The sequence below is a fragment of the Zooshikella sp. RANM57 genome (assembly GCF_050749885.1).
Classification (GTDB): domain Bacteria; phylum Pseudomonadota; class Gammaproteobacteria; order Pseudomonadales; family Zooshikellaceae; genus Zooshikella.
In genome coordinates this window covers 1,094,964-1,152,634 of sequence record NZ_JBOIUB010000001.1, presented here as the reverse complement: position 1 = coordinate 1,152,634, position 57,671 = coordinate 1,094,964, and the positions used below count along the sequence as shown (strand labels likewise).

At 38.7% G+C, this 57,671-nt stretch carries 48 protein-coding genes and 1 pseudogene (2 of these 49 cut by a window edge); 27 read left to right on the top strand and 22 right to left on the bottom strand.

Annotation, left to right across the window (positions count from 1 at the left end):
- Positions 1-71, bottom strand: the 5' end (the start) of a protein-coding gene (locus ACQ96U_RS04495) for a TetR/AcrR family transcriptional regulator (protein WP_431720034.1). 493 nt of this gene lie to the left of the window's left edge; 71 of the gene's 564 nt are visible here — the first part of the coding sequence; it begins with the start codon at positions 69-71; its stop codon lies off the left edge, out of view.
- Between the two features lie 113 nt (positions 72-184).
- Between ACQ96U_RS04495 and ACQ96U_RS04490 the strand changes: the two genes are divergently transcribed.
- Both ACQ96U_RS04490 and ACQ96U_RS04485 read left to right on the top strand, forming a co-directional pair.
- Positions 185-661: an HPP family protein gene (locus ACQ96U_RS04490; RefSeq protein ID WP_431720033.1), complete on the top strand. Its 477-nt coding sequence runs from the start codon at positions 185-187 to the stop codon at positions 659-661.
- Between the two features lie 90 nt (positions 662-751).
- Positions 752-1,318: a chloramphenicol phosphotransferase CPT family protein gene (locus ACQ96U_RS04485; protein WP_431720032.1), complete on the top strand. Its 567-nt coding sequence runs from the start codon at positions 752-754 to the stop codon at positions 1,316-1,318.
- A gap of 103 nt (positions 1,319-1,421) precedes the next feature.
- Here the strand turns inward: ACQ96U_RS04485 and ACQ96U_RS04480 are convergent, their stop codons facing one another.
- The 4 genes from ACQ96U_RS04480 to ACQ96U_RS04465 form a co-directional block, all read right to left on the bottom strand.
- A complete protein-coding gene (locus ACQ96U_RS04480; RefSeq protein ID WP_431720031.1) occupies positions 1,422-1,844 on the bottom strand; it encodes a GFA family protein in 423 nt (140 codons plus the stop codon).
- A 68-nt stretch (positions 1,845-1,912) separates the two neighbouring features.
- Positions 1,913-2,446: a cysteine hydrolase family protein gene (locus ACQ96U_RS04475; RefSeq protein ID WP_431720030.1), complete on the bottom strand. Its 534-nt coding sequence runs from the start codon at positions 2,444-2,446 to the stop codon at positions 1,913-1,915.
- A gap of 430 nt (positions 2,447-2,876) precedes the next feature.
- Positions 2,877-3,188 carry a tetratricopeptide repeat protein gene (locus ACQ96U_RS04470; protein ID WP_431720029.1) on the bottom strand — a complete coding sequence of 104 codons (312 nt, stop codon included), beginning with the start codon at positions 3,186-3,188 and terminating at the stop codon, positions 2,877-2,879.
- Between the two features lie 299 nt (positions 3,189-3,487).
- On the bottom strand, positions 3,488-3,655 hold the full coding sequence (locus ACQ96U_RS04465; protein ID WP_431720028.1) for a hypothetical protein: 168 nt from the start codon (positions 3,653-3,655) through the stop codon (positions 3,488-3,490).
- 173 nt (positions 3,656-3,828) lie between these two features.
- On the opposite strand from ACQ96U_RS04465, the gene ACQ96U_RS04460 reads away from it, so the two are divergent.
- Entirely contained in the window at positions 3,829-4,557 is a 729-nt protein-coding gene (locus ACQ96U_RS04460) for a zinc ribbon domain-containing protein (RefSeq protein WP_431720027.1), read from the top strand.
- A 20-nt stretch (positions 4,558-4,577) separates the two neighbouring features.
- Here ACQ96U_RS04460 and ACQ96U_RS04455 read toward each other — a convergent pair whose 3' ends face one another.
- The 5 genes and pseudogenes from ACQ96U_RS04455 to ACQ96U_RS04435 all read right to left on the bottom strand — a co-directional run bounded on the left by ACQ96U_RS04455 (position 4,578) and on the right by ACQ96U_RS04435 (position 6,660).
- Complete coding sequence (locus tag ACQ96U_RS04455; RefSeq protein ID WP_431720026.1) at positions 4,578-5,024, bottom strand: phosphate-starvation-inducible PsiE family protein; 447 nt, start codon at positions 5,022-5,024, stop codon at positions 4,578-4,580.
- Positions 5,025-5,143: 119 nt separating this feature from the next.
- A complete protein-coding gene (locus ACQ96U_RS04450) occupies positions 5,144-6,043 on the bottom strand; it encodes a universal stress protein (protein ID WP_431720025.1) in 900 nt (299 codons plus the stop codon).
- An 86-nt stretch (positions 6,044-6,129) separates the two neighbouring features.
- Positions 6,130-6,276 (bottom strand): annotated as a pseudogene (locus tag ACQ96U_RS04445) (sodium-dependent bicarbonate transport family permease); the annotation flags it as partial.
- Positions 6,225-6,392: a sodium-dependent bicarbonate transport family permease gene (locus ACQ96U_RS04440; RefSeq protein WP_431720135.1), complete on the bottom strand. Its 168-nt coding sequence runs from the start codon at positions 6,390-6,392 to the stop codon at positions 6,225-6,227. The gene ACQ96U_RS04440 and the pseudogene ACQ96U_RS04445, both read right to left, overlap by 52 nt.
- A 46-nt stretch (positions 6,393-6,438) precedes the next feature.
- Positions 6,439-6,660 (bottom strand): hypothetical protein, encoded by a 222-nt coding sequence (locus tag ACQ96U_RS04435; protein WP_431720024.1) that lies wholly within the window; start codon positions 6,658-6,660, stop codon positions 6,439-6,441.
- 399 nt (positions 6,661-7,059) lie between these two features.
- Between ACQ96U_RS04435 and ACQ96U_RS04430 the strand changes: the two genes are divergently transcribed.
- The 14 genes from ACQ96U_RS04430 (at position 7,060) to ACQ96U_RS04365 (ending at position 25,502) form a co-directional block, all read left to right on the top strand.
- Positions 7,060-8,013 (top strand): LysR family transcriptional regulator, encoded by a 954-nt coding sequence (locus tag ACQ96U_RS04430; protein WP_431720023.1) that lies wholly within the window; start codon positions 7,060-7,062, stop codon positions 8,011-8,013.
- A gap of 375 nt (positions 8,014-8,388) precedes the next feature.
- Complete coding sequence (locus tag ACQ96U_RS04425) at positions 8,389-11,112, top strand: PAS domain S-box protein (protein WP_431720022.1); 2,724 nt, start codon at positions 8,389-8,391, stop codon at positions 11,110-11,112.
- 69 nt (positions 11,113-11,181) lie between these two features.
- The gene (locus ACQ96U_RS04420; RefSeq protein ID WP_431720021.1) at positions 11,182-12,696 is read left to right on the top strand and encodes a sigma-54-dependent transcriptional regulator; all 1,515 of its coding nucleotides are present in this window, start codon (positions 11,182-11,184) and stop codon (positions 12,694-12,696) included.
- A 327-nt stretch (positions 12,697-13,023) separates the two neighbouring features.
- Positions 13,024-13,491: a response regulator transcription factor gene (locus tag ACQ96U_RS04415; RefSeq protein WP_431720020.1), complete on the top strand. Its 468-nt coding sequence runs from the start codon at positions 13,024-13,026 to the stop codon at positions 13,489-13,491.
- A 255-nt stretch (positions 13,492-13,746) separates the two neighbouring features.
- The gene (locus tag ACQ96U_RS04410; protein WP_431720019.1) at positions 13,747-14,088 is read left to right on the top strand and encodes an STAS domain-containing protein; all 342 of its coding nucleotides are present in this window, start codon (positions 13,747-13,749) and stop codon (positions 14,086-14,088) included.
- A gap of 11 nt (positions 14,089-14,099) precedes the next feature.
- On the top strand, positions 14,100-15,344 hold the full coding sequence (locus ACQ96U_RS04405; protein ID WP_431720018.1) for a polysaccharide biosynthesis/export family protein: 1,245 nt from the start codon (positions 14,100-14,102) through the stop codon (positions 15,342-15,344).
- Between the two features lie 233 nt (positions 15,345-15,577).
- Positions 15,578-16,810: a hypothetical protein gene (locus ACQ96U_RS04400; RefSeq protein ID WP_431720017.1), complete on the top strand. Its 1,233-nt coding sequence runs from the start codon at positions 15,578-15,580 to the stop codon at positions 16,808-16,810.
- Positions 16,750-18,036 carry an O-antigen ligase domain-containing protein gene (locus ACQ96U_RS04395; RefSeq protein WP_431720016.1) on the top strand — a complete coding sequence of 429 codons (1,287 nt, stop codon included), beginning with the start codon at positions 16,750-16,752 and terminating at the stop codon, positions 18,034-18,036. Before ACQ96U_RS04400 ends, ACQ96U_RS04395 begins: the two co-directional genes overlap by 61 nt.
- 14 nt (positions 18,037-18,050) lie before the next feature.
- Entirely contained in the window at positions 18,051-19,280 is a 1,230-nt protein-coding gene (locus ACQ96U_RS04390) for a glycosyltransferase family 4 protein (RefSeq protein ID WP_431720015.1), read from the top strand.
- Entirely contained in the window at positions 19,280-20,563 is a 1,284-nt protein-coding gene (locus ACQ96U_RS04385; RefSeq protein WP_431720014.1) for a lipopolysaccharide biosynthesis protein, read from the top strand. Before ACQ96U_RS04390 ends, ACQ96U_RS04385 begins: the two co-directional genes overlap by 1 nt.
- 13 nt (positions 20,564-20,576) lie before the next feature.
- Positions 20,577-21,611, top strand: coding sequence for a glycosyltransferase family 2 protein (locus ACQ96U_RS04380; RefSeq protein ID WP_431720013.1), 1,035 nt, complete (start codon positions 20,577-20,579; stop codon positions 21,609-21,611).
- Positions 21,612-21,856: 245 nt separating this feature from the next.
- Positions 21,857-23,329: a WecB/TagA/CpsF family glycosyltransferase gene (locus tag ACQ96U_RS04375; protein ID WP_431720012.1), complete on the top strand. Its 1,473-nt coding sequence runs from the start codon at positions 21,857-21,859 to the stop codon at positions 23,327-23,329.
- A gap of 19 nt (positions 23,330-23,348) precedes the next feature.
- The gene (locus ACQ96U_RS04370) at positions 23,349-24,344 is read left to right on the top strand and encodes a sugar phosphate nucleotidyltransferase (RefSeq protein WP_431720011.1); all 996 of its coding nucleotides are present in this window, start codon (positions 23,349-23,351) and stop codon (positions 24,342-24,344) included.
- A gap of 321 nt (positions 24,345-24,665) precedes the next feature.
- Complete coding sequence (locus ACQ96U_RS04365; RefSeq protein WP_431720010.1) at positions 24,666-25,502, top strand: HDOD domain-containing protein; 837 nt, start codon at positions 24,666-24,668, stop codon at positions 25,500-25,502.
- Here the strand turns inward: ACQ96U_RS04365 and ACQ96U_RS04360 are convergent.
- Positions 25,497-25,916, bottom strand: coding sequence for a VOC family protein (locus ACQ96U_RS04360; RefSeq protein WP_431720009.1), 420 nt, complete (start codon positions 25,914-25,916; stop codon positions 25,497-25,499). The two genes, ACQ96U_RS04365 and ACQ96U_RS04360, sit on opposite strands and share 6 nt — an antisense overlap.
- A 290-nt stretch (positions 25,917-26,206) precedes the next feature.
- Here ACQ96U_RS04360 and ACQ96U_RS04355 point away from each other — a divergent pair, with 290 nt between their 5' ends.
- Positions 26,207-32,902: a calcium-binding protein gene (locus tag ACQ96U_RS04355; RefSeq protein ID WP_431720008.1), complete on the top strand. Its 6,696-nt coding sequence runs from the start codon at positions 26,207-26,209 to the stop codon at positions 32,900-32,902.
- A gap of 57 nt (positions 32,903-32,959) precedes the next feature.
- Here ACQ96U_RS04355 and ACQ96U_RS04350 read toward each other — a convergent pair whose 3' ends face one another.
- From ACQ96U_RS04350 to ACQ96U_RS04320, 7 genes are all read right to left on the bottom strand, one after another.
- Positions 32,960-33,484 carry a CHAP domain-containing protein gene (locus ACQ96U_RS04350; RefSeq protein WP_431720007.1) on the bottom strand — a complete coding sequence of 175 codons (525 nt, stop codon included), beginning with the start codon at positions 33,482-33,484 and terminating at the stop codon, positions 32,960-32,962.
- Positions 33,485-33,557: 73 nt separating this feature from the next.
- Entirely contained in the window at positions 33,558-34,712 is a 1,155-nt protein-coding gene (locus tag ACQ96U_RS04345; RefSeq protein WP_431720006.1) for a hypothetical protein, read from the bottom strand.
- 427 nt (positions 34,713-35,139) lie between these two features.
- Positions 35,140-35,355 carry a cold-shock protein gene (locus ACQ96U_RS04340; protein ID WP_027708804.1) on the bottom strand — a complete coding sequence of 72 codons (216 nt, stop codon included), beginning with the start codon at positions 35,353-35,355 and terminating at the stop codon, positions 35,140-35,142.
- 818 nt (positions 35,356-36,173) lie between these two features.
- A complete protein-coding gene (locus tag ACQ96U_RS04335; protein WP_431720005.1) occupies positions 36,174-37,520 on the bottom strand; it encodes an HlyD family type I secretion periplasmic adaptor subunit in 1,347 nt (448 codons plus the stop codon).
- A 101-nt stretch (positions 37,521-37,621) separates the two neighbouring features.
- On the bottom strand, positions 37,622-39,808 hold the full coding sequence (locus tag ACQ96U_RS04330) for an ATP-binding cassette domain-containing protein (protein ID WP_431720004.1): 2,187 nt from the start codon (positions 39,806-39,808) through the stop codon (positions 37,622-37,624).
- A gap of 60 nt (positions 39,809-39,868) precedes the next feature.
- Positions 39,869-41,575 carry an ATP-binding cassette domain-containing protein gene (locus ACQ96U_RS04325; RefSeq protein ID WP_431720003.1) on the bottom strand — a complete coding sequence of 569 codons (1,707 nt, stop codon included), beginning with the start codon at positions 41,573-41,575 and terminating at the stop codon, positions 39,869-39,871.
- A gap of 44 nt (positions 41,576-41,619) precedes the next feature.
- Complete coding sequence (locus tag ACQ96U_RS04320; protein WP_431720002.1) at positions 41,620-42,738, bottom strand: hypothetical protein; 1,119 nt, start codon at positions 42,736-42,738, stop codon at positions 41,620-41,622.
- Between the two features lie 204 nt (positions 42,739-42,942).
- On the opposite strand from ACQ96U_RS04320, the gene ACQ96U_RS04315 reads away from it, so the two are divergent.
- Genes ACQ96U_RS04315 through ACQ96U_RS04295 form a run of 5 tightly spaced genes read left to right on the top strand, consistent with a single transcriptional unit; the run spans position 42,943 to position 52,248 of the window.
- Positions 42,943-46,302 carry a DUF2126 domain-containing protein gene (locus ACQ96U_RS04315; RefSeq protein WP_431720001.1) on the top strand — a complete coding sequence of 1,120 codons (3,360 nt, stop codon included), beginning with the start codon at positions 42,943-42,945 and terminating at the stop codon, positions 46,300-46,302.
- On the top strand, positions 46,299-48,884 hold the full coding sequence (locus tag ACQ96U_RS04310) for a circularly permuted type 2 ATP-grasp protein (protein ID WP_431720000.1): 2,586 nt from the start codon (positions 46,299-46,301) through the stop codon (positions 48,882-48,884). Before ACQ96U_RS04315 ends, ACQ96U_RS04310 begins: the two co-directional genes overlap by 4 nt.
- The gene (locus ACQ96U_RS04305; RefSeq protein ID WP_431719999.1) at positions 48,881-49,783 is read left to right on the top strand and encodes a transglutaminase family protein; all 903 of its coding nucleotides are present in this window, start codon (positions 48,881-48,883) and stop codon (positions 49,781-49,783) included. Before ACQ96U_RS04310 ends, ACQ96U_RS04305 begins: the two co-directional genes overlap by 4 nt.
- A 13-nt stretch (positions 49,784-49,796) precedes the next feature.
- Positions 49,797-51,248: a circularly permuted type 2 ATP-grasp protein gene (locus ACQ96U_RS04300; RefSeq protein ID WP_431719998.1), complete on the top strand. Its 1,452-nt coding sequence runs from the start codon at positions 49,797-49,799 to the stop codon at positions 51,246-51,248.
- A 1-nt stretch (position 51,249) separates the two neighbouring features.
- Complete coding sequence (locus tag ACQ96U_RS04295; RefSeq protein ID WP_431719997.1) at positions 51,250-52,248, top strand: alpha-E domain-containing protein; 999 nt, start codon at positions 51,250-51,252, stop codon at positions 52,246-52,248.
- 58 nt (positions 52,249-52,306) lie between these two features.
- Here ACQ96U_RS04295 and ACQ96U_RS04290 read toward each other — a convergent pair whose 3' ends face one another.
- Entirely contained in the window at positions 52,307-52,711 is a 405-nt protein-coding gene (locus ACQ96U_RS04290) for a hypothetical protein (protein ID WP_431719996.1), read from the bottom strand.
- A 156-nt stretch (positions 52,712-52,867) separates the two neighbouring features.
- Here ACQ96U_RS04290 and ACQ96U_RS04285 point away from each other — a divergent pair, with 156 nt between their 5' ends.
- Entirely contained in the window at positions 52,868-53,242 is a 375-nt protein-coding gene (locus ACQ96U_RS04285; protein WP_431719995.1) for a hypothetical protein, read from the top strand.
- Between the two features lie 404 nt (positions 53,243-53,646).
- Positions 53,647-54,120, top strand: coding sequence for a protein-tyrosine phosphatase family protein (locus tag ACQ96U_RS04280; protein WP_431719994.1), 474 nt, complete (start codon positions 53,647-53,649; stop codon positions 54,118-54,120).
- A 232-nt stretch (positions 54,121-54,352) separates the two neighbouring features.
- Here ACQ96U_RS04280 and ACQ96U_RS04275 read toward each other — a convergent pair whose 3' ends face one another.
- Positions 54,353-55,237 carry a LysR family transcriptional regulator gene (locus tag ACQ96U_RS04275; protein WP_431719993.1) on the bottom strand — a complete coding sequence of 295 codons (885 nt, stop codon included), beginning with the start codon at positions 55,235-55,237 and terminating at the stop codon, positions 54,353-54,355.
- Positions 55,238-55,421: 184 nt separating this feature from the next.
- On the opposite strand from ACQ96U_RS04275, the gene ACQ96U_RS04270 reads away from it, so the two are divergent.
- Positions 55,422-55,931 carry a DUF2938 domain-containing protein gene (locus ACQ96U_RS04270; RefSeq protein WP_431719992.1) on the top strand — a complete coding sequence of 170 codons (510 nt, stop codon included), beginning with the start codon at positions 55,422-55,424 and terminating at the stop codon, positions 55,929-55,931.
- 58 nt (positions 55,932-55,989) lie between these two features.
- On the top strand, positions 55,990-56,505 hold the full coding sequence (gene tmpT / locus ACQ96U_RS04265) for a thiopurine S-methyltransferase (protein WP_431719991.1): 516 nt from the start codon (positions 55,990-55,992) through the stop codon (positions 56,503-56,505).
- 163 nt (positions 56,506-56,668) lie between these two features.
- On the opposite strand, the gene ACQ96U_RS04260 is transcribed toward tmpT, so the two are convergent.
- Positions 56,669-57,103 carry a GNAT family N-acetyltransferase gene (locus ACQ96U_RS04260; protein ID WP_431720134.1) on the bottom strand — a complete coding sequence of 145 codons (435 nt, stop codon included), beginning with the start codon at positions 57,101-57,103 and terminating at the stop codon, positions 56,669-56,671.
- Between the two features lie 68 nt (positions 57,104-57,171).
- Positions 57,172-57,671, bottom strand: the 3' portion of a protein-coding gene (locus tag ACQ96U_RS04255; RefSeq protein WP_431719990.1) for a GNAT family N-acetyltransferase. It continues 352 nt past the right edge of the window; the window shows 500 of its 852 coding nt (coding positions 353-852); its start codon lies off the right edge, out of view; its stop codon occupies positions 57,172-57,174.

Genomic DNA, 57,671 nt, shown 5'->3' with positions numbered 1-57,671 from the left:
CCTACCGCATGAATACCATGTCTATAAAAAAGCTCAAAGGCAGTTTGAATCAGTTTTTCACGTTTATTCATTAACCTACTCATCAAAACCTATCTCTTGAAAAACTATGTTGACACAGGTGAACAAATTTGTCTACCATACCAAGTAGACAGATTGGTCCACCAAAAAAAGAGAAAAGTGTCTTATGACCACAAATGTTCTAACTCGGTGGCCTGCAGTAACCGCAGGTATTGGTGCAATGTTATGTATAACAGCGTTGAGTTCATTAGACCAAGCAACACAATCCCTCGCATGGTTAATGGCGCCTTTTGGTGCAACCATAGTTATTTTGTTTGGACTACCTGATAGCCCACTCGCCCAGCCACGAAATATTATTTTGGGCCACTTAATGACAACACTAATAGGGTTAATTATGCTCCATTTTTTTGTTGTCAATGCCTGGACGCTAGGCGCTGCGGTTGGGCTTGCAGTGGCACTCATGATAGTGACTAAAACGACTCATCCACCAGCAGGTGCCAATCCATTATTAATCATGTTGACAGGGCAGTCTTGGATATTCTTGTTTAACCCTGTATTCATTGGTACCCTACTGATTGTAACGATTGGTGTGGTATATCATCGATGGATTTGTAAGCGTGCTTACCCAAATAAGTGGCTTTAACACTCAATAATAAACTTCACTAAAACATTCTCATATCTTCGATATCAACATGCCAACCTACTAACTCAATTAGTTGATATTATTTAGCCTATGGATGTATTATTTTTAAATGGCACAAGTTGTTCTGGTAAAAGTAGTATAGCTACTGAATTGCAGGCAATATTACCAGATTATTATCTGCACATTGGTATTGATCACTTTATAGCTATGATGCCGTCAAAATCCAACGATTTGGAAGGAAACTCCGAAAAAGAAGGCTTTTACTGGAAGGAAATTTCATTACCCGACAATACAAGTGGTTATCAGATCCAGTCAGGCTCATACGCCATAAAAGTCAATAATGCCTATCGAAAAACAGTTGCAAACTTAGTGAATAGCGGTCTTCGCCTTATCGTAGATGATGTTACAAATGGCGAGGCGGAAATGAAAATATGGAGATCAATCCTAGCACAATATAAAGTAGCCTATATTGCCGTACATTGTGATTTAGACATACTCGAAAATAGAGAAAGAAACAGAAAAAACCGAAAACAAAATACCGCAAAAGAACAGTTTTATCGTGTTCATCAAGGTATTAACTATGATTTCAGTGTTGATACGACTAAAAACTCTACAAAAACCTGTGCTAAGGCAATTGCACAGTTTATCCAGAACTAATAGATACATATCATGATTATATGTTTAGGATCCCCTTCTTTCCCCCCTTTCGTCTTCTGGCTTCACACTTTATGACCCACTTAATTGTTTATTAGATTAACGTTTAAAGACTAGGCTGAGTTTCAAATTGCTTGACTCCTTCAGGAATCTGATACCATGCCTGCTTTTCTCTCACCCATACATGAACCGTTGGATTAATAATACGAGTATCATTCAACGTACATGGTTTTAATTTAATAACGTCTGGTTTATCAGGATCAAAATGATACATGCGATTACCACAGTTTGAACAAAATTTAGCATAGTTTTTATTACCGCTATCTGCTATACGTTCCCACTGTTTCATCTCTCCTTGAAAAACTACCGAACTTGCTTTAACCAAGGCAGTAATACTAAAAGCACTGGTTGACAATTTTTGGCATTCACGACAATGACAAGCAACCACAAGTGAAGGTGCTTCAAGCAATTGATAGGTTACATTTCCACATTGACATGATCCTGCAATCGGATATGAAACATCACTCATGGTGCGCTCCAATGCTCATTAGAAAGAAAGTGAATTACTATATATTTACCCTTCATCAAGAGTATATGTTAAATCTTAAGATCTGTTGACTCTACAGCCGAAATCTTAGATTCAAAGCTAGAAATTCCTGAAAGTGTATTTGTATGATGCTCACGAATTTGTTTAGCCGTTGCATGTTTTTTATCATGTGTGGTATGGGCATCAGCTACCAGTTGTACGTTATAGCCCAATGCTGCAGCTCGGCGAACCGTAGTATCAATACAAAATTCCGAAGCATAACCACAAACTATCAGCGTATCTACGTTTAACGCTTGTAAAGTATCTGCCAAGTTAGTTCGTAAAAATGAATCAGGTGTCGTTTTACGAATTTTATAGTCGTTGTCTGCAACCTTTAGACCTAACTGCAATTTCCAAGTCTCACTTCCATATTCCAGCAATGTATGCGGTTGCTCATGCTGAACGAAAATAACAGGCGTATTTGAATATCTTGCCTGATCAGTAACAGCATTGATTCGTTGTACAACTTCATCAGCTTCATAAGGTCTTGGCTCTTTATCAAAAAGGATACACTGTACATCAATGACCAATACTGCTGATTTCATAATCATTATGCCCTAAAACCCAGTCTATCTTATAAATTACACGGATAGTCAGTACATTCACTCACTATACTTCGCGCTTACCAAGAAGCAATGATAAATTGTTACTGCAAAATAGACAATTTTTGATGTTCCAAAAGCACTCAAGACACCTAACCTTAATCTCATACCTGTCTAAAATTCAACCAATACAGTCTAATTCAAACACGTTGACTACTTTTTAACAACACTACTAACTCATAGATACTGTCTTACCAAAACATATACCCTTTATGAATCGTTTTTATAATCGCAGCTGAACACAAGGGTCTATTGTCAGCATTTAACCCGTAATGAAGATGGAAAAACAAGAAAAAAAGCATTACCAATCCGATAGAATCAAATTGGCGCTGCTAAAAAAACTCAAGGGAAAATTGGAAAGGATAATATAGTGCTAATTTAAAACTTGCTTTGCTCTATATGCATACTCAGTATTGGGATATTTATCAATTATAAATTGGTATGTTGTACGAGCTTCTGCAGATTTATTTAATTTCTGATAGCTTTGTGCTTTTAAGAATAAAAGCTGTGCTTTGGCTTCATTATCATACTCATACATTCTAAGCGCTCTATCAGAAATTTCTATAGTTTCTTCAAAATCACCATCACTAAAATTATTTTGCGCTCTAATAAATGCCCCATCCCTAGCCATGGAACCACAACCTGTTAGCGTCAACGTAAGCATTACCCAAATCAGCTTTTTCATCTGAACAACCTTTCTCCTCTTGTAAATAAGTAAATCTTAACATACTTATTCCCCTAGGAGACTAGGCAATACCGTATTCTTAACCGTTTATAATGTTAACTACTTTACAAAACAGCTCATTATTCAATGATGGATAATCCATAAAAGGTAGATGTTACACTCTAATATACAGCGCCTTTAACAAGCTTGAAATAAATCAGAGCGATATCACCTTAATGTTGGCGTGAGAAAATAGCTATGGAAATGTACCCACTCAGCGAGTTGTCTTGCTCAAAAAGGCTTGATGCTTGCTAAAGCATCTATTTTTTTGTCAGCATAGCTTGGTCTTTACCCATAGAAGGCCTACCACTTACGCCTCGCGGCACATGAGTAATTTTTCCACCAGACTTCAGGTATTCATCAACTTGAGCCTCAATAGACTGATGGGTTTCAGCAACATCACTTGCCTTTACTTTCTTGCGTGGCATGTTTATTCTCTCATGTTAATCTTATAATTACTTGTTAAGTATAGTATAGGATTACAATTAATACAGTACGTATATGAGCGTTCATTTAATAAATATTTTTTCAATTAAAATACTATTAAGAAGAGAGTAGAATTCATAGCCCTTCTTAGCACTCAAGCCTGAGGGAATTGACTATGAAGTGTCCTAAGTGTCAATGTGAACAACCAGACTCCAATACAGCATGCAAACACTGCGGTATTATTTTTGAAAAATATTTCAAATACCACCCAACAGAAAACTCCACTATTTCTCAAACGGAAACGAGCATATATCCTAAAATAACACTTAAGGAAACTTTATTTTACCCTGGGGAAAAAGTTGACAGCCCTTCCGTATACAGTCGTGCTGCGGTGCTGATAGTAATCAGCATTTGGGGATTATTGTTAATTTTTTCTTCAATTAGTAGCAATGCTACAGGTAGTTCATTCTTACATTTAATAAATTTACCTTTTCATGAAGCAGGTCATGTTATTTTTCGACCTTTTGGTGAGTTTATGACCTCTCTCGGTGGAACATTAGGTCAACTACTAATGCCTCTAATTTGTTTTTATGTTTTTTTAATTAAACAACACAACACTTTTGCTGCATCAGTCTGTGCCTGGTGGTTTGGCGAAAATTTTCTAGACATGGCACCTTATATTAATGATGCCAGGGCTGGTCAACTGTTATTGCTAGGAGGAAACTATGGACATTCATCACCTTATGGTTTTCATGACTGGGAGTACATTTTGACTGAAACAGGCTTACTTCAATACGATCAATCCATTGCGGTAGGTGTACACTGCTTAGGATCAATAATAATGATCAGCTCAGTCCTTTGGGGAACCATCATCGTCTTAAAGCAATTTAAAATGCTACATTAACCTTGTTTCTTTGCTATAATTCAGACTTCCTCCAAATGATTTTTTCTGGGTAAGCGATGAATTAGCCAATAACCAACACTCATTGACAAAACAACCACACCAATAGCAAATATATAAAAGGGATCTGACGCTTCATGATCCATAATAATCACTTTTCGAGCAATAGCCATGAGTGCTGTCGCCATTACAATCTTGACATGAATAACATCATCTCGCAAACAAACCGTAATATTTATAAATATTTCAATGGCGATTAACACCGCTAAAAATGCTCCAAATGTAGCAAGCATATCGGTTCTTGTTAAAATTAAGAATGATGGAGATATAAGCCTTTGGTACAAAGCCCAGCCTACACCTATAACACCCATAATGATAACAAACACCCTAAGTATGGCCAGCACCCTAACGGCAAAATGTATAGATTTTTGAAGATGGTATATGAGTTTATCTTGCATATCGATTTTCACAGAGTAAAACCCTCTAATTTAAAGGCAACCGACCTTTTAAATAAACCAAATTTAATGACAGGCATCCGTTAAAGATTAAAAAGTATTTATAAAGCTATTCATTAGCACATCCATTCCAACTAATCCAAAACAGGTGAATCGAAATGATCTGGCTTTAACGTAATGACTGAACATTGAACTGCATCTAGTAAATTTTCAGCCTTATTACCAATTAAAAAGCCTGCAATACCAGTCCTACAAACAGTCCCCATAACAAGCAAATCAACGGTATTTTGGTGAATAAATTTTGGTAATATTTCTTCTGGTTCTCCTTCACTTAATACTTGGTGTAATGTAATTTTTGCTTCTTCAACTGGACGAGTAAGTTCAGTCAGTTTTTCGTTACGTGCATCTCTTTCCTTTAATGCAAACTCAGCAATTTCAAGCTCACTTAACCGCCCCCAAGAACGGAAATACCCTTCACCAAATAAACGCCAAGCATGAAATACATAAAGCTCTGCATCATTCACAGAAGCGAATGATGCGGCACATGAAATTATTTTTTTATTTAACTCAAGCCCATCATCAGTTGGTGCGGCCACGTCCACAGCCGCTAACACACGCTTAATTTTTTTATGAGAATCAGTAACAACTGTCCATAACGGTGTAGGAGACTTTCGCATTAAATGACGCGTAGTACTTTCGAACTGCGCAGCTCTACTTTTATAGCCACGACTTGCATCAATTGCTATTAAGTCAAAACCACCTTCTGAGGCCTTCTTTATTATTTCCACAAAAGGAATACCTGAGACCAGCTCATAATTAAATGTACTATTGTTATATTGATGGGCTAACTCATTCACTTCATTGTCTAACTTTTTTTGCTGTGCCTTCTTAATCTGCTCTAGTATTTCCCACGAAGCCTGTTCTGTATACTGTGCTACACAATTAGGTGTTATCTGTTCAATAACAGACAATAATGTAACAGGAATTTTCTTTTGATTCGCAAATTGGAATATTTGATGAAAATTCTCTGTCACAGATTATTCAGGCGAAATTGGCACTAAAATTTTCTTAATATTCATGATAACACCTCTCTTTGATTGCTAAATAAACCCTATCCAAGTCAAGACAGCCAATATCCATAAGTAATATAGATTGGAATCCCTACCAATACATTAAATGGAAATGTGACCGCTAATGATGCGGTAATAGACAGACTCATATTAGCTTTTGGTAAAGCCACTTTAAGTGCAGCAGGTACCGCAATATAAGAGGCACTTGCCTCTTCAAACCAATTGCAATCATTAAAAAAAGGGTAAGTGTTTGTGAAAGCCCTTTAGGAAAAAATAATTCTGCCCGCATTAATTTAGCAATAATCCCTAGTATAAAAATGCAACGACAACATCAAACTGCATACTTCCTCCATTGAAAGTCAAGTGCTAAAAACACTATTTTTCAGTGATGAGTGGCTAATCGCAGAAGGTTCGCTTGTCTGTTTTAATGCTTTTGCATTTATTAGGTTAATGGATAGTAAAAAAGCACCCACACAAGCTAGTGCCCAGCTGATATAATTTTGACTGACTAACACTGTCCCCACCAAAATCAAACACAAACCAACCAAAACCCCAAAGGTCACAGATCGATTAAATCTCATAATTCATCCTCCCTTAATTTTCCTAATAACCTGGCAAACTATCTAACATCTCGTTTTCCTATGAACAGTCGGTTTTAACAAACCAAACTAACTCTGTTAAAAAACCTTCGTTATGGGATAATCATGAACTACAAATTAGTTAGATAAAAATAGATATTATCTAGATTTTATATAGATAAATATCTATATATTGTCATATCAACTACTATTCCAGTTATTTTCGGTTAATTAATACGTTTATTTTTTAATAAGATAATAGTATTTAGAACCGTAGACATCTTGAATCAAGCTTGATATGGCACTCTTTTACAAACTGTATATTATATAGAGATATAGCTATAATATTTTTAATGGAATAGATATAAATCTATATAATTACATCAACACAGCTTTCTCATTATGACTTCAAGACTACATGCACATATCGGAACTATACGTCAGCTGGAAATCTTTCTTGCGGTTTATGAAGGAGGCAGTATTACAGCAGCATCTGAGACTCTTCACCTAACGCAACCGACGGTTTCTATGCAAATCAAAAAGCTGGTTGAAGCCATTGATATGCCTCTTTATGAACAAGTCGGCCGGAAACTTGTCTTTACTGATGCTGGGCACACGCTGGCTACAACCGCCAAAGATGTACTCAGCAGTTTTGTTGACTTAGAAACAAAACTATCCGACTTACGAGGCCTTAAGTCAGGTACTTTAAAAATAGCTGTAGTGACTACATCTCAGTACTTTATTCCTCATTTATTAGGGCCTTTTTGTCAGCGTTACCCTGCAATAGACATCCAGTTAAAAGTAGCCAATCGTCAGCAAGTTATTGATCGATTAACTGCAGGTAAAGACGACTTTTGTGTATTCAGCCACTTACCTGAAGATATAGCCATCGAAACGATTGAATTTCTACCAAATCCTCTTGTTGCAATTGCTCCTCAGCATCACCCTTTGGCAACTAAAAAGCGAATTCAACTTGAAACAATCACCAATGCACCTTTTTTAATGAGGGAAAAGGGTTCAGGCACTCGCTTCGCCATCGAAGAATTTATGAAAGAGCACCAAATACAGTTAAACCTCAAAATGACCATTGAAAGCAACGAAGCCATTAAACATGCCGTGATGTCTGGCTTAGGCTTAGGCATATCCATCCTTTCTGCACATACCCTTGCTTTTGGTGGACGCTCAAGATTAGTAGAATTACCAATCAAAGCACTCCCAATAAAAACGCACTGGTACTTTGCCTGGTTACAAGGCAAACAACTTTCAATTATTGCAAACACATTTTTAAACTACGTACAGTCAGAAGGCAAAGAGACTCTACTATCAGAGCTGCACCAAGAAAAGTTGGATGTGTAATAAGCTTAGAAAAAGTTGATCTACTTAATAAATAACCAAACTACCAGCCTAAGCTCATAATTACTGTCAGGGACAAAACACCTTAAAATATTACATTTTTATTACCTTTCATCTATTCTCTTGAAATAAATCACTTTATACCAGTTTAGTTACGTGTATATAACGATAACTAATGTTCACCTTAACTGTATTTATCATTTTCCGCATATCCATACTTACACAATAAGAAAAGCTTAATCCGTGCATGTATTATACTTGGCTGTTATTAGATGACACATCTAGACTTACTTGATAACAATATATTGACAGAAAAATAGACACCCTAAACTTTTCATCAGAACGAGTCAAATAACCTAAAACCTGGTCCCTTGTTATATGACATATAAACATGTTAACCCAGAGCAAAAAAAACATAATATTTTTCAGAAAGAAGAATATTTACACGCCATATTAAACTCTATCATTGAGAGTGTTATTACCATTAATATTGAAGGCACTATTGTAGATATAAATGCTATTGGGGAAAAACTATTTGGCTACTCATCTGGAGAACTTATAGGTTCCAATCTTACTTGTCTCCTTCCTGAGCTAACACCCACTAACTTCCAGTATTTATTTACTAACAACTTAGATATTAACACTGCACATGAAATTAACGGTATTCGTAAGGATGGCAGTCCTATTATACTCGACTTATCAGTTTCTGAAGTAAAACTAAAGAGTGACAAATATGCTGTTCTTTTATTACGTGATATCACTGCAAAGAAGAAACTGGAAAGCAAAGTACATCGCTCTGAAAAAATAAAGTCAATGGTAACAGATGCCTGCCTTGATGCTATGGTGACCGTTAATATGGATGGTTATGTACAAGAGTATAATACTGCAGCGGAACAACTATTTGGTTGGAAACGTGAAGAAATTACTGGACAACTGATGGAAAATTTCTTTATTCCAGAAGAAATGCGGGAATCTCATCGCAATGGTATGCTTCGATTTAAAAAAGAAGGAAAAGGACCATTAATTGGAAACAGAGTTGAGATCGAAGCAATAAACAAAAGTGGTGAACGGTTTCCTGTTGAATTAGCGTTAGTAGCAACAGAAATTGATGGAGAGCGATTAGCTACAGCTTTCATAAGGGATATCAGTGATAGAAAACATGCTGAAGCTGAACTAATTGCCACACGCGATGCCGCAGAAGAAGCTTCTCAAGCAAAATCACGCTTTCTTTCACATATGAGTCATGAAATCCGCTCTCCACTTAATGCTGTACTTTGTTCAGTTAACTTAATAGCAGAACGTTTAAAAGACCCTAGTCATTTACGGCTATTACAAACAGCAAAAACCAGTGGACATGCTTTACTTGCCGTGATTAATGAAGTTCTTGACTTCTCTAAAATTGAAGCAGGTCACTTGTCTATCATATCCGATAAGACAAACTTATTTTCACTCATAGAAGATGTATTAAACAGTGCCCAGGCACGTTTAGAATCCAGTGATGTTGACTTATTATATTTTGTAGATCTTGCCATAAATCAAATAACAACAGACCCTGTTAGATTCCGTCAAATTTTAAACGTATTAGTCGATAATGCTATTAAATTTACAAAAAAAGGGGTTGTATCAGTTACCGTCCTACCTATAACATTAAACTCAGGAAAAACAGCAATAAGGGTGTCCGTTTTCGACACAGGTGTAGGTATTCCTGGTGAACACCTACCCAGTGTGTTTAATGAGTTTGAGCAAGTAGATGCTACTATAGACAGTCGCTACGGTGGCACAGGGTTGGGGCTAACTATTGCAAGAAAATTAGTGGAACTATTAAATGGAAATATTTACGTTACCAGTGAATTGTATAAAGGAAGTTGCTTTAGCTTTATAATTCCAGTCACGATTGAAACGTGTGATATTAATAAATATAACTTTTCACTTAAAAAAATTATATTTATAACGCCAAATAATGAGTTACGCAAAGAACTTGCAGAGCAACTGAAGCAAATAGGAAATCAATACTTTAGTTTCTCATCTCTTAAAGAGTTACACCAAGCTATAATGATTAATGATATTTGTCTTGATCACTGCATATTAATTGTAGACGAGCGAACGCCTGGCCTACTTTTTCAAGATAATCAAAAAAACGCTAACTTAGAATGGCTACCCCATAATAGCGATCACAGTTTCTGTGTTTGTACTGATTGGGCGGAATTAAACCCTCCATTTTCTTCATTTAAACGAGTTCCAAAACCGCTTTCTCTAAATTTAATTTTTAAAAACATGGCAATTACTAAAGAAGAAACTGAATCACCGACTGACTATACAGATCAATGTAATGCGGGTCATTTATTATTAGTAGAAGATGTCGCAGCCAATCGACTTGTTGCAGGTGAAATGCTGAGAAGTCGTGGATTCGATGTTAAAACAGCAAACGATGGAGAAGAAGCATTATATATTGCAATGCAAGATATTTTTGATGTGATACTAATGGATATCCGTATGCCTAAAATGAATGGCTATGAAGCAACAAAAGCCATTCGATATAGTAAAGGTCCTAACGCGGAAACACCAATAATTGCTTTGACTGCAAATGCTGAAAGAAATGAAATTGAAAAGTGCCTTCAATTAGGTATGAATGACTTTGTGAGTAAACCCTTTGATGTAGATAATTTACTTAAAGCGATCAAACGATGTCATTCAAATAATAGCTCACAAAATAAACTGCCAGACGCTCTAGAACAACTAGAAGACAGAAATAACGAACCCCTTCTGGAGCAGTCAATATTGAATCAGCTTATCAAGGATACTTCACAAGAATCACTAGTTCCTCTACTCAATATGTTCATCACTGAGTTAGATACTCGGTATGAATCTATCGATTTAGCAGTTGATGTTAAAGATTTTGATGTTTTACGTGAAGAAGCTCATGCATTAAAAAGCTGCAGCGGAACTTTTGGAGCATCCAAATTACAACGGCTTGCGATGCAACTTGAGTATGCAGCTAAAGACTATGATACATCTTTAGTTAATACCATAGCGGCCGAATTTCAATCTACTTTATTAGCCACACGAGACAACTATCAAGACTACTTAAAGAAAAAACAATGATCCATCGTTTTCATTATTAATCAAAACAAAGACTACACATTAACTAATAAACTAAAATTTAGCGCGAATATGGAAAAAGAAAACAGATATCATGTTCTGATTGTTGAAGATAGTACATCAACAGCTCAAGTTTACTGCCACTATTTAGAAAATGAGTTTCAAGTAAGTGTTGTACATTCAGGTAAAAATGCTTTATCCGCCGTCAAAGAGGCACATTTTGATGTCATATTACTTGATGTCCAGTTACCCGATATTTCAGGGTTAGATATTTTAAAATCCATAAGAAAAAAAGACAGTAGCATAACGATCATCTTGATGACAGCACACAGTTCTATTGACTTAGCCGTTGATGCAATGCGCCTAGGTGCTAATGACTTTCTAACTAAGCCCTTTGATCGTACCAGACTCATTGTCACCATCAATAACGTTCTTAAAGAAAGAAGATTAACTGATATTCTGCATGAATACGAAAAAAACTGTAATCGAAACCAATTTCACCAATTTATTGGTGAATCTCTAGTCATGCAAAATATTTATCGAATTATCGAGAGTGCCGCTTCCAGCCAAGCTACTATTTTCATTACCGGAGAGAGCGGTACTGGTAAGGAACTATGTGCAGAAGCAGCTCACCTAGAAAGCGATCGTTCTGCAAAGCCTTTTATCCCATTAAACTGTGCAGCAATACCCAGAGATTTACTCGAAAGCGAAATTTTTGGTCACGTCAAGGGAGCGTTTACTGGAGCCATTACCGCACGAGAGGGAGCAGCATCCAGAGCTACTGGAGGCACATTATTCCTGGATGAAATAGGAGAAATGCCTTTAGATCTACAAAGCAAGCTACTCAGATTTGTTCAATCTGGCACATTCCAGCCTGTAGGCAGTAATCGAGAAATTAGGGTAGATGTACGATTCATATGTGCTACCAATAGAGATCCTCTCGTGGAAGTTCGAGAGGGACGTTTTCGTGAAGATCTCTACTATAGATTACATGTTATTCCTATCCATATGCCACCGCTAAGAGAAAGAGGCAAAGATTGTCTGTTAATTGCTAAATCATTCCTTAGTCAATATAACAAGGAAGAAGGAAAGTCCTTTTCAGCCCTGTCAAATGAAGTCGAACAACTATTTCTTGAGTATAATTGGCCTGGTAATGTTAGAGAGTTAAGTAATGTTGTTAGAAATACAGTTGTGTTAAATAAAGGTGAAGTTATTACAATAGATATGTTGCCATCACCGTTTAATGCACGTCAAAATTATGAAAAATTTGTATATCAACGCAATATTAGCTCAATAGAAAAAAATGAGTCTCTATTAAATGACAGCAATGATAAAGAATGTCTACAAAAAATAGTTCCCCCCCATAACAGTGAAATAGACCATTCTAAACCCACATCAGAGTATACTTTTCATGATAAGACCCAGCCAATACTTCCTTTATGGATAGAAGAAAAGCGAATAATTGAAAGAGCCATCTCAAAGTGTGATGGGAACATACCTCGTGCAGCTGCATTTCTTGAAGTCAGTCCTTCAACTATTTACCGTAAAAAACAACATTGGGATAAAAAAAAATCGTCTAACACTTAATTTTAATTTAAAAAATATATTATTCCCATCAAAAAAAGTTAATAAACTGCAATGTAAATTGCATTGCAATTTAATTCTGTTCTATTACACATCACTGACATTCTTTCCTGATAGGGATTCACATATATCCTTAACAAAGCTTTTTAGGAGTGCTCGTTAAACACGCAAATATCAACCTTTTTTTCTTTATGATAGGTGAAAAGCATCGTTGGCCTAAAAAGTGCTGACTACCTTCCTGTTACTTGTAGTAGAGACGTATCCTTTATCCACTTAAAGCCTACTACATTTCGATATTCAATTTGAAACTACATTGGTAAGGACTTATTAATGAGTATGCACAATAATAGACATACCATGGAAATAAAACTACAACACCAAATTGAATCTCTCGATTTATCACAACAAATTTTAATTGTTGAAGATGTTGCTCCTGAGAGAGCCAGATTGGAAATAATTCTATCAAAGGAAGGCTATTCAACTCATACCGCCAGGAATGGACAGGAAGCTTTAACAATCTTAGAGGATACACCTATAGGTATCATAATCTGTGATTGGCGCATGCCAAAAATGAATGGATTAGATTTGCTAAATTACTTGAACTTATATCATCCAATACATCCCTATTTCATTATGCTTACAGGCCAAGGTAGTGCCTCTGATACTATTGCAGCCCTTGATCAAGGTGCTGATGACTTTATACGTAAGCCTTTTTTAAAAGATGAGTTAAGAGCACGTGTACAAGCAGGTTCCAGAGTCGTTGAAATGATAGAGCAATTACGATCTAACACTATTTAATAGACTTTAATATTTAGAGGTCTTTACCTTTATTTCAATAATGCGTTGCAAATTGCAAAACCAAAAATAATTACATTGCAATTTGCAATAAAAACAGCACAACCTCTTCCCCAACCAAACAATATTGAATAATTTTCAGCACTATCAGCCTGGCACATTTTTTGATATTCACTCAATAATCAACTTGTACGCTATTGAAAAAGGAATAAACGAGTCAATAGTTATTTACCCCTTTTAAATTTGGAGAATGCTTACATGTGTCTACTTGTCTCTCAGCATAATAAAATCAGTGTAGTACTACTTTCTGAGCAACTTGTCACATCTAATGCAAAAGAAATTAATCTTGCTTTAAAAAAATTAATTAAAGCAGGCCATCAAAAACTTATACTTGATTTATCTATACTTACTGATATTGACTTACGAGGCTTAAGTGTCCTAGTTACTACTCATCACTACCTTGCCAAAGTCGGTGGTAAAATGGCCCTATTAACTCCAACTTGTCATGTACAAATTTTAATTGATTTAACTCAACAGCAACAATTGTTTGAAATTTACCAAGATAAAACAAACGCGGTGATAAGGATGCAGGAAGCTTAAGGAATAAAGCCATGTACTCAAATCAGGATCAGCAATCTGGCAACACGATACTGAAATTATTGCTCATAATTTTACTCATTTCTGGCTGCTCTACACCATTGTCACCAAGTCAAAATAATGAACAACAATGGTATAAAAAGCTTAAAAATAGTCATTTATCTAGCACTGACTATGTTGATCCTGCCTCTTATGAGGCGCTTAATAACCCTCATACACAAATAGTGTCGCATACAACAAAGACTACTACGCCACCACCAGCTCGCCCTCCCCTTTCACCAGGGGATCGCATTCGACTTTTTTCACTCAGTGACTCACAGCTTCAAGAGTTAAGCAGCGAAGATAAGCTACTTAATGGAATTTATGAAGTAGGCATTGATGGCCAAATAAAATTTCCTTACTTACCTCTTATCAAAGCTTCAGGCTTATCACTTTCTGAGCTGGAATTAAAAGTCAATCGAGCCCTCGTGGCTAATAAATTTTTTCGTCAGGGTATGGCTCAAATCTCTATGACACTTGTTCAGTGGGCTCCGGCTAACGTTTACGTTTCAGGTGCAGTCTTTCAACCCGGCCTTCATACAGTAAACCAACGTTCAATTGAGGAAACAAATCAAGTCCAACCACAACTCAGTGGTAATTTACCCATTAATCGTATGCTACCAAATGCATTAAAGGCCGCAGGAGGTGTTAGACCAAATGCAGATATTAGCCACATCGAGTTAACGAGAGGCAAGACGACTTATGTCGTTGATCTCTCGGGTTTAGTGTTAGGATATTCTGCAACTCAAATCCCCTTAATGGATGGGGATCAGCTTTTTGTTCCTGATGCAGGGGCACCCCAGCAAGCCTTAATGCAACCCACAGCTATCACTCCTCCGGGAATAAGAGTATATATTTCCAACCTTTCTGTACCTGCAGCAAGCAATGCAAACTCTGCCATCTCTAAAGACGCCACCAGTCTGCCCTACGGGTCCAGATTACTACATGCAGCTGTATCTGGTAATTGTGCTGGAGGAACAGGTGCAACAAATAGTGACCGGTATGCAATTTTAGTTACTCAGTCACCCACAACACAACTACCAATAACCATTGAGCGAGAAATTGAAGGACTATTACAGAACCCAGAGCGTCTTGACATTAATCCTTACCTAATGCCCAACGACAATATTGTTTGCTATGACTCATCACTTACCAACTTTCGTGATATTGGCCGAGCCATTTTAGACATTTTACTTCCAATTTCATTATTTAAATTATGAACCAGTCTGTCTATAAGCTAAATACTGATAACGCCAGACAGATTCCTACGGAATCCGTAAGCTCCCATGGGTTCTTATATAAAGCAATTGTATTTGGGTCTAGTCTCTCACCCAAAAAACGCCTAGTTCTTTACTCATCAATCTTATTATTAAGTTTGTCGTTAATTTGGTTACCAATTTCCCTATTTTTAGCATTCGCTTCCCCTAAATTTACCAGTGAATGGACACTGATTATGCCAGGAACAGGCAGTGGTCATGCAGTAAACCTTGATAGCCTTGGCCAAGCTACTGCAAATATTGCTTCCCCTTTTACCAATACATCGATAGATCCTCTCGTTAATTATCGAGAAATTGTAACAAGTAAAACAGTGCTATCTAAAGCAGCTGCTAAGATCGCTATTCCTTTAGAAGAATTTGGCAAACCTCGCATCAAACTAATAGATCAAACCTCATTAATGCAATTTAAAGTAAATGGCAGTTCGCCTGAACAAGCTCGAGATAAGTCGCTTGCTATTTATCAAGCACTTCAGGATCAACTCGATATTTTACGAAATGATGAAGTAACACGTATCACTGACTCAAGCTTGTCATCAATAGAAGACTTTGGAAGCAAACTACAACAAACCCAATTAGAAAAACTTAATTACCAGAGCCATAACAGTATCATTTCTGTAAGCCAGTTTGAACAATTAATAACGCAAATGGAGCATGATGTTTCTACAGAGCAAAACCTAAAAGCAAGGGAACGGTTTCTTCAGGGTCAAATACAACACTTACTGGCCAGTGTAAGACTTCAACCAGAGGAAGTTAGCTATGCCATCACTCTTAGAAATGATTCATTGTTTCAAGCACAGTTAAGTCGCCAAGCAGAGTTGAAAGTTCAAATTGATGTCACAAAAGCTACCTGGGGCAGTAATCATCCAAAACTAAACCAATTGCAAGCAACGCTTCACTCCATTAACTTAGCAATCACGGAAAGAGGCAAGCAACTTACTGAAAACAAAAATTTATCAACAAGCCAGTTAATTGAGCTTGGCAGTGGTGATATTAAAGCCGTATTACTGGAAAAACTTGCTCAGTTTATGGCTGAAGCCGCCGGAGTAAATAAGCAACTAACTCAGCTCCATATAAATATTAATGGATTAAAAAAGAGAATTGAAAATGGTGCTGCTGATGCAATTAAACTTGAAGAGTTATCACGGAAACAACAAGTCGCTACAACTGTTTTTTCTACAGCGCTTGCCAAACAAGATATTGGTAAAGTTGACCGTTTCGCATCCTATCCCTTAATACAGATTTTAGCCGCACCAACCTTACCTGAAGGTCCAGATAAATTACACATTAAGCTAGCATTACTGGGCGGAATAGCTGCAACACTGTTTATTATTTTCGGATTACTAACGCTATGGATACGCAAACGATTACTCCAGAAAATACTGCAGAGCGGGTCGTCTGGTTTGCCTTAACAGCGACTTACCCTCTCTATTTTACTGGTGCACTTTATATTAGTGGGCCAGTGGTTGCCTGGATACTTTTTTTTCTGTTCTTCCGTCAATGGATATCACCAAACAGAAATTACCAGATACCGCTTGGTATTACATTATGGATTTTGGGTATGCTCACCATGTTAATAGCATTAATTGTAGGACATCTTGATTGGCAACTGGGCACAGGAAAGTTAATAAAATCATCTATTGGCTGGGCTAAAGGCTGGGCATTACTTGCGCTGTTTATTCTTGCAGGTATGTTACCTATTCGTCCTGAGTTAATTTACCGTGCCGCAATGAAAGTATGCCTACATACATTAATTTTATGTCCAGTTTTTATTGGCTCTTGGGTAGTAGGTCTACCAGATACTCCTTATGTCTCTCCCCTAAAAGTTATTGGAGGACCAGGTCCAGAATTTTTCGCGGTATCACTCTACGAAGTTGATCCAGGAAGCGGCTTGCCCCGCTGGCGCCTATTCACTCCATGGGCACCCGCACTTGGATTTGTCGCAAATATTTTTTTCCTCTTTGCACTTCAAGAAAAAAATAAAAAATGGCGATTTATTGGTATTAGTGCCAGTATACTAATGATTTTAATGTCACAATCACGTTTAGCCGCAGTGACTTTAATTTGTATTGCATGCCTCCCAATATTTCTTCGGGTAGTCTTTAGTCTTTATTGTGCATTATTTGGTGCATTTTTTTCGCTGGTATTTGCCATATCTGGAGCAACGATAATAGAGTTAGCATTAAACTTCTGGGAATCATTTAAAGGTGCAAGAGCTGATTCAACGCGTGTTAGGGCAACACTTGCAAATATTGCAGTGCAACGCTGGCAAAGTGAAGCGCCTATTTGGGGACATGGCATTGTCGAACGAGGACCACATTTAGTTGAATACATGCCAATTGGCAGCCACCACAGCTGGTATGGTTTACTTTTTGTTAAAGGTATTGTTGGTTTTTTTTCCTTAGCAATTCCTCTGGTTTTTTCTCTCATAAGTTTAGGTTGGCAAGCCCTTAAACACCCTATGATTCAAACCGGATTTGCCTCATCAGCTATTTTAATGCTCTACACCTTTGGGGAAAACCTAGAGATTCTTGCTTATCTAATTTGGCCTGCTCTTTTAAGCATCGGTCAGGCACATACTAAAACACAACAATTAAAGTATGCCTCTACTCCAACTCCATCAGTCGTCAGTTCATAATATAAGGTACTGTAATGAAAAAACTTAGAACCCTTATATGTATACCACGCTATTGGCCCGCTGTAGGTGGTTCAGAACTTCATACAAGAGAACTTGCACAAAACCTTACACCATATGCTGAAATCACTGTATTAAATCACAATAGCTGCAGCACTTTACCTAATGAACAAGCGTGTGCTAATGCGAAAAATGCAGTATATACTGACCATCAAATACAAGTTCATCAAGTGGCACCCACTAATTGGCAAAGACCACTTTTGAAAGCACTAGCATCAATACATCCTAAAACACGTATAGTCAGGCCTATTTTTGATCATTTTTTCTCTAATGTAAGTCACAATGCCTTAATGCAATTAAGTACGGAAAAAGACCTTATTCATGTTGTTTACAATGGAATGACCTGTGTAGCAGAGCAAGCTTTAAAAGTTGCTAAAGCGCGTGGTATTCCCTATATCTTCACACCACTTACTCATACCCATGCACCTGAAGGCAAAGGATGGTCGTCACCACGATTTCGTCAAATTTACCGCCAATCAGATGCTATCATCGCCATGACAAGTTATGAACGGGAATGGCTTATCCAACGAGGAGCCCACCCAGCAAAAACACACATTTGTCCAGTAGGACCATTGCTGGTTAATGATCCAGATCCCACTCATTTTAGAAAAAGCAAAGGGATTGACCAAGCTCCCATGATTCTCTTTTTAGGACGCCATGTTGAAACAAAAGGATACCAGCAACTGGCTAATGCAGCTAAATATGTTTGGAAAGAATATCCTGAGGCTCGATTTATATTTATGGGTCCACAAACAGAAACATCAGTACTTTTTTTTAAAAGTTTTAATGATTCAAGATTCATGCGTATTCAAGATGTAAGTGAAAATGAAAAATGTTCTGCATTAGCAGCTTGTGATTTACTTTGTGTACCTTCTACCCAAGAAAGTCTTGGCGTCATTTATTTAGAAGCATGGCACTATGCAAAACCTGTAATTGCAGCAAATATAGAAGTGATGCGAACTGTTATCAATGATAGAAAAGATGGCCTTCTGGTAGTTCCGAAGTGCGATTCAATTGCAAAAGCAATTATTGAGTTACTTAAAAATCCTGAATTAAGATTACGGCTTGGTGAAGCAGGCAATATCCGAGTTCAAAAAAATTTCTCATGGACAACGCTGGCTGAAAAAATGGCACAGGTATATCACACAACTCTGAAAAATCATACAAAAATTAAGGTGTCAAGCTGATGGTTACATTGTTAAGAAACAATTTAGCCAAACTGCTTAAAAAACGGCTAAATCAAAACCTACTTTGGATGCTTTATGCTCAGTTTGGTAGCCGACTTTTAAGAGTTATTTGTACTATTATAGTAGCCCGCATTTTAGCACCAGAAGTATATGGTTTAGTCGCACTGGTATTATCAATAAATGAGATGGTACATGTACTTTCTCATGGTGGTATATCAGGAAAACTCATCCAGGCAAAAGAGTCTGAATTACCCATATTATGCAACACAGGTTATTGGTTAAACTGGATTCTATGTATTTTTCTAATGATTTTACAATTCATTCTCGCTTGGCCAATTTCCTGGTTTTATGATAATGGAAATTTAATTTTACCTATTATTGTGTTATCCATTACATACTTATTTTTACCACTAGGGACACTTCAAGCAGCCCTTATCATTAGAGAAAATCGACTCAGCGTTATTGCCCATGTCGAGATATTACAGTCAGTTATTGATGCATTACTCACACTAATGCTTGTTATTGCTGGTTTTGGTCTTTGGGCTTTAGTATTACCCAAATTACTCGTTGCACCGATTTGGGTTTGGCAAATGCTTAAGAACCACTCTTGGCGCCCAACTAAAAATCCCAATTTTAACCAATGGCGTTCAATTATTAATTTTGGCATAAATCTTATTTGGATCGATTTACTTACTGCCCTGCGTAACAATATTGATTATCTTATTATAGGAAGACTGCTTGGAATTGAAGCGTTAGGAATTTACTATTTTGCTTTTAATGCAGGTTTAGGTTTATCTCAAGGTTTATTACGAGCAGCATGTAATGCTATTTATCCCCATTTATGTGAACTTGAAGGACAACTTCAAGCAATAGCTTTACGTATGCTAACAAGTATGCGTGGTATTGTGTTAACATTTTCTCCATTGATTCTATTACAAGCATTACTGGCGCCATTTTATGTACCTATCATTTTCGGTGAAAAATGGCAAAATTTTGGTGCAATACCTTTAATATCCATTCTTTGCATTTCTGCAATTCCAAGACTTTTTAGTGAGTGCTGTTCTCAGTTTCTCAGGGCATGTAATAAACCGAGTACAGATGCAAAAGCCCAAACGCTATTTACAGGTGTATATACTTTATCTATCTATTGTACTGCACATTTTAGCCTAATACATGTTGCATGGGGTGTTTTCGCTTCACAGATAGCTTTTTCCTGTATCTTTGTCTATTGGAGTTTCCACTTAATTTGTCCAGATCTGAAGTTATTTGCACAAAAAGTTTAAGGGAGAAATAACGATGTCAACTACAAGCATACCAACTGTATCTGTCGTAATGCCTGTTTATAATGTAGAAGCATTTGTTGCGAATGCTATATCATCCGTTCTTAAACAAACCTACAATGATTTTGAGTTAATCATCATCAATGACTGTTCTCCAGATAACAGTATTCAAGTCTGTGAACGTTTCAAGGATCCAAGAATAAAAATTGTTCACCATACACAGAACAGAGGTCTTGCAGGAGCACGTAATACAGGAATAAGAAATTCTCAAGGAAAGTTTATTGCCTTTTTAGACTCAGATGATCTTTGGCACCCAAATAAATTACTTCGACATGTTCAACATTTAACTGAAAATCCAAACATTGGTTTATCATTCAGTCGATCTGCATTTATTGATGCAAATGGTAAACCTAATCACTGTTATCAAATGCCTAAATTGAAAAATATTAATTCTGGTTATATTTTTTGCAGGAATCCTGTAGGCAATGGCTCAGCCCCTGTTATTCGCAGAGAAACGCTTAATGCTATCGCATTTGACCACATCCATGATAACATTATCGAACGTTGCTACTTTGATCCTACCCTTCGTCGCTCAGAAGATATTGAATGTTTCCTGCGGATTGCTTTAACGACATGTTGGGAAATTGAGGGAATTCCAGAGCCTCTTACCCTGTACCGACTCAATGCAGAAGGCCTTTCTGCTCAACTCTATAAACAACTTGAATCATGGGAAAAAGTAGCTGAAAAAACCCGTAATTATGCACCTTTATTTTCCAGTCAATGGGAAAAAATAGCTCGTGCATACCAGCTAAGGTATTTAGCAAGACAAGCCATCAGGTTAAAGGATGGTTCAGCTGCAGTAAAATTGACTCATCAGGCTTTAAAAAACCATATACTTATGATTGTTCATGAACCTACAAGAACAATCACTACTATAGGTGCTGCTTATCTATTGAAATGTTTACCCTTTTTGTATAAGAGAATTGAATATCATGCCAGTATACTCATTGGGCTAATGCAGAAAAAAAGAATTCAACAAGACTTAAGTTAACATCGAATGCACTTATTTTTGTAATACTCACCAATAAGCCTGCAGTGCAGGCTGCATTGCAAAATGCAAATACTCTCTATAAATCATATTAAACACTGTAAAATAGTATTCTAACAAATAAAACAAAACAGTTTTATACTTTAAAAATCAAATAGTTAATCTTTACAAATCAAGTTGGCTTAATCTTTGATACGACTATAACAAGCCAGAAAGAAAATAGTCTTCGTTATCAAAGGATAAGCCTAATGCTCACTAACCAAGCGATTACATCAAAAAGTCCTAATAAAAGCTTTTTATTAGGTATTCCCTTTGCCAACATAAACCGTCAAAGCGCTCTAGATATAATTGATAAAATATTAGAACAAGACAACTCAAGCAGTCTTTTCTTTATTAACGCTCATTGCTTAAATACTGCTTTTAAAAATTCAGAATATAATAAAGCGTTACAAAAAGCTTCTATAGTTCTTCCTGATGGAAGTGGCGTTAGCTATGCCTGTAAGATGCTAGGAAAACACTTAACTGAAAACTTAAATGGCACTGATTTATTTCCTCATCTTTGTTCATTATTCTCTAAAAAGAGTAAATCTGTTTACTTACTCGGAGCAAAACCTGGCACAGTTGAGAGACTTGAAGCTTGGATAAAATCAAACTTTCCAACATTAAACATTGTTGGAATTCAGCACGGTTTTTTTCACCCTACTGAAATGAATAGCATCATTGATCATATTAACCAAAGTGGTGCCGATGTACTGTTCGTCGCGTTTGGTGTTCCTAAACAGGAAATATGGATTAACCAATATGAACATCAGTTAAATACAACATTAAATATCGCGGTTGGTGGGTTATTTGACTTTTATGCTCAAAATGTTTCAAGAGCGCCTATTTGGATGCGTAAAGTGGGTATTGAGTGGATTTGGCGTTTGATACAAGAACCCAAAAGAATGTGGAAACGTTATATAATTGGAAATCCACTTTTTCTCTGGAGAGTCTGGAAAGAAAAGCGGTCATTGAGTATATCCCAACCTTCACATAAAAACTTACCTGGCTCTTATAAACAAGTAGTATCTTTAATTCGCTCAAAACTATTACGAATATATTGGCAACTTAAAGCGAAAATACCTTTAAAGGTTAAGCGAGTCATAGATATTTTATTATCCATAGCTGGGCTAGTAGTACTCTCACCTATATGTCTACTTATTATCGTAGCAATTAAAACAGAATCATCTGGTCCCGTTTTTTTCAAACAGACACGTGCAGGCTTGCGTGGTTCACCATTTCTTCTTTGGAAGTTTCGCTCAATGTATCAAGATGCAGAAGAACGACGTGCACACTTAGAAAGCAGCAATGAAATGCAGGATGGGGTTACATTTAAGGTCAAAAATGACCCTCGTGTAACAATAGTAGGAAAGCTAATTAGGAAACTTTCTCTTGATGAAATACCTCAACTATGGAATGTATTTAAAGGAGAGATGTCTCTTGTTGGACCTAGACCTGCATTATACAGCGAAATAGAAAAATATAGTTTTTTACAGCGTCAAAGACTAGATACACTTCCAGGCTTAACCTCTGATTGGGTTATTGCCGGTAGATCAAAAATTTCTTTCAAACGACAAGCTGAGTTAGATATTGACTATGTCCATCATCAAAGCCTATGGCGAGATATTAAATTAATTTTTCAAACAATTCCAAGTCTTATTAGTGGGCAAGGTGCTTACTAAAAATAAAAGGAGCCGTTTTATGCAAGCAATTGTTTTTGCTAACCGTCATGGTAACGAACTTAATCCTCTTAATGAATATAGCAGTCCAGCCATGCTTCCAGTATTAGGTAAACCTGTACTTGAGCACTGTTTAGAAGAGTTAAACCTGAATAACGTTAAAGAAGTATTTTTAGTGATAAACAGCAATCAAGAAATTATAAAAAACCACTTCCAAAGTGGTCTGAGGTGGAGTTTAAACATTAACTATATAGAACAACACATAAATGACTCACCGGATAAAATTAAAGATGAACTTAGTGAAGTCCTAAATTTCCCTTTTATAGTTGCAAGAGGAGATATCGTTAGAGGAACACATGAGTGGAATTTATCCAACGAAGTTGTATCTACAGCGTATACAAACTTAAATAACAAATTTTTAGGGCTAATTAAAGTATACTCCAAAGATTGCTCTATTGACTGTATTGGCTGGCCTTTGACACACCCTAAACAAATTAATACGGAAGCAATCAACTGTACCCTTGAGAATTTCCTTATTGATTCACCATCATCTTATCACCAACTGGTATTAAATGAATCTACAAATATTAAAAGTTTAATACCCAGTGGTATCAAACAGTCATTTAATCTCATTACAGGCAAGAGAAGTTTAATCCAACTCAATTCACTCATGCGGGGTAAAGCATTTGTGGGTGATCATAGTTATATCGATAAAGGTGCACAGTTAATTGGACATGTATCAATAGGCAATGACTGCTTTATAGACCGAGGAGCAAAAATTATTAATAGTATTATTTTAGATGATACTTACGTAGGAGCTGATGTCGAAATTATGAACGCTATCGTTTTTCAAAATAAAGTTATCCGTGTTGATCTTGCAATTAATTCAGTGATTAGAGATTCTTTCATTCTTACCAAGAACACCTCAAGTGAGAGAGGTTGCTCCAATATTTTAAAGATAATCAATATGATTTCTAAACTACTTAAACCCTTTAGCTCATTTTTAATTAAGACATAAACACAATTAATAGTATTAAACCAGCTTTCTAAAAATAGTTTAAAACATAGAGTTGTCAGGAGATGATCAGTAAATAGCACGATACAAAAGGAAATCAGATTAGTTGATCACATTCTACAAACAAGCAGACACCCATAAATTATACTCAATTATGGATAAAGATAAGTATATCATATACTTACCACAAAAATAACCATATAAAACAACAAATTTCACAATCACTCTGGTGACTTCTTGCTAATAGATAACTGTACTTGATTGCTGCACATTGCTAGCTAAACTAAAACATATTATTTTCTGATGTTATGTGTAGTTCTGACTATGGACCCAGCAAAGCCTATTGATTTAACCGGTATTTTCATCCCACCACAACCTAAGTTGATACAGCAAGTCAGAGCCGTTGGTGATGATATCCATAAATTTGCTGAAGTCATCAGTACTGATCCTGGTATTGGCTCAATGGTACTCAAAACAGTCAACTCTCCAGCCTTTACCAGAGCAAATAAAATAAACTCTATTCCTCAAGCTGTGCTCCTATTAGGCTGCTCCTATGTCACAAACATTATCAATGGATTATTACTGAAGCGTTCGTTTGATCATGTAGATGCGCGTGCACTTGAAAACTTCTGGCAAGGTGCTAAAGATGTTTCACTGACGATGGTTTTATTAGCCAGACAGCTAAACATTCTTGCCGTTGATGAAGCCTATATCATTGGTTTATTCCATAATTGTGGCATTCCCTTAATGTTACAACGGTTTCCTGATTATCTGACTATTTGTCGTGACGCTTATGATGAATCGGTTGATGACATTACTGCGTTTGAAGATACTCATTTTCAAACCAATCACTGCATTGTCGGCTATTACGTCGCAAAAGCATGGCAACTGAATAATGATACTGCAGAAATTATTCGCGATCATCATCATTTAACACCCGTTGCAGATAAGTCAGCCTATTTTAAAGGTAATGATCAAGATGACCTTATCTGTTTGTTAAAAATGGCAGAACATATTTGTAAACTGTATGAAAACATTGGTGGGCAAACCACAGATCATGAGTGGGAGCGAAATAAAGCGATGATTTTAGCACACATGGGCCTTTCAGATCTCGATTTTGATGACTTACAGGAATTAACGCGCGATCAGCTCGGCTTATGATAAAGCAGACTTTAACTCAACCACATTATCATCAGGGTCTTTTATATATAATGATGGGCCTATCCCTTCAGCACCATAACGATCCTCAAAGTTTCCAACAGTAAGACCATTTTGCTCTAAAAAATACTTTAGTTGTTCATTCGATATAGGTTCCAAAACCAAACAAAAATGATCGAGATTCCTTTCAGTTACTGTCGGTGCACCACCACCACTCCGTCCCAATTCACTATCCACATCAACAATATCAATTAATGCATTGCCAGCACGTAACTGTGTTAGTCCAACTGATTTAGCTAACTGCCGTTCCACAACACAGCCAAAAATACGGCAGTAAAAGTCTATCATTATCTGAGGTTGAGCTGTCCTAAGTACAATATGATCAATACCTCTAACATGAACTGTTTTCTCTTGCATTTCTCCTCACCTGCCCCTCATTCACTTGGTTAAAATGAAACACTATTATTTTTGAACGTATGTTGTAATTTTCAGATATGAAATTTATGAGGAAAAAGGTTAATTGCAAATCGTTACAAAAATACAAATGTTAAATACAAATCATTCTCATCTTTAACTTTATACTGCCCACAATTTAATGTCACAACATAATCACAGAACAGTTTATGTGCTTTTTGATGGCATAAAACATCAGTCCAATCTCTACCCATAATGAAGGGTATCAAAGTCATAGCATGGAGTTGTAAGATATGACGACTTGGGAAACACCCACAACTGAAGAGTTACAACGTTGGTTGACTGATACTTATGATGTATCAATTACTGCAATTGACGAATCAGGATTTAAATGGAAGGTTCAGGGCGGACCACTTCCACAAACTATGCGTTTTATCAGCTTAACAGATGCCAAGCAGTCTTTAGAAAAAGGCTTCATTCGTCGTCGATCAAAACATTTAGCCTTGCTTTTTCGTAAGTTAAGGGGGCGTAATGGACATACACTTCATTCCCTTGGTAACACTGAATCAGGACCTGTTGTGGTTATTGATGGCGGCGATGACCTGGCAGTAAGTCTTGAAAACTCTGGTTTGCCAAGAAAGTTAGTGCAAGCAGTACAAGCAACGGGTCTATATCCAGGATTTATCGCGGTTGTTCACAAAGGCTGGTTAGGTGCAATGGAAGAGCGTAATGAAGCCAGTGAAGCGCTCAGTGAATTAAAAAGCAAGCTCGCCGAATTACAAGAAGAATTAATCACCACATTAAAAACCGAGCTTGAATGGAAACATCAATTTATAGAAAACCAACAATTATCCGCAGATCAAGAACTCATTATAAAACATCTGCAATTTAAAAAAGCCTTATTTCAACAATTCCAAGCATTAACTAAAAATAACCAACATCCCATTGATGATCAGCTTATCCAACTGAATGAGCTTATTACATTAATCACCAGTGAACGTCATCGATTGAAAAACCTGATTCTCTCCCCTCAGAGTCATCAGGACAACTATCCTGACGCTCTGAAAAAATTACTAACGCTCTTAAGCCATAACACACTCTTTGATCCTAAATCACCTCAAACACAGGATACATTACAAAAGTTAGCAGAATACAGAAGCTTACATGAGGAACGCTGGTTATCATTTGTTGAAAGCCGACTTGCTGCAAACTTTACAGAGTCGGGATTAAGTTCAATGTACTGGGGTATGCTAGCATTTGAAAGTCGTGCGACTACACAACTGTTGTCAGGTAATGCAACGCTCCCTTTAAGCGAAACATTGGGCGTTATTGGGGACGGTCTTAATGTGATTGGTCAATCACAAATGGTCCTTGCCGGCTTGGCAAAAGCTGGTATTGGCATTCACGAAACCAAAAGCATTCAAGACTGGCTACATACGTTACGCAATAATGATCTGCTAAAATCTGATCGCTCATTCAATGAAGTCAGCAAAATCATCGATCATTTTTATAGCAATCAACGTAATGCCCATATTGTTGATACATTTGGTAGTACACTGCTCACAGCCGGTCAGTTGTGCATGATTTTAGGAGGACCTTATGGTATTGGCATAAGTGCTTTACTGTTTACGGGCGTTGGCGCAACCATTGGTGGTGTAGGTTTTAGCCAAGCAATGGCGCAATACATGAACCGCACTTTTAATCTGATCGAAACACCCTCTGAGACAGAAAAAGCAATTTTAACGCGCGAAACAGAAACTGACGAATCACTACGCTCGACATTATTGCGCCGTATTAATGATCTATACCACTTTGCGAAAGACCAAGCACCAGCCCGAGTTTGGCAAAAAATATATCGACAAATCATTAAAAACCCCGAGTTAACGATTGAAAAGCTATTCAATAAACTTCATAAGCAATTCGATAAAGGAAGCAACCACTATCGACAACTTTATAAAGAAGCATTGAATAAAATTGAACAGTCACCAAATGATATCAAACTCATTGATCACGCACTCAAGCTTGCCAAGTCAAAATCAAACTCGCTAGATAACACAACAAACCTTCAACATGGTTTAGCACAGAGGGATTTATTTAATCAAATAAGTAATCATTTAAAAGCATTACATGATGAACAACCTTATCAAACAAAATCACTCTCTTTAGCTGAAAGTGTCGAGCAACTTTTTGCCTTTGCTGACGAACTAGGTTTTAGTCATGATTTAGAGCGTCGAATTGTTAGCTATTTAATTAATGATACGGCTGTTCGTCGTAAACTTACCGTCAATGCAAGTGACTATATTAGCGAAATAAGTGCTGTAAAAAGTAAACTTCCCTGGAATATTCCAAACCCACTCAGCCCCCTCATCCATGTGATTGAACTTGTCAGAGGTCCTCGTGCAGAACCAATAAGACCACTTTTTCGTATTTCCTGGGGACATAAAAAAACCAGTGTACTCATGTTTGAGCGGGAAAAATTTCTGAATGAATTACAAAATCCTGAACGACTATCCCCAACAGCACAAGAAATTTTATACGGGCTCTTTTTCCATAAAGAAGGTATTAGCAGCTTATTTGGCCACGATACTCGTAGTGTTTTTGCCAGCGCATTAAATAGTTTAGGCAAGCGTATTTTACGCTCTAATGTATTGCGACCCATTATGCATGGTATTCGTAATCAAGTTGAACTAAGTGAATTACTTTTCCCCATTCTCGAAGCTGAAAGTCATGCTAAAAACCGGTTGGGCTTATCGAGTGATGAACTAAGTAACGTATTTTTAGCTGCAGGAAAAGAAAATATAACTCAAGCAATGACTTTTGCGGCTAACCACAATAAATTAACGGCCTTATCTCACTCACCAGATCATCAAAAACCAACCGACTTTGTAGAAATAATCCGGACACTACCTTTAGGCAATAAAAACGTCCTTGCCGATGGACAAAAAATTTCACATTTAATCAATCAACTGCGTGATAATGCTAATAACACCGCGAATCATTCTTCTCAGTTGCTAGAGCTTTCAATTCACGACAGAGTACTAGCAATCATTCAATATAAAAATCATCTTGCAGTCTATGACCCAGCTACAGCTCAAAGCTGGCAACTCCCTAAAATATCCTCCCTTAAGACATTGCTATCCGAGCTTGGTTTGAACAAGCAAGCTTGGCAACTTAATGTTTATCAACCAACTCGTTTACTACAAAATCACATTTCGTCTTTACAACAACTGACGAAGACCTATATTCCTGAATGGGAAACTCTATTATTGGCAGATCAACGATTTGGCCATATTGCTCTTGGTGAGCATAAATTATCTCGTATTGATTTATGGCAACTGGGTATCACCTACAATAACCAATTAATTTCTGCCAATGAGTTGGCCAATCTCACTAACCTCAATTTGCTAGAAAATGATTCTTTATCTTTAAATGCTGAACACATTGAGCATTTATTAACGCGGGTTAACGGCGATCAAGCAGATCACTTATTATCTTTAACAAAAACATTACTCGTATCTAATAATGAAAGTTCATCATTAACACTGTCGGGTAATGAAACAACACAACAGCGACTCAATACTCGGCTTAATGCTATTCAACTGCTTGACCAAGCCAGCATCCAGCTCACTGTCATCAATGATCAGCTATCAAATACCCTAAAACATCTACAAAGTATCGAGCAACATACCAAAACATTTTATGCACCTCAGCAACATGGAAAACATAAACTACAGCGTCTAACCGGGCATTTATCTCGATTTAACTTAGGACTTCAGTTAAGCCGGTTGCCTGGAGGTCTCTATCAAACATTAACCGCCGCTCATGAGGGAGATACTTACAATGCTTCACGAGAGGGCATCGCAGTATCCATGGATACATTGGATGTTACTCTGGATGTTTTAGCCAACAGTCGTCGTATTCAATCTTTATCCAGCCGATTATCCAGTGTTGCTGGAAAATTAGGGGCATTTACCAACTTAGTGGGTGCAGGTATTGGTACATGGTATGCCGTAGATGCTTTCAAAACAGCGGCAAATACTCAAGGTGATGAGCGTATTGATGCTATTGTTTCAGGCTCTTTAGCTGTGGCTGGTACGATCATTTCTGTTATCACAGGTATTGCATCCTTAGTATCAGCCACTGCAGGTCCTATTGGGGTAGCCATTGGTTTAGCAATCAGTATCGCACAAGGTATTTATAATGCGGTTCGGGTCACTCAAAACTTGCGTTCAGCAGGCATCAGTGAAGGCGACTTGTGGCGCACAGGTGTTGCTGTGTTTTTTGGCTTTCCCGTGCCTGAAGATGTGCAAAATAAAGCTGCCTATAACCAAACCTTTGCCGCTTACCAGTCTCAAATGAGTAAGCAGTTTGAACAGCTTCAAAAAAACGGTATTGATAAACTTGTGTACAGTGAAGGCCATATTGAAACAAGTTATGGCAAAGTCATTGGTGGTATTTCCGGACGGCATGATTATTATCAATTATCACCTGAGCAAATGGCTCGCTATAACGCTCATAAACCACCTTATGCACCGGGCCATGTCTTTGGACAAACCCCTAAACCTGCATTGATCAAAGCCTTAGATAACTTGAACCCGAATGGTACTACACTCATCATGCTAGGTAGTGGTTATGATATGGCACAAGGCGATTTAAATCGACGAAATATTTTTCAAGTTTCTGGCTGGGGAAGAAAACATCTTTATGGTGGTAATAAGAATGATATTTTCGAATTACTCCATTGGCGCCATGGCGAAGGTAATATCGACAATGGCCGATCTGAATTTATTGGAGGTCAAGGTGAAGATACTTTTTCAGTACGAAATTATTTTACATCCCCCCCTAAGAGCACAAATTATTCTGTTAATATAAACCTAACAGAAGGTTTAGGAAGAACAAGTCATACCTATGGATTTATTATTAGAGATATAGAGCACTTAATAGGCTCAGACTACAATGATCGGTTTATTGGTAATGCCAAAGACAATACCCTTACAGGATTCGCTGGTAATGATAAATTAATAGGTAACGAAGGTAATGATCACTTAGCGGGTGGCGAAGGCAATGATTTGCTTGAAGGCGGCAAAGGCCATGATAGCTATATTATTCAAACTCAAGATATCATTACAGCAAACAGTATAGATATCATTAATAACTACGATAATCATTACCAGAAAAACTGGCAGGAATTATACAACGACTATTACGCTTCAGCAAAATCGCTTCGAGATAGGGGTATTAGTTATTTATCAGATAACTGGCAACATACTATTAATTTTCAAGCTAAACATCACGCTGATCATCACACACAGCATCCTCAAGCAGATTTACCGACAAATCCAGCAACAGATTTTCTGATTACAAATCTCAATACAGTGTCTGCAAAAAAATCTGCAAAAAATGAGGACTTAATTTTACAAGTTAATACCAGTTGGTTAATATCACAACGAATTCAGCATCAAATAACAGCACTTTTACAATCAACATCATCAGAAGCAACATTTAAGCAAAAAGCACAAAAAATTATCGAGCAGCAGTTAACTGAGTACAATCTACCAATGCATTACGTACAAAGTTGGGTAGATAAACTCACCTCACATTCATCTAAAGCAGAATACTTTACTACATTTAAAGATATTCACTCATTTTTGGCATCGCAAATAAAAGATAAAACGCAGTTTGCTACAATCAAAAATTATTTTAAAGGACGTGCTTATCAACACATTTCACTGATGGACACACTCGGTAATCACTATAGTTTTAGTGTAAATGGTCATCCTACAACAAGCAGTGAAACCCACGAAGACAATCCCACTGTTGTTGCTGATTCATTGCTGTTATCTGATACCAACATTAAAGAGCAAACACACGTAGACCTCAGCCAACACATCCTACAATTTGATCAACAAGCCGTTCAATCAATGCTAAGCCAGCAAGTTAACCATGTTAAAGGCTCTAAAGTAAGTGACATAATAAAAGGGAATCAACAGAGTAATATGCTTGTGGGTTATGCTGGAGTCGATCAGCTCTATGGCGAAGCTGGAGATGATATTCTGGTACTTGGTAAGGATGGTGGATTAGCCGTTGGAGGTGAAGGGGCTGATACATACCAGATTACAGTCGATGATAGCCATGCTGTAATCGACACACGCGCCTCTGATGATCAAATGGATACTATCCAGTTAATTTCTGGTCAGAACAGCTTATTTAAAATTCACCATGCTAATACACATGTTATTAATGCCAAGTACGGAAATACCCAGTTAACCATTAAGCACGCATTAAAAAATAGCCAGCATTTAGCACTTGTTATCAACAATAGTCAATCAACACTTGAAGGAGAACAACATTACACGATTAATAACAAAGGAGAAGTTACACTACAACTGCTTGATTTATCACATGCCTCATCTACTCACTACAGGTTGGACTTAGCACAAAACCGTTATACCTGGTATCAATCAGGAAAACAGGGCGACGTAAAATTCAGTCATTACAGTGCATTTGGTGAATCTAATACGCTTAATGAATCACCACTCATCATCAAATTAAGTGATAACGATGATCATATTAAATTGAACCATGGCGTATATATGATAGATGGAGGTCAAGGAAATGATAAATATACCCTTGATAATATCAATACAACACTGGTACTAAATAATCAACAAATAGATAGTGGCTTGGATACCATTCACTGGCAAAATTTGGACTTAAAACACCTCAGTGTTCAACGTAATGAACAGAGCCTAATTTTACAAAATGCAGCTCATGTACAACAGGCAATTATCTTAAAAGAGTGGTTTAAAACTAAACATAATACAGTTATTGAAGACCGCTATGGAAAACAACACCAAGTCAGCCAACTTGCACATGCCATCAGCAGCATGCCCACTGAACATGAAGGGTCTCTGACAAATGATCACAATAACAGAGGTGTCAGCAACAGCTTATTAACCGCAACAGCAATGTCTAATCGCTTGAGTTAAGTAATAAAATAACGCCTCACATATAGCTTATTTTAGTTATATGTGAGGAATACACTATCAGTTCTTCCCTAAACGTAACCAACCTACGGGTCTACGAGGCGCAACAATTGAATATAAACTTTTCTCTTGAGTTAACGAAAACCGTTGGCGAGGCTTACCATAAATATTCTGCTGTACCACTTCAACCCACGTTTTTCCAACTTCACTTACAACAGCAACATGACCATACATAGTGTCTTGAAATACAAGTAAATCATCCTCTTGAGGAGCCTGCTCCTTACCATTAAAGAATTGTACAAGACCCCTTTGCTGATTTAACACACCATGATTTATACTTGGATCAAAAAAATCCTTAGCATGCCCCCAAACATTAGGCATGCTGTGTTGTTTAGCCAAAAAGAAAAAGCGTTTCACAAATTCAACACACTGCCATTTCTGGCCAAAATAATAACCATCCTGACTATAATGCCTGCCATAACTTTCAGCATATAACTGTCCATTATGATAAACAGATACTCCCTTATGCTGCGTCAATGGTTTACCTATTTTTGATCGATCTTCAAATAACACATAGCCGATCATTACATTAACTCCTAAATTCACAGCGAATGATTTATAGAGGCTGTGTCAAATGGCAAGCTGCAGTGGTTTTGTCTTAGACACCTTTCTTAATTATCGTTTTAATTTGTTGCACTATTTTTTTCAACATAGGTTGATTATAACCATTAAGACGAGGAGTATGCAGGTGCCCCATGGGTATGTTACTGCGTATTTGTTGCCTCAACCAAAGCGAGCGATACGATATTTCATTTGATAAATAGCCACCACCAGAACCTTCAACAGATATTTCACCTTCAAGCTCGGCTAAGCTTTCTGGATAATAAACACCCGTTAATGTGGCAACGCGATGATTATCATGGACGACATAAGGTAGCTGTACCTGTAACATCGCTTGGACAGGTAATGAAAACTCAATGAACTCCGGACCTGTTAATTCAGCTCCCTTCAATAGAGGACGTATTGGTTGGCTGTAGCTTCCCCCAGAATAAACATTGAGGTTATCAGGTGCTGATGCAGAGCGTCGTAAGCCTGGAAAACGTTCTAAGTCAAAAGTAGATCGCCCCATACTTATCGTCATCACCATATCCGCTTGATTGGCTGATAAAACAGGCTTTAATGCTGTTTCAACTATACCTTTATCAAAATCAGCAAAACGTACTGGAAAGTTAATCGCCTGTATTTCAATGCGTTCATCTCCTACTTGGATAATTGTATTATCCAGCATTAACGCTGCTACACCCGCAGGGTTACTTTGACGAATATTACTATCAAGCTGAAAAGGGTCAAAGCCAGTGATTAATACTTTATATGTCGTGTTATTTTTAAAGGTGGTTTGGAACGCGCCACGGCTGGCGAGCTCTAGCCTCCAATTTAAATAGTTAAGCTGGCTAGGTGTTATACTAAATTGCAGCTCCGTATTTTTTAAACGCTGTGTTAATTGTAATCTACTCCAGTAAAGCGCACGATCATCATAAAGAGAATTGGCTTGATTATCACTAATAGACTGCTGCCAAAGCTGTCCTCCTATACGATCTACTACTGTTACTAACTGAGAGTAGTTAATCGTGTGTGTTATTTTTTGGGTAAATGTAGAAATAAGTGAATGATACTTGTTCACTTGCTGGGGTATTTGCTGAAGAGCCTGTTCAATCCTTGCCTCTTCGACCGTTTGAGATGACTGGCCCTCTGTAGGAAAAAAAGTAAAAACTATACATAGGCTTAATATCGAGTTACAAACGAATCTATACACTGAATCATCCTTGAATTTCATTCATCTATAAATAATGAGGTGTCCTATAAATAGAAAACCTAAAACTTACGCAATATTTTTATTCTTATAATAAAGATATTCAACAGAATTCAGATAGTACTATACCTAATGTGAAGCGTATATAATGCAACAATTTACACACACCAATATTGTTATATTAAATCACAGAAATTCGGTTTATTGCTTACCAAGCCTGACTCAATGCAAAAGGTGAAAATAGCAAAAGACTGTATATTCTAAGCTATTTAAAAGTAGTTAAGTTTAATAAACATCACTGAAATAATATAAGAAGGGACATCTTTGTTACAGAGAACAAGACGATATACTATTAGATAAGGAATTGATTCACCCGGTACTGCAAGAAACTATATTGCTATAAACCTCTTACAGCACCAGGTAGGAATGATTAGGCTACTGGCGTAACATTTTCCGCTTGAGGACCTTTTTGACCTTGAGTTACCTCAAAAGTCACTTTTTGTCCTTCTCTCAAAGTACGTCTTCCAGTACCGTTGATCGCACGGAAATGTACGAATACATCAGAACCACCCTCACGCTCAATGAAGCCGAAGCCTTTCTCATCATTGAACCACTTAACCACGCCAGTAACTAATTGACCAGCCATAAAACCCTCATTTTCACACGATACCAACTAATAGTTGGTGTTTTCACTTACACCGACTTAACGCCGACATTAATCCAAAGTGGCGAGCTAGCATGGATAAAAGGTTATCCGATTCACTAACAACCAGCTTCGTAGACATGGTACAGTAATGCACTGAGTACAAAACTGCAATCAATCTTAGCGGAAAGAAACAACACAAGGTGTGTTACATATCCGGCTGATAATTAGCTTATAGCCAACTCCGCAGGTTATCAAGAACTGATGATCAGATCTTCATAACTCAGCATCCACGAACAAAACCGGATAACCATCACGCAGTACACTTTCGTCATTAGTTACTAAAATGTATTTGTTGATGCTCTTGCTATGAGGGTACTTTACATGCCACTACAGCGCTGTTCTACATACCATCAAAGTCTATTACCGTTTGTTCTACGCTAACAATTCGGAATAACCAAACGATAATACCACTACAAACGATATTAACGTCCAGAACGAATTATGGCCGTCATCACTCCAACTGCTGTTTACATCGTGTTTAGCAAACACTGTAGTAGTTCAACAGTCTTTTTGTTCTAAACAAGGTGAGTGACTCACCCTTCCTATTCATCCTGCTTGCTTCCACCTCGGTAAGTCTAACACAGACTTGTAGAAAAATACCTCTTTTTCTTCTGTGAACAGTATAAAAAAATAACAACTACCTTTTGTATAAGGCCCTAATGTTCACAAAATAAGTGCAAACTAAGCAATCATATTAACCAAAGTCACATAATATAACCGATTAGTTACAAACCTAATGACTCAAAAGCTTGGGTTACTTACACACCTGCATGTTGCTTTCTTTGTTGCCATAAAGGTTTAAATAAATAGTTCAGGATCGGCTGATAGCCAATACTTATACTTGCCTGAACAGTCATTCCTGGCAAAATTTCATTACTCGAAGCTTGACCACCTACAGAATCTGTCGCCAATCCAATAATCACTTTTTGATATGGTGAACCTTCTTCATTAACAAAGGATGTATTAGGTAATGATTTTATTTTTCCTGAAATTGCTTCGGAATTGTCAAAATTAAATGTAGCTATAGCAACAAATACTTCTTGGCCAACCTGAAGCGTTTTAATAATTCTCTTATCTACCTTAACCTCAACCACCAAGGATTGATTAAGAGGAATAACTTCTGCAACAATGCCACCAGCAGCTACATGGCTATTTTCTGTGCTACTTATAGTTTGTACTACTCCTCGAATAGGAGACTTAACGGTCATCTGACGAATACGTTCATCTGCCTGATCAATCTGATTCAACACCCTAGTTTGCTGGGTAACAACCTGAGTAAGCTGTTTTGTCCATTGCGTTTTAGCCTCTTCCTTGGCATGTTGAAATTGCTGCTGAAGGTCATCTAATGTCTGTTTACCTGCAAAAATTGATGCTTCAACTTGCGCTAATGATGCTGTCACCTCAGACAATTTCTGTTGAGCAGTATTAAGTTGTTGACGTGTTATAAACCCCTTTTGTAATAGCACTTGCTTAGCCTCAATAGCATCCTGAAACTTAAGTTTCTTTTTTTGTAATGAATATAATCTACCTTGCTCATCTTTCAGACGTGTGCTTAATACTGTAACTTGTTGCTTTATTGGCGCAAGTTTTGTCAAATATCGTGCTGTTTCCTGATCGTAATAAGCTCTCACTTCCTTATCCAAAGCAACTTGGTCCCTACCACGATCAAAAGTACCTATCACTTGCCCTGTTAACAGGGTCCGATAAACCGTTTCCTGCTGTAATAAATGATCGTAGTGTGCTTTTAACTTTTTATGTTCAAGCTGGTCCCTAGCTGTATCCATTACCAGGAGCGCTTGCCCAGACTCAACCAGCTGTCCTGGCGAGACGAGTACGCTGGCAATATTGCCTCCTTCAAAAAGTTGAATAGTTCTTATATCCCCCTGGGTGACGACACGACCAGTTGCAACTACTCGCTGCTCAACTGACCAAACACTTCCCCCTACAATAACAATGAGCAATACCCAAAATATTCCCCATAAACTCAGGTATATCCAAGCATTCCCACCTTCTTCTTTAAGTAACGGATCAGCAAGCCAATGAGACTGATGTCGAGAATGCTGATCAATCACTTGGGCTAATGTTGTAGAAACACCCTTTTCCATTGCTTTTACTCTTCCCATATCATGTTATGGAGTTCTGAGCTGGTAGATTAAGCACCACCCCATTGGACTAACCACAGCCTCCCATAAAATATTCCCAACGCTTAGGCAGTTACTTTTTGGTTTGACGTTTTTTTCTTTTTAAGGAGCTGGTCAGGATGACCAAAATAGCGTTGCTTACCCTCTTCCAACAGCAAAACCTTATCCGCAACTTTAAAATGACTGGGTCGCTGCGTAACCAAAAATATTGTCTTTTGCCTACACAACTGCTGTATTGTTTCTAATAATTGCAATTCAGCCTGGTAACCCAGCCCAACAAAGGGTTCATCCATTAACAGAACTGGCGCAGGTTTTAATAATGCCCGAGCAATACAGAGTAATTGCTGTACATTAACGGGAAGCGCCAATGGCTGGTTCACATCATAGATAGTCTGTAATCCCTTAGGCAATTGTCGAACAATATCATCAAGGTGACACAGTTCGATGACGGACCATAACGCTTCTTCTGTGGCAAGCGGGTTGGCCATCCTCAAATTATCAGCAAGCGTTCCTTGAAACAGCGCTGGCTTCTGTGGCACATAAGCGCAAAGATACTGCATAACACCAGCAGATAGTTGATTTATATTTTGTCGATCAATGCGAATAATTCCCTTCTGAGCTTGTTGTAACCCTGCCAACAACATTAAAAGTGTTGTTTTTCCCGCCCCATTACCGCCTGTAACAATGACTATTTCACCCGCATTAACACTAAACTGAAGCTGCTGAACGCCATAATTTGACTGAGGATATAAAAAGCTGACATCTTCAAATGAGACTTCACCTTTTACCTGACTCGGCGCATGACGAGTCATTAGGGCCGGGTTTACTGAGTCTTGCCAAAGCTGAGTAACAGACTTTATTGATAACTTAGCATTTTCCCACTCTGATAGCGTTTTTTTCAATTGTATAAACGGTGTAAAAAGTTGCCAAAGAAGCAAAGCTACAGCCAAAACAACACCTAAAGAAAGAACATCATTTAAAGCTAACAATATCGTATAACTTATAGTGACAATTACAGTAGCCCACACAATCCCATCAATGACATTTTCATAAATATATCGCTTAAATAGTGTTTTAGTTAAATAACGAGAAATTCGAACTTGCGCTTTTTGGAATCGACCGAACCAAACTTCAACAGGTGCGGCAAAACGCATTGCCCGAAATTGAGAAACCACATTTTCTTTATGATGATTATCGGACACATTTTTTTCAGAATGTACTGGTCGCACCAGTTGGTATAAAAACCATAAGGTCCCAGCTAAGAAGCCAAACAAAGCAATCCATCCGACATCACCCGCCAATATAAAAATAGCGGCAATAAAGAGAACAGCAAAAATTAAGTCAAAGGCTGCCCCCGTATTTACCGCGCTCAATAACGAGCTTACCACATTGAACCGTCGCCCAAAGTGCAATAAAAAACGTCGTCTGGACATAGACAAACTATCTGCAGAACCTGACCAAAACTTTTGTAATAACAAACGCATGGATAAGTAATCCACTCGCTTTCCTGCAAAGCGTAAACACACACTGCGTATCTGTCTTATTCCCCACTCCAATATCACGATCCCCGTGACACCTGCAGTTATCGGAATTAATAAGTCAAAGCGCTGATTACCCCATACCTGATCAACGACTTGCATGACATAAAGCGGTAACACCAACATTAAACTTGCAATGACCAAGCTTAAAAAGCAGCATATCATCAATAGGGGGTATACTCGCTGCCAAGGTTTATTTAAGGATGCTTGTGCCCCTTCTTCAAGAAGGTCATTACTATAGCGCGGAATCGTCAACAACCACCCTTCGTTGAATACTCTCAACTTATTTTTATCAGCAACTTTTTCAACCTGTAGACTCTCTGGTGAGTAAATCCATGCCTCCTCTTTACCAACATCAAAAACAATGTGTGCAGGGGCCTGTTTTGGAATGTGCATGACAGGAAATGAGATATCCTGCCAATTTTTTTTTGATGCTTTACATAATGTTGATGAAATCCCCAAACGCGCCAATGTATTTCTAATATCTGTTAAATTTGGCTGTTTTTTTTCTGGTAACGCTGTAAGAAACTCTAATGCATGCAGTGGCCAATGTTGCGCTAATACCAAAATAGGCAAAACTGCAACCAAGTCTGAATGCTTATACCTTTCCTGTAGTGTTGAGTGACGAAAAGTTGCTAGCCGCTCGACTAAAACTTGCTCATAATTAAAGCTATTTTGCTGATCAGCCTGTCTGTAATCTGAGCCCAGATACATTATCAATCCTTAATATATAACTCCCGTAATTGAGAACTAAGCTTCCTGTACTCAATAAATTTAATGTTGAAGAAGCAATGTTTCTCGAACTAAATGACCTTTATTTAATTCAAATACCTGATCGGCTATACGAATGATAGAAGAGCGGTGAGAAGCAACCACCATTGTTGTAATACCTTTTAGCTGTTTTAATAGCCGTATAATGGCTTGGTCCCCTTTTAAATCGACAGCACTATTTGCATCATCCACGAGTAATACTTTTGGTTGACATACAATCGCTCTGGCAAAAGCAATTCGTTGTACTAACCCTTGCGGCAACGGGTGCTGTTCAGCATCAACCAGTGTGTAAAAGCCATCAGGTAATTGAGCAATGGCATCAGCAATATTAAGTGTTTTCGCAGCTTCAATCGCTAATACTTCCTTAGCCGTACAAAACAAAGTTAAGTTTTCCATAATAGTGCCACTAAATAATGCGGCTTTTTGAGGCAAATATACAACCTGTTGGGTTAAAGCTTCATCATTAAAACTAGCAAGTGGTTTTCCATCTAACAACACTTCGCCTTGATCTGGCTGGATAACACCCCTTAAAATCCCCAGCAAGGTGGATTTTCCACTACCATTTTCACTTGAGAGCACCACCAGTTCACCAGGACTAATATGCAATGAAACCTGATATAAAACCCAAGCATTTTCGTCACTATATCGAAAACTAACACTATTACAGTCTATGCGGCCTTGAATAATTTGTAATGCAGTTTGTTTTACAGAAGATTTAATAGTAGGCACATCAAGTAATGATTTAATATTGGACAACTCATGCTTTATTCTTTGTCGACGCTCACAAAAGAGTGCTATTGATGAAATGCTATAAAGGCTACAAAGAGACAAACTTATACAAGCAATGAGCGCACCTAAGCTTATTTGCTGTTTAAAAAGCAGGACTCCACCATAAGCTGAGCAAGCAACAATGACGAGCTTTATAATCAAAGACACACTATTCTGCAACTTCGCAAAAGCATGGTTAACCACCGTTTGCTGCTCTACTTTCTCTGCATAACATGCTTCATAACGACGCTTCAGCAAAGTCGACAAATACAAAGCCTTTGCGGTATACCACCCATGCAATAAATTGATCAAGTGATCATAAAAATCCTGTGAAGCTGACTGTAATGAAGGCATTGCTCGAGTAACCTTAATAACAAACTCAATCAATAGCAGCAGTGAAATGCCTAAAGCGACAAGCGGAATAAAGACTAAAGACCAACCTAACCAACCTATCAGTAAAAAATAGATTAATATCCAGCTAACGCCTACGGTAATACACCAAAACTGCCCAGGATAAAACGTATGCAATATTTTAACAGCCTGAAAGCTATTCAATAAACGGGTATAACCTAGCTGTTCTAGATGGGTTAATTTACCTTGTAATAACGTTAAGTACTGCAAACGACTTAATGCATAATCTAACTTTGCCATATAACGACTAATAAGAAAGCCTTGTAATAACCGAACAGTAATTAACATGACAATCAAAATTATCGCTGCCATTGCTACAGCACTAGCACTAAGCTCACCATTTTTTAAGTGCATGTTTTGCTGTTCATTTACAACAGCGAACGTATCGATAGCGTACATCAAAACCAGCGATAGCAGCAGAGTAATAAAACCTATTAAAAATGTTGAAAAAATAATATGTCCGTGCAATACGCCAGTTTTCAGTTCGGGCAAATAGTTTTGCATCATATTTTGCAGAGAAGTAGTCTGCATTATGCCCCCTCTATTCTATTTTTTATAGGCATTTGACGATGAGTTTACTCAGCTAAACGATACAAATAAACAGGATCTTTTATACTATTGACTACAATAAAAACATTGTATTTTTCACTGTAACGAAAACGTCCAAATGTACCATTTTGTAGTGCTTTCGGTGCTACAGTTTTCTTCCCTGACATTTTAGAAAGACGCTTTTTCCAAGACATTGTTTTCAAATTTAATGTATAAACAGCAGCACCATCATGCCAAGCCACTAGCAGACCACTGGGTTGATGAACCGTAAGCCCAACATTCGCAAACTGTTCTATTTCCGTATCACCCTGTGTTGTCAAATGCTGTAATCCCTTGTCAGGATTTTGTAAATCAATAAAACGTGTTTCTTTATTACCTACCAATACATACCAATGGGGATTCAATGAAATTACAGCCGTATAGTCATAACTCACCCAGCCAGGCAATTCAGCGGTCACCTCTGTCCATTTCCGCACGATTGGATCATACCTTACTAATGCGGAACCTCCACCACTACCAAGACTATAGATATAACCTGTCGCTGGATCATACGCGCTTGTTGAGCTGATACCATATCCACCAGCCATCACTGGGGGTAATCGCAACCAACGGTCATCTGTTAAATCATAGCAATCGGTATTTGGCAGCATATGTTGCGACAAAGGAAACATGGCTGCAGCGCCAAAAGCACAAAATAAGTTCTGCTCAGTCAAATACTGTAAGGTATTATATGTGTGTCGTGCTCTGGGGCTACCATCGGGATAATACCCCGTGACTGAAAGTTTTCCTTTTTCATCAACATTACTCGCTGCGTTTGTTAATTGCTGCCAAGATAATGAATGTAGGGAAAAGCTATATAATTCATTACCTGAATAATCTCGATGACCACCCCCCCAAATAATTAACCGCTGTTGCTTTGTATCAAAGGCACCACCCGACCAAGCCCCTGTTATGGCTGAAAACCCCGTCCATGAGCCAGGTGCTTTAATTTTTTTCTGTACACTCCCGAGTTGAGAATGGGGTACGGCATACCATTCTCCCGGCTCAATATCAGGCAACGCTTTAGCTATTAAATCTCCAGCCACAAAGCCTAATAGCCCGACCATTAACAAGCATTGAAATACCAAAAGTGCTCCCTCTATCATTCCGTAATACCTAAACTGAAAGAGCGTAATAGTTATATCTAACGCCAAATTCATTACACTTTTTTAAATAACAAACGAAAACATTTTTTTATATTCCTTATTAATGTCTACACTTGATAATTTAGAACGTAATCTACGAATCGGAAGAGAGATTCGCGAAAGGAATATCGCTAGGGAATAAATTTTGGCTAGGGATTCATAGTAATGGCCATCCAAGTTGCGCTTAACCATCGAACGACCTATCAGTACGATCGACCTGTTTCATTGTCACCTCATACGTTTCGACTCAGGCCTGCACCTCATTGTCGTACAACGATTGATGCCTATTCACTCACCATTTCTCCCAATCAACATTTTATCAACTGGCAACAGGACCCCTTTGGCAACTATTTGGCCCGTGTTGTTTTCCCTGAGCAAGCAACACACTTAGCTATTGAAGTCGATCTTTTGGTAACACTTACCAGCATTAATCCATTTGATTTTTTTGTTGATGACTACGCCGAACATTACCCCTTTGACTATAAACCTCAATTAAAGCGCGAGCTTATCCCTTATTTAGAACAACAAGAACATGGTTCTCTTCTGCAAGACTGGGTCTATGAGTGGCGACAGAAAGACTTACATATCGTCGACTTTTTAGTTGAATTAAACCGTGCTTTACAACAAACCATTACTTATACCATTCGTACTGAACCTGGTGTGCAATCCTGTGAAACCACACTCACTAAAAAGTCAGGCTCCTGCCGTGATTCGGCCTGGTTATTAGTACAACTTGTTCGGCACTTAGGGCTGGCAGCACGTTTTGTATCAGGCTACCTCGTACAACTCACTCCCGATATTAAATCGCTGGATGGGCCTAGTGGTCCTGATGCTGATTTCACCGATCTTCATGCTTGGGCAGAAGTGTATGTACCAGGGGCCGGATGGATTGGCCTTGACCCCACTTCTGGGTTATTTGCTGGAGAAGGACATATACCGCTAGCCTGTACGCCTGACTTTAAGAGTGCCGCTCCGGTTTGTGGTGCAACCAGTAAAAGTGAAGTGACTTTTTCCTTCGCTAATTCCATCACTCGAATCAAAGAAGAACCCAGGGTCACCAAACCCTACACGGATGAACAATGGCAAGCGATTGATCAACTTGGTGAAGCCGTCGATAAACAACTTACTGCACTGGATGTGCGTCTTACAATGGGTGGTGAGCCCACCTTTGTCGGTATCGATAACCCAGATTCCCTTCAATGGAATACCCACGCTGATGGTCCAGAAAAACGTGAGCGTGCGGAACAACTACTAGACAAGCTAACAACGGTTTTCGCCAAGGGGGGACTCAAGCATTATAGCCAGGGAAAATGGTATCCAGGAGAACCATTACCTCGATGGGAACTCGGTTGTTATTGGCGTAAAGATGGACAACCTCTTTGGCAAAACCCAAATTTATTCGCTAACCCACTCCACAAGCATCAAGCCGCTATAAAAGATGCTGAACGCTTCATGCTACTTATGGCAGACCAGCTTCAATTACCCACCAATGCCATTCTGCCCGCTTACGAAGACATATACTATTCGCTCTGGCAAGAAGAAAACCTACCCCTTGATACTCCTGAGCCAATCGTGGAGTTAGATAACGATGATCCTCGACAGCCTATCTTAGCGCAGCTCAAGCAACATAAAGGTCTGCCTTGTGGCTATGTGCTCCCATTAAACTGGGATTTTATCCAACAACGCTGGAAAACTGCTTTCTGGAAGTTTCGTCGAGACAAGCTCTTCTTAATCCCCGGGGACTCGCCCATTGGTTTACGTTTACCCTTGGATCGTATTCACTGGTCAACCTCGCTTAAGGAACCTGATTCTCTGCCCAGAGATTTATTTGAGCACGTTCCACCTTTACCAGATCGTGTTGATGGCTTCACCCCCAGGGCTAACCATATCACTCATTGCCCTGCATTTGACTTACAGCCGCAAACGCTAAGCGATATACCTAACAATGGATTACCGCTCACTACCGCCTTCGTGATTGAACTGCGTAACGAAACCCTTCATGTATTCATGCCTCCGTTATCTCATCTCGAACATTATTTAGCGTTGTTACAAATCCTTGAACAAACCGCATGTCAGTTACAAACACCCATTATTATCGAAGGTTACCCTCCTCCCGTTGATCAGCGCATTGAGTCTTTTAAAGTCACCCCCGATCCAGGTGTTATTGAAGTCAATATTCACCCTGCCAGCCGCTGGACTGAACTCAAAACCATAACTCATAGCCTGTACCAGGCAGCACATGAATGTCGGCTAGGCACCGAAAAATACATGCTAGATGGCCGACAATGCGGAACGGGTGGTGGCAACCATGTCACCTTAGGTGGCTATACCCCAACAGATAGCCCATTACTTCGCAGACCCGATGTACTACAAAGTCTGATTACCTACTGGCAACATCATCCAGGACTGTCCTATTTATTTTCAGGGTTGTTTGTGGGTCCTACTAGCCAAGCCCCTCGTATTGATGAAGCTAGACATGAAGCGTTATACGAACTGGAAATCGCCTTTCAACAGATTCCTAAAGGTGAAACACCACATCCTTGGCTTATTGATCGTTTGCTCAGACACTTGTTAGTGGATATTACAGGCAACACACATCGTGCAGAATTTTGCATTGATAAGCTGTACCCTCCCGAAAATGCTCAGCGTCGGCTAGGTTTGCTCGAATTTAGAGCCTTTGAAATGCCTCCACATGCCCGCATGAGTTTGGTGCAAATGTTATTACTTAGAACCCTTGTTGCACGTTTCTGGCAGAGACCTTATCACTATCCCTTAGTCCGTTGGGGCACAGCTCTACACGACCGATATATGCTGCCTTACTTTATTTGGAATGACATTGCTGACGTGACTGCCGATATTCAGCAGGCAGGTTACGGTTTTCAACTCAACTGGCTGGCTCCATTCTTATATTTTCGCTTCCCCGTCTTTGGTGAAATTCAGTTAGGTGATATTCATTTAACGCTGCAAAGCGCTATAGAACCTTGGCATGTATTAGGCGAAGAGGTTGTTCAACAGGGTACTGCCCGCTTTGTTGACTCATCAGTAGAGCGCCTGCAAGTAAAAGTGACTGGCTTAACACCAAACCGTCATGTCATTAGCTGTAATGGTATCCAAGTGCCACTCCATGCTACCGGTACTCCAGGCGAGTTTGTGGGTGGTGTACGATTCCGTGCCTGGCAACCACCTTCAGCTTTACACCCCACGATTGGCGTACACTCACCACTGGTGTTTGATGTTATTGACAGCTGGTCTTGCCGCGCGATTGGGGGCTGTACCTATCATGTTGCTCATCCCGGTGGTCGACACTTCGAGGCATTTCCCGTCAACAGCTACGCTGCTGAAGGTCGTCGTCTTGCTCGCTTTTGGTCGCATGGCCACAGTCCAGGTATCCAAGACCCGCATGCGAGCAGTGTCCCTGGCCATTGGCACTTTGTTGCTGAGGGTTCCGGACCAGGTCCAATTAACTTACCTAAAGTACAAATAGCCAATGAGTATCCCTATACCTTGGACTTACGCCAACAATGAGCAATTTCACCAACGAAACCAATAGTGAATGGCTGCAACAGTATCAGCAGCAACTGAAACCTGGCTTTCTTGATGAAATGTGGTCAGAAGAAAGCCTTTGTATCAAACCAGCCTGGCAGCTTCTGATTCAGCAGCTCCATTCTCTTTCACCCAGTGTTTTTGATAAGCCTAGGCTGGAGGCTAAACGCTTACTCCAAGAAAATGGCACAACCTACAATGTCCATAGTCAAACCAACCAATACCTCAGAAGCTGGCAACTCGATCCACTGCCTTTGGTGCTGGCTGAACATGATTGGCAACGAGTAGAGAAAGGTATACAACAACGTGCCTTTCTTTTTGACTGTATTTTGCAAGATCTATACGGTGAACGGCGGCTGCTCAAACAAAATGTCATTCCACCTGAGCTGGTATTTGCTCATCCCGGTTTCCAAAGGCCCTGTGACCAGGTTAGGTTAGCAATCTCACACCAGTTAATGCACTTTGCTGTTGATCTTGCGCGTGGTGCAGATGGTCAGTTTTGGGTACTTGCGGACCGGGCTCAAAACCCTTCTGGTGCTGGCTATGCCCTGGAATGCCGAATGATCATGAACCGGATTATTCCAGAAGCGTTACGCTCAATCACGGTTCATCGCCTTTATCATTTCTATCAGTCCTGGCGAAATGGGCTTCAGGCTCTTGTCTCTCAGCACTCAGATGAAGCACGCATTGTGGTTCTCACACCAGGACCAGACAGCGATACTTATTATGAACATGCCTATTTAGCAACCTATCTGGGTTACCCTCTTGTTCAAGGTGATGATTTAACCGTTCGTGATGGGAAAGTATGGCTAAAATCACTGGCTGGTTTACAGCGGGTCGATATTATCTTACGAAGAACCGACGATTTAGCCTGTGATCCGCTTGAGCTCCAGCAAGAATCTCAACAAGGGGTTCCTGGCCTGCTACAAGCCGTACGAAACCAGACAGTAGCCATCAATAATCCTCTTGGTACCAGCATTCTCGAAAACCCGGGATTATTAGCCTTCCTACCCGCAATTGCCAAAAACCTGCTAGGCGAATCTCTCCACCTGCCTTCAATTGCAACGTGGTGGTGTGGGCAAAAAACCGCTCTGGATTATGTGCTGACTCATTTTGAACAGTTGGTTATCAAACCTATTTTTAGTCATGAGCCTTGCTATTACCCAGCAATGATGACGGCCAATGAACAACAACAGCTCAAGCATAAAATTAAACAAATGCCGTATTTTTATGTTGGCCAACAACAACCACAGCTGGCAACCACCCCCACCCTCATTGACGATAAACTCCAGCCCCGCTATTACCAGCTGCGTACTTTTTTAGTGGCTGAAGGTGGCGCTTATGTTGCACTACCAGGTGGACTGACGCGTATCGCCAATAACAACGAAGGCTGGTTTCAGTGGCAAACCAATGGCGGCATCAGCAAAGATACCTGGATTTTATCCCATGAAGTTGATCGCCCCATTCGCCTTCAACCCTTAACCCCAGGTGTTATGACAGCACTCAGTTATGAAGGCATTCTACCCAGTCGGGCAGCAGAAAGCTTATTTTGGGTTGGACGCTATATTGAACGAGCAGAAGGAAGCTCTCGTTTACTACGAACCATCATGGACCGTATCAATAACCAAGATGAATGCGCCAGTGAGGCTGATCAACAGTGCCTCTATGTTTTGTTAACCGGTCTTACCTTAATGACCAATACCCAACCAGGATTTACGGGTAAAGATGTCAACCAAAAATACAAACAACCTAATCCAGAGCTGTTATCGCTCGTACGAGACAGTGAGCGTGTCGGTAGTCTGGTACAAGTACTTGCGGCTTTTTTGCATGCGGCATTTAGTGTGCGTGATTTATGGTCTAGCGACACCTGGCGTACAATTGATGATATAGACGATATTCTCGGTCAACTCTACTGCCCACCAACCGATTTGGGTGATTTGCAAAACTGTCTTGATGAACTTATCACGACAATTATGGCCTTTACCGGTCTTACTGCCGAAAGTATGCCCCATGAAAGTGGCTGGTATTTATTTGATCTAGGCCGACGCATTGAGCGTAGTCTGCTACAAATCAGTCTGACTCAAAGCTGTTTTAATCAAACACTTGAGGACACCGTTGACCACTTACTACAAGAGGCTTTGCTGGTTAATAACGAAAGTCTGATTACCCACCGCCGCCGTTATCGGGCATTACAACAGAGGGAAAATACCCTTGCCTTATTAATTCTTGATGAAACAAATCCTCGCGCCCTGGCTTACCAGATCTATCGTATTCAACGCTTAATCGATCACTTGCCTCGTCATCAACAACGCGAATATTCAGCTGAACAACGCATCATTTTAGCAACGGCAACGCGTCTTCGTCTGGCTACAGCAAATACGCTCGCACAACGTGGTGAGGGGGGATTACCTCACCTACTGCTTGAACTCCTCGAAGAATGTAACAGTAACCTGTTAGAGCTGGCAAACACCCTTCACCATACGTATTTCAGCCATACCGAACAAGCACAACAATTAACGTCTATGTCTGCGGAGGTTTCTTTGCCCAGTGAGGTTAATGTATGAATACATTTCGCATCACCCATACCACACATTATGTTTACACAGACCCCGTCAGTCGTTGCCATAATGAAGCACGTATGAGTCCAATGAATTTACCCTTACAGACCTGTGCATTCAGTAAGGTTCATGTATCCCCTTCACCTCGCAGCAGTTTTCAACGAATTGACTATTTTGGCAATCATGTTTTTAGCTTTGATATTCACCAGCAACATCAGGAATTGACCATTTCCGTGATCAGTGAAGTAGCCACTACACCCGCCAGCAAACTACCCTTACCAACACAAGCTAACAGTATACCTTGGGACCAATTTTCGCAGCACCTGGAGCACGTAAATAAACATAAACAACTTATGGTGTATGAGTTTATTCTGCCTTCTCCGCTGATTCCTCAATCACCTTCTGTCAAAGACTATGCACTCAGTTCCTTTCCCCCTGGCCGATCATTACTGGATGCAGTAAATGACTTAATCAGCCGTATATATCATGACTTTAAATATGAGCCTGGTTTTAGCTCACTTTCAACACCATTAGAGACTGTTATCGAACATCGGAAAGGCGTATGTCAGGATTTTGCCCATCTGGCAATTGGTTGCTTACGCAGTATGGGTTTACCTGCTATGTATGTCAGTGGTTATTTGGAAACAGATCCTCCACCAGGCAAGCCAAAACTCACGGGTGTCGATGCATCTCATGCCTGGCTGAATGTTTTTATTCCAGAGTTTGGCTGGCAGGGGTTTGATCCCACCAATAACCAAATGGCCAATGAACGCTATATTGTAATAGCACAAGGAAGAGATTATGCCGATGTTACTCCCTTAAAAGGGGTTATTTATGGTGGCGGTCACCATCATCTAAAAGTTCAGGTAGATGTTGCACGAACGCATACACACACGTTTAACTAGCCTATAGCCTACTATGACTATTCAATGGAATGACTATAACGTCCGTCAGGCTCAGGACGAATTAATTGATCAATACAATCAGCCCCGAACAGCTGCCAAGCGACTAATTCATCATCTGGCATCGTTTAGTGATGATGAACTGGATACGGCACGCACAGCCGCTGAGTTAGCCATTAAATTGATGGGTATTACCTTTACGGTGTATCACGAATCAGGCGATGCCATTGATCGTGCTTGGCCCTTCGATATTATTCCGCGCATTATGCCAAGCACTGAATGGCAAATGATTGAAGCCGGACTAAAACAACGTGTTCATGCTTTAAACCTGTTTATCAGCGATATTTACAGTAAACAAAAAATCATTAAAGACCGAGTTTTTCCTGCTGAGTTACTTGCTAATTCCGAAAACTTCAGACCTCAATGCATGGATATCACTCCACCATTAAATTGTTGGTCACCCATTTGTGGTTCTGACCTGGTTCGAGACCATCAGGGAGTGATGTATGTATTAGAAGACAATTTGCGTGTACCTTCAGGTGTTTCCTACATGTTAGAAAACCGGTCAGTGATGAAACGGGTTTTTCCAGACTTTTTTGAAGATTACACCATTTTGCCCGTGGACGATTATCCCTCCCAGCTTTTCGCTACGCTGGCAGCGCTCTCTCCACGCTCTACTGATAATCCTACCGTTGTAGTATTAACGCCAGGTATTTACAACTCAGCTTATTTTGAACATGCCTATTTAGCCCAACAAATGGGTTGCGAGTTGGTTGAAGGTCGTGATTTGGTTGTAGAAAATGACAACGTTTTTATGCTCACTATTGAAGGTTTAGAGCAAGTTGATGTTATTTATCGGCGTATTGATGATTTATTTCTGGATCCAAAAGTATTTAATGCCGATTCATTATTAGGCGTACCCGGAATAATGCAAGCATGGGCCAAAGGCAATGTCGCATTGGCTAATGCACCAGGGGCTGGCGTTGCTGATGACAAGGTTGTGTATGCCTTTGTCCCCAAAATGATTAAATACTATTTAAATGAAACGATATTATTACCTAATGTACCAACTTACCTGTGCTTTAACCCTAAAGAGCGGGATTATGTCATCAATAATCTTGATAAATTAGTGGTTAAACCTGCCAATGCTTCTGGTGGCTATGGTATGTTAATTGGCCCTATTGCCAGTAAAAAACAACGGAAACAGTTCGCCGAATGCATTAAAGCGAATCCTCGCAATTTTATTGCTCAGCCTACCTTAGCGCTATCAACAGTACCGACATTGATTAATCACCACATAGAACCTCGACATGTCGATATGCGCCCTTTTATTCTCAGTGGTCATACTACACAAGTCACCATGGGTGGATTAACCCGCGTTGCCATGGTACCAGGATCGTTGGTCGTCAATTCTTCTCAGGGTGGCGGCAGTAAAGATACCTGGATTGTTGAGGAGGAGGCTGTTTAACATGTTAGCTCGTGTTATAGAAACCATATACTGGATGGCTCGGTATTTAGAGCGTGCTGAAAATATTGCACGATTAATTAATGTTAATTCACACCTTTTGTTGGATTTACCAAAAGGTATTTCACCAGGCTGGGAACCACTGATTGATATTACCGGTACCCGAGAACAATATTTGGGTTTATACACTGACTTTAGTGAGGCCCATGTTTTAACTTACTTGGTAACCGATATCAAAAGTACAGCATCATTACGCTTTGCGTTAAATGCGGCAAGAGAAAATGCAAGAACAACGCGTGATGTTATTCCCCAAGAAGCCTGGGAACAATTAAACACACTGTATTTCTATGCCAGTGATTATATAAGTTATGCCCAGCGTAAAACCAAACGTTTTAGCTATTTGAATACGATCATTACCTACTGCCAAACCATTAATGGATTACTTGCTGATACTATGAATCGTGATGCGGGCTATTTATTCTTACAAATAGGTCGTTACATCGAGCGAGCCGATATGACATCACGTATTATTGATGTTCGTACGAAAAATTTACTCACTCAAAATAACCATTTGGAATTTCACCCTTTTGCCAATATTCAATGGATGAGTGTATTAAAATCCATGACGGCTTATCAAATGTATAGACGTGAAGTTCAGGTTAATATTTCACAAGAACAGGTATTAACGTTTTTATTAAAATCTAAAGTGTTCCCCCGCTCCATTTATTACTGCATTGCCGAAGTGGCTCGCAATACCCACCCCTTGCCCAAAAGTGAAGCTGTCTTAAGTTTAATCAACCAGACACTCACCAGTTTACTCTCAACACAAGCCAGCGATCTTAAGCAACAGTCGTTACATATGTATCTAGACCAAATTCAGGTTTTTCTAACACAAATTGGGGATGAACTGGATAATACTTACTTTCCTTCTGGACAAGCATCCAAGTGTATAGACCCATTAATCAAGAATACTTTATCTTCTGTGCAAAATCAGTCATTGTAGAAAAATAGCACTATTTTAGGGCCTGTTAACACTATTTTCTTTAAAAACAAATACAACGTTATTTGGTTTTTTTGTTTACATTTGAAGCAGCTTTAATCACCAGCTGTTTATAATAATTATATTCAATCATATACTCACTAAAGTCATGAAGCTCATACCTACATTGCTCTTCTGCAAGCTCATAAAGCTTACCAAGCTCTCGCCCATTAGTTTCTACTTCATCTGTATTTCCTGAAACAAGCCAGTTACTTAGACGACCTAACCATGATTTATTTTTTTCTCTTAGTGATTCAAGCAGCCTGATTTTATTGGATGCCGCAACAAGAACTTCCTGATCACTCATTGGCAGATTAACTACGGATTTCGCAATCCACTCTATCTCTCTTTGTCCCCAAAGGCCTTCAACCTCAACTTCAAACTTTACCCCTGGTGTTTCATCTTTATACCTAATTTCTTGCGTCATAAAATATACTTCGTCATAATAAATACAGAATCAAGTTACGTCATTGTATACTAATCAATCATTTCATTAAACGATAATGATTCAAAGGAAAGCTTGACTAACCTCCTATAGAACAGTGGCTGACCATGAAATTGATTTCATATTTAAGAGGTAAAAATGGAAGTTGAAGTTATTGATTTTACACCCATTGGAGAAGATGAGCGCGGTGTTACTAAAAAATTCAGCATTAAAGATTATGGTCAGTTTGTCTTCTTAACGCGAAAAGCTGGATCAATCAGTGGGAATACATACCACGAAGGCAAAAACATTGGCACTCAAGAAAAAACCTTTGTGCTCATTTCTGGAAAAGTAAAACTGTCTTATAGGCTCCATGGTACATCTGAAGTGAAAGAACAGATCATTGATGAGCACAAAGTCATCAAAGTTTTTCCTCATGTCATCCATAAAATGGAAGCGCTAACTGATATCACGATTCTGGAAAACAACTCTATTGAAGATATCGCAAATGACCGCATCCGTGAAGCTGTTTAAGCTTCACATTAGACCTAACATGCAGCAGAAGACCATCCTTCCTTAGTCTCTACTGCTAACGGTGCTCCCAGCACCTGTTCCACAAACAAATTCAAGTGCTGTAAACAACCTGCTTGCTATATCCATAACTTCGCCACTCAAATATTGCTCAATGAACATAGATTGTATTTCAATGTGTACTGATGGCAAGCGGTTGGATAGCTCGTGTTGAACTGTTTACCACATGGACACGGCAACCAAGCTTCCAAGGATGGATTCACGGCGTGCTCAACGAGAGTTGTATAACAGCTTTTTAGTAAAATAATCTTTGCAAAAAATACTATGTAAATAACTTACTATATCAGTATAATTCTTAGGCTAATCCAGAAGATATTCATTAACAAATAACCATCTTTAGTTAATAAATGGCACTAAATTATAACTTTGTGAAAATTGAACACTATGGCTCCTTAGCTTTTTCAGAAAGGCCTAAAATTAAGGAAATAAAAAATTTAGCTCATGGTAATTGTTCGTGTGTGGTAACCATTTTAGCTGCTCATGGAGAACAAGCACTCCGTATTGGCAATGAAGTACAAGCCCAAGGTATGCATTGGGAATGGGTAAAGGTCAAAAATGCGGTAAAAATCGATGCAAATGAAAAAGCTATTTTTAAACAAGCCGTTAAAAATGTAAGTACCTGCATAAAAAACAATCAAAACATATTGATTCATTGCTCAGCAGGGCTGCACCGTACGGGTATATTTGCATATTGTTTGCTAAAGCATCTAGGAGTACCAGAAAACAACGCGTTAGACTATATTCGGCAAATTCGTTTTAAAACCTTCGAAGCTTTCGAACAGAAGTATAAAAATATAGCCTTTGAGCTATCAACAACATAAATTGCAATTTCTGAGTAAAGGAGTCAAGTCCATTGACTAATACTCCTTACCACAACACATCGTGACGATGCAGTGGGTAAATTAGTTTGTTCATCCCATAGCAGCAGATGGTCTCTACTGCTAACCGTGCTCCCAGCAGCTGTTCCACAAACAAATTCAAGCCCTGCAAACAACTTGCTTGCTATATCTATAACTTCTCCACTCAAATCATTAGTAAGTGCTCACAGTGTTCTCATATTAAGTGATTAGCTAAATAGTCCTGTAAATGCTGATGTAAACATTTTGCTTTTTCATTTAATAATCGACCACTAGGCCAAACTACATAAATTTCTCTCGCTTCACCCCGCCACTGTGGAAGTATTTGAACTAATTCATCTGATTCAAGTTCTGTTATTACTTCTGTCATCGGCAGTAAAGAGATACCTTGAGAGTCACAGACCATGTATTTTACAAACCCCGTATCATTAAAAAGAGCACTGAAATACGGGGTTATTTCCAAATATTCACCAGAATATATATGTTTAAGCTTCCACTTTGACGCTAATGTTGTACCCACTACTCGATGATTTTTAAGTTCTAACGGGTGTTTTGGTTCACCATTAATTGACAAATATTCAGGAGAAGCAACAAACACCTTGTCTATCGCGCCTAACTTCTGTTGGTATAAAAGAGAGTCGGGTTGTGGTCCAATACGAATAGCAATATCCGCTCTACACTTAAGCATATCTTGCAACTGATTACTTAAAATAAGCTCAAGGCGTATTTCAGGATAGATGCGCATAAAATCTAACCACATTTGACGAAAAAAGCCATGCGAGATATTTGTTGGCGCCAATACTTTTAACTTACCACGTAAGGCTTTTATATCTTTACTTAGCTTCTGCTGAGCAATCTCAAACTGCTCAACCAAATCAACATAAGTTTGATAATAGACTTCACCTTCCTGAGTGAGTGTGCATTGTCGTGGTGTTCGGTGTAGTAAGTGACAGCCTAGTTGTTGTTCCAGACGCTTAAGCCGACGCGTTACTGTTGCTGCAGGCAGATTAACATAGCGAGCTGCGCCAGCTAAGCCACCCTGCTGAACGATATGAACGAACAATACGATATCATCGAGCATAATTTCACTTATGTAATTTAAGATTTAACAATTGTCTATTTTTAAGTCATGAATAAAACGCTAGTATTAGCTTATCAGTATGTTAAACAATGACCACTGATTGTTAACCTTAGGACACCTCTTATTACATTGAAATACCTGAAAACGTTGAATTCCTCAATTAATCTACATATATGATCTTTTTATGAGCATTGAATATATTCACTTTTATGGAGCGGTTATTGTTGGCCTAGTGGCGACACTCATCATGGATCTTTGGACAATATTTTTACATCGCACCTTCAACATAACTTCACTTAATTATTGCCTGGTTGGCCGTTGGATTCTTCATATGCCTTCTGGTACTTTCAAGCATTATAATATTGCTAAAACCCCAAAAAAAACTGCAGAATGTATAATAGGTTGGATTAGTCACTACCTTATTGGTATTGCATTTGTTTTTACACTTGTAATACCAACACAAGGTCACTGGTTAGCATATCCTACGCTGTTTCCTGCATTATTGGTTGGAATAATTACCGTACTGATACCATTTTTCATAATGCAACCATCAATGGGACTGGGTATTGCAGCCAGTAAAACACCTTATCCAACGCGAGCAAGACTAAAAAGTTTAATAACACATACAGTATTTGGTTTTGGGCTTTATCTATCCGCCCTACCGACAAGTTACTTGTTAAGCATATATGATTAGCCGTGATAACGATTACGCTCACCCTTATATAAACCAATAAACTTTCAGGACTATTATTATGAATCCACATTATTGGCTGAACCGGTGGCAAGAAAATGAAATTGCTTTCCATGAAGCTGAAACAAATCCAGGATTAACCAAATACTTTAAAACGCTGACACTTAAACAAAGCAGCCGTGTCTTTGTACCTTTATGCGGTAAAACATTGGATATTGCTTGGCTACTTGCTAATGGCTACCACATAACAGGTATTGACTTAAGTGAAGTGGCAATCAAGCAATTATTTATCACGCTTGGCGTGCAAGCCAATATTATAAACTTAGGAAAAGTAACGCGATACAGTGCACAAAATATCGATATATTTGTAGGAAATATTTTTGATTTATCCTATGAATTGCTTGGTGCGGTTGATGGCATTTATGACCGAGCCGCATTGGTAGCTTTGCCAAAAGAAATGCGTCAGCGCTATACAGCTCACCTCAAAACAATAACCAATAATGCCCCCCAACTGCTTATTAGTTATGAATATAATCAAAGCTTAATGGAAGGCCCCCCTTTTTTCAGTCCATCATGAAGAAATTGTCCAACACTACAACGATAGCTACACAATTACCTCCCTTGAAAGTGAACCTGTACAAGGTGGGTTAAAAGGAAATTATGCAGTTGATGAAAAAATTTGGCTGTTATCTCCACTATGAAAAATGGTATTCGTGAAATGGTATAAAACCCAGTCAACATTAAGGTTCAGATAAAAACTTAGTAAACACAATTTTATTTTCACCTGACGGAGAAGATATAACATCAGTAATGTGGTATTCATTGTTAATAAGTAAAATAAGCATACCAGGGTACTTGTTCATACTTTTAACTCTAATTTTGTGTGTACCACTTACTCGCAAATAAGCTTCCTGGCTTTCAATGAGTTTTTGTGCAATTCCAATGCGACGAAATTCAGGATGTACACCACCTAGCCAGCTATAAAAGGTCTTGTCTCCCTCCCAGTAACCTAGCTTATACCCAGCCAGCTTACCTGAAACCTCTGCAACTAACAGCTTATATTGACATGAAGCTATTCTGTCTAAAAAATATGCCACAGAAGAAATATGATTTAACTCTGTTACACTATTGTGTATTAACAAGGCTTCTTCAAAACTACCATCTCTAATAATCATAATCACTGACTTCTATAAACTTCATGATTCACTTTTGCTCTATAAAATAGCTAAAAAAACAGTATCATTTACCCCACTTCAAATGAAGTTACACCATAAAGTTGGTCTAATAGCAAATCTTGCAATTCCCCCGTATACATTCTAGCTGTTTCAAAAACCTTCTTCATATTATAATGTTCTGCTAACGTGAGGGCTTCTTGATTGACTTCAGGTATATCAAGATAGACAGGTTGTAATGGATCTACAGCTTGTATTAATGAAGCAAAAATAGCATTAGCATATGCAGGATTATCAGCATAAAGTGGCCCAACCTTGTAGCCATTTAACGCTTTACGCATTACACCATAACCAACCAAATGATCATTTTGTATAATGCCGAGAGCCTTACAGTCTGGCTGATTAATCCATGCATTCATGAAGGCTGTTCTTTTTGCCGGAAAAAATGATTGGTTATATTGCTCAATAGCTTCAAATGGCACTTGAGAAAGCGTAATAACATTGGCATTAGTGGGTAAATTATCACAACCGAAGCATTCAAATCGGATATTTCGATAGGCTAACTTAAAGC

Coding starts and splice junctions, on each gene's coding strand:
- ACQ96U_RS04425 (WP_431720022.1), top strand. CDS start 8,389: ATGACATATAAACATGTTAACCCAGAGCAAAAAAAACATAATATTTTT.
- ACQ96U_RS04310 (WP_431720000.1), top strand. CDS start 46,299: ATGAGCAATTTCACCAACGAAACCAATAGTGAATGGCTGCAACAGTAT.
- ACQ96U_RS04365 (WP_431720010.1), top strand. CDS start 24,666: ATGGACCCAGCAAAGCCTATTGATTTAACCGGTATTTTCATCCCACCA.
- ACQ96U_RS04290 (WP_431719996.1), bottom strand. CDS start 52,711: ATGACGCAAGAAATTAGGTATAAAGATGAAACACCAGGGGTAAAGTTT.
- ACQ96U_RS04280 (WP_431719994.1), top strand. CDS start 53,647: ATGGCACTAAATTATAACTTTGTGAAAATTGAACACTATGGCTCCTTA.
- ACQ96U_RS04295 (WP_431719997.1), top strand. CDS start 51,250: ATGTTAGCTCGTGTTATAGAAACCATATACTGGATGGCTCGGTATTTA.
- ACQ96U_RS04375 (WP_431720012.1), top strand. CDS start 21,857: ATGCTCACTAACCAAGCGATTACATCAAAAAGTCCTAATAAAAGCTTT.
- ACQ96U_RS04490 (WP_431720033.1), top strand. CDS start 185: ATGACCACAAATGTTCTAACTCGGTGGCCTGCAGTAACCGCAGGTATT.
- ACQ96U_RS04400 (WP_431720017.1), top strand. CDS start 15,578: ATGCCAGGAACAGGCAGTGGTCATGCAGTAAACCTTGATAGCCTTGGC.
- ACQ96U_RS04485 (WP_431720032.1), top strand. CDS start 752: ATGGATGTATTATTTTTAAATGGCACAAGTTGTTCTGGTAAAAGTAGT.
- ACQ96U_RS04335 (WP_431720005.1), bottom strand. CDS start 37,520: ATGGAAAAGGGTGTTTCTACAACATTAGCCCAAGTGATTGATCAGCAT.
- ACQ96U_RS04285 (WP_431719995.1), top strand. CDS start 52,868: ATGGAAGTTGAAGTTATTGATTTTACACCCATTGGAGAAGATGAGCGC.
- ACQ96U_RS04465 (WP_431720028.1), bottom strand. CDS start 3,655: ATGCCACGCAAGAAAGTAAAGGCAAGTGATGTTGCTGAAACCCATCAG.
- ACQ96U_RS04300 (WP_431719998.1), top strand. CDS start 49,797: ATGACTATTCAATGGAATGACTATAACGTCCGTCAGGCTCAGGACGAA.
- ACQ96U_RS04470 (WP_431720029.1), bottom strand. CDS start 3,188: ATGAAAAAGCTGATTTGGGTAATGCTTACGTTGACGCTAACAGGTTGT.
- ACQ96U_RS04480 (WP_431720031.1), bottom strand. CDS start 1,844: ATGAGTGATGTTTCATATCCGATTGCAGGATCATGTCAATGTGGAAAT.
- ACQ96U_RS04415 (WP_431720020.1), top strand. CDS start 13,024: ATGAGTATGCACAATAATAGACATACCATGGAAATAAAACTACAACAC.
- ACQ96U_RS04390 (WP_431720015.1), top strand. CDS start 18,051: ATGAAAAAACTTAGAACCCTTATATGTATACCACGCTATTGGCCCGCT.
- ACQ96U_RS04275 (WP_431719993.1), bottom strand. CDS start 55,237: ATGCTCGATGATATCGTATTGTTCGTTCATATCGTTCAGCAGGGTGGC.
- ACQ96U_RS04340 (WP_027708804.1), bottom strand. CDS start 35,355: ATGGCTGGTCAATTAGTTACTGGCGTGGTTAAGTGGTTCAATGATGAG.
- ACQ96U_RS04395 (WP_431720016.1), top strand. CDS start 16,750: ATGGATACGCAAACGATTACTCCAGAAAATACTGCAGAGCGGGTCGTC.
- ACQ96U_RS04355 (WP_431720008.1), top strand. CDS start 26,207: ATGACGACTTGGGAAACACCCACAACTGAAGAGTTACAACGTTGGTTG.
- ACQ96U_RS04380 (WP_431720013.1), top strand. CDS start 20,577: ATGTCAACTACAAGCATACCAACTGTATCTGTCGTAATGCCTGTTTAT.
- ACQ96U_RS04350 (WP_431720007.1), bottom strand. CDS start 33,484: ATGATCGGCTATGTGTTATTTGAAGATCGATCAAAAATAGGTAAACCA.
- ACQ96U_RS04325 (WP_431720003.1), bottom strand. CDS start 41,575: ATGCAGACTACTTCTCTGCAAAATATGATGCAAAACTATTTGCCCGAA.
- ACQ96U_RS04420 (WP_431720021.1), top strand. CDS start 11,182: ATGGAAAAAGAAAACAGATATCATGTTCTGATTGTTGAAGATAGTACA.
- ACQ96U_RS04270 (WP_431719992.1), top strand. CDS start 55,422: ATGAGCATTGAATATATTCACTTTTATGGAGCGGTTATTGTTGGCCTA.
- ACQ96U_RS04330 (WP_431720004.1), bottom strand. CDS start 39,808: ATGTATCTGGGCTCAGATTACAGACAGGCTGATCAGCAAAATAGCTTT.
- ACQ96U_RS04370 (WP_431720011.1), top strand. CDS start 23,349: ATGCAAGCAATTGTTTTTGCTAACCGTCATGGTAACGAACTTAATCCT.
- tmpT (WP_431719991.1), top strand. CDS start 55,990: ATGAATCCACATTATTGGCTGAACCGGTGGCAAGAAAATGAAATTGCT.
- ACQ96U_RS04320 (WP_431720002.1), bottom strand. CDS start 42,738: ATGATAGAGGGAGCACTTTTGGTATTTCAATGCTTGTTAATGGTCGGG.
- ACQ96U_RS04315 (WP_431720001.1), top strand. CDS start 42,943: ATGGCCATCCAAGTTGCGCTTAACCATCGAACGACCTATCAGTACGAT.
- ACQ96U_RS04460 (WP_431720027.1), top strand. CDS start 3,829: ATGAAGTGTCCTAAGTGTCAATGTGAACAACCAGACTCCAATACAGCA.
- ACQ96U_RS04305 (WP_431719999.1), top strand. CDS start 48,881: ATGAATACATTTCGCATCACCCATACCACACATTATGTTTACACAGAC.
- ACQ96U_RS04385 (WP_431720014.1), top strand. CDS start 19,280: ATGGTTACATTGTTAAGAAACAATTTAGCCAAACTGCTTAAAAAACGG.
- ACQ96U_RS04360 (WP_431720009.1), bottom strand. CDS start 25,916: ATGCAAGAGAAAACAGTTCATGTTAGAGGTATTGATCATATTGTACTT.
- ACQ96U_RS04475 (WP_431720030.1), bottom strand. CDS start 2,446: ATGAAATCAGCAGTATTGGTCATTGATGTACAGTGTATCCTTTTTGAT.
- ACQ96U_RS04430 (WP_431720023.1), top strand. CDS start 7,060: ATGACTTCAAGACTACATGCACATATCGGAACTATACGTCAGCTGGAA.
- ACQ96U_RS04435 (WP_431720024.1), bottom strand. CDS start 6,660: ATGAGATTTAATCGATCTGTGACCTTTGGGGTTTTGGTTGGTTTGTGT.
- ACQ96U_RS04405 (WP_431720018.1), top strand. CDS start 14,100: ATGTACTCAAATCAGGATCAGCAATCTGGCAACACGATACTGAAATTA.
- ACQ96U_RS04260 (WP_431720134.1), bottom strand. CDS start 57,103: ATGATTATTAGAGATGGTAGTTTTGAAGAAGCCTTGTTAATACACAAT.
- ACQ96U_RS04410 (WP_431720019.1), top strand. CDS start 13,747: ATGTGTCTACTTGTCTCTCAGCATAATAAAATCAGTGTAGTACTACTT.